This is a genomic window from Amycolatopsis sp. NPDC049688, assembly GCF_040674975.1.
Taxonomy (GTDB): domain Bacteria; phylum Actinomycetota; class Actinomycetes; order Mycobacteriales; family Pseudonocardiaceae; genus Amycolatopsis.
In genome coordinates this window covers 459,486-507,949 of the sequence record NZ_JBFANY010000005.1, presented here as the reverse complement: position 1 = coordinate 507,949, position 48,464 = coordinate 459,486, and the positions used below count along the sequence as shown (strand labels likewise).

At 72.4% G+C, this 48,464-nt stretch carries 49 protein-coding genes and 1 pseudogene (1 of these 50 only partly in view); 22 read left to right on the top strand and 28 right to left on the bottom strand.

Going from position 1 to position 48,464, the window contains the following annotated elements; all coding sequences use genetic code 11:
- The 3 genes from AB0J55_RS21120 to AB0J55_RS21110 all read left to right on the top strand — a co-directional run.
- A partial coding sequence (locus AB0J55_RS21120; protein WP_364250758.1) for a family 2B encapsulin nanocompartment shell protein occupies positions 1 to 762 on the top strand: 762 nt, incomplete at its 5' end.
- Between the two features lie 386 nt (positions 763 to 1,148).
- On the top strand, positions 1,149 to 2,408 hold the full coding sequence (locus AB0J55_RS21115; RefSeq protein WP_364250755.1) for a cellulose binding domain-containing protein: 1,260 nt from the start codon (positions 1,149 to 1,151) through the stop codon (positions 2,406 to 2,408).
- 55 nt (positions 2,409 to 2,463) lie between these two features.
- Positions 2,464 to 2,817: a VOC family protein gene (locus tag AB0J55_RS21110; protein WP_364250752.1), complete on the top strand. Its 354-nt coding sequence runs from the start codon at positions 2,464 to 2,466 to the stop codon at positions 2,815 to 2,817.
- Here the strand turns inward: AB0J55_RS21110 and AB0J55_RS21105 are convergent.
- Genes AB0J55_RS21105 through AB0J55_RS21080 form a run of 6 tightly spaced genes read right to left on the bottom strand, consistent with a single transcriptional unit; the run spans position 2,814 to position 8,118 of the window.
- On the bottom strand, positions 2,814 to 3,815 hold the full coding sequence (locus AB0J55_RS21105) for a proline racemase family protein (RefSeq protein ID WP_364250749.1): 1,002 nt from the start codon (positions 3,813 to 3,815) through the stop codon (positions 2,814 to 2,816). The genes AB0J55_RS21110 and AB0J55_RS21105 overlap by 4 nt on opposite strands.
- Entirely contained in the window at positions 3,816 to 4,727 is a 912-nt protein-coding gene (locus AB0J55_RS21100; protein ID WP_364250746.1) for a dihydrodipicolinate synthase family protein, read from the bottom strand. It abuts the gene before it with no gap.
- Positions 4,724 to 6,010, bottom strand: coding sequence for an FAD-dependent oxidoreductase (locus tag AB0J55_RS21095; RefSeq protein WP_364250743.1), 1,287 nt, complete (start codon positions 6,008 to 6,010; stop codon positions 4,724 to 4,726). Before AB0J55_RS21095 ends, AB0J55_RS21100 begins: the two co-directional genes overlap by 4 nt.
- A complete protein-coding gene (locus AB0J55_RS21090; protein ID WP_364250740.1) occupies positions 6,007 to 6,270 on the bottom strand; it encodes a (2Fe-2S)-binding protein in 264 nt (87 codons plus the stop codon). Before AB0J55_RS21090 ends, AB0J55_RS21095 begins: the two co-directional genes overlap by 4 nt.
- Positions 6,267 to 7,424, bottom strand: a complete 1,158-nt coding sequence (locus AB0J55_RS21085) for an FAD-dependent oxidoreductase (protein ID WP_364250737.1) — start codon at positions 7,422 to 7,424, stop codon at positions 6,267 to 6,269. The genes AB0J55_RS21090 and AB0J55_RS21085 overlap by 4 nt, the downstream gene beginning before the upstream one ends.
- 52 nt (positions 7,425 to 7,476) lie before the next feature.
- A complete protein-coding gene (locus tag AB0J55_RS21080; RefSeq protein WP_364250734.1) occupies positions 7,477 to 8,118 on the bottom strand; it encodes an XRE family transcriptional regulator in 642 nt (213 codons plus the stop codon).
- 28 nt (positions 8,119 to 8,146) lie between these two features.
- On the opposite strand from AB0J55_RS21080, the gene AB0J55_RS21075 reads away from it, so the two are divergent.
- Positions 8,147 to 9,103, top strand: coding sequence for a methyltransferase (locus AB0J55_RS21075; RefSeq protein ID WP_364250731.1), 957 nt, complete (start codon positions 8,147 to 8,149; stop codon positions 9,101 to 9,103).
- Between the two features lie 93 nt (positions 9,104 to 9,196).
- On the opposite strand, the gene AB0J55_RS21070 is transcribed toward AB0J55_RS21075, so the two are convergent.
- From AB0J55_RS21070 to AB0J55_RS21040, 7 genes are all read right to left on the bottom strand, one after another.
- The gene (locus tag AB0J55_RS21070) at positions 9,197 to 9,961 is read right to left on the bottom strand and encodes an SRPBCC family protein (protein ID WP_364250728.1); all 765 of its coding nucleotides are present in this window, start codon (positions 9,959 to 9,961) and stop codon (positions 9,197 to 9,199) included.
- Positions 9,962 to 9,975: 14 nt separating this feature from the next.
- Positions 9,976 to 11,019: an aldo/keto reductase family protein gene (locus AB0J55_RS21065; RefSeq protein ID WP_364250725.1), complete on the bottom strand. Its 1,044-nt coding sequence runs from the start codon at positions 11,017 to 11,019 to the stop codon at positions 9,976 to 9,978.
- Between the two features lie 18 nt (positions 11,020 to 11,037).
- Positions 11,038 to 12,060: a class I SAM-dependent methyltransferase gene (locus AB0J55_RS21060; RefSeq protein ID WP_364250722.1), complete on the bottom strand. Its 1,023-nt coding sequence runs from the start codon at positions 12,058 to 12,060 to the stop codon at positions 11,038 to 11,040.
- Positions 12,057 to 13,076, bottom strand: coding sequence for a methyltransferase (locus tag AB0J55_RS21055; RefSeq protein WP_364250719.1), 1,020 nt, complete (start codon positions 13,074 to 13,076; stop codon positions 12,057 to 12,059). Before AB0J55_RS21055 ends, AB0J55_RS21060 begins: the two co-directional genes overlap by 4 nt.
- A gap of 78 nt (positions 13,077 to 13,154) precedes the next feature.
- Positions 13,155 to 14,180: a methyltransferase gene (locus AB0J55_RS21050; RefSeq protein ID WP_364250716.1), complete on the bottom strand. Its 1,026-nt coding sequence runs from the start codon at positions 14,178 to 14,180 to the stop codon at positions 13,155 to 13,157.
- Complete coding sequence (locus tag AB0J55_RS21045) at positions 14,177 to 15,811, bottom strand: class I adenylate-forming enzyme family protein (protein ID WP_364250713.1); 1,635 nt, start codon at positions 15,809 to 15,811, stop codon at positions 14,177 to 14,179. Before AB0J55_RS21045 ends, AB0J55_RS21050 begins: the two co-directional genes overlap by 4 nt.
- Before the next feature lie 10 nt (positions 15,812 to 15,821).
- Positions 15,822 to 16,265, bottom strand: a complete 444-nt coding sequence (locus tag AB0J55_RS21040; protein ID WP_364250711.1) for a nuclear transport factor 2 family protein — start codon at positions 16,263 to 16,265, stop codon at positions 15,822 to 15,824.
- Between the two features lie 188 nt (positions 16,266 to 16,453).
- Here AB0J55_RS21040 and AB0J55_RS21035 point away from each other — a divergent pair, with 188 nt between their 5' ends.
- The 3 genes from AB0J55_RS21035 (at position 16,454) to AB0J55_RS21025 (ending at position 19,860) form a co-directional block, all read left to right on the top strand.
- A complete protein-coding gene (locus AB0J55_RS21035) occupies positions 16,454 to 17,305 on the top strand; it encodes an AfsR/SARP family transcriptional regulator (protein WP_364250708.1) in 852 nt (283 codons plus the stop codon).
- A 512-nt stretch (positions 17,306 to 17,817) separates the two neighbouring features.
- Positions 17,818 to 18,531 carry a response regulator transcription factor gene (locus tag AB0J55_RS21030; protein WP_364250705.1) on the top strand — a complete coding sequence of 238 codons (714 nt, stop codon included), beginning with the start codon at positions 17,818 to 17,820 and terminating at the stop codon, positions 18,529 to 18,531.
- A gap of 75 nt (positions 18,532 to 18,606) precedes the next feature.
- Positions 18,607 to 19,860: a nucleotide disphospho-sugar-binding domain-containing protein gene (locus AB0J55_RS21025; RefSeq protein WP_364250702.1), complete on the top strand. Its 1,254-nt coding sequence runs from the start codon at positions 18,607 to 18,609 to the stop codon at positions 19,858 to 19,860.
- Positions 19,861 to 19,902: 42 nt separating this feature from the next.
- Here AB0J55_RS21025 and AB0J55_RS21020 read toward each other — a convergent pair whose 3' ends face one another.
- A complete protein-coding gene (locus AB0J55_RS21020; protein WP_364250699.1) occupies positions 19,903 to 20,823 on the bottom strand; it encodes an NAD(P)-dependent oxidoreductase in 921 nt (306 codons plus the stop codon).
- 99 nt (positions 20,824 to 20,922) lie between these two features.
- Between AB0J55_RS21020 and AB0J55_RS21015 the strand changes: the two genes are divergently transcribed.
- Both AB0J55_RS21015 and AB0J55_RS21010 read left to right on the top strand, forming a co-directional pair.
- Entirely contained in the window at positions 20,923 to 21,543 is a 621-nt protein-coding gene (locus tag AB0J55_RS21015) for a dTDP-4-dehydrorhamnose 3,5-epimerase family protein (protein ID WP_364250696.1), read from the top strand.
- Positions 21,543 to 22,619: a glucose-1-phosphate thymidylyltransferase gene (locus AB0J55_RS21010; RefSeq protein WP_364250693.1), complete on the top strand. Its 1,077-nt coding sequence runs from the start codon at positions 21,543 to 21,545 to the stop codon at positions 22,617 to 22,619. Before AB0J55_RS21015 ends, AB0J55_RS21010 begins: the two co-directional genes overlap by 1 nt.
- 78 nt (positions 22,620 to 22,697) lie before the next feature.
- On the opposite strand, the gene AB0J55_RS21005 is transcribed toward AB0J55_RS21010, so the two are convergent.
- The 6 genes from AB0J55_RS21005 to AB0J55_RS20980 all read right to left on the bottom strand — a co-directional run bounded on the left by AB0J55_RS21005 (position 22,698) and on the right by AB0J55_RS20980 (position 27,861).
- On the bottom strand, positions 22,698 to 23,267 hold the full coding sequence (locus tag AB0J55_RS21005; protein ID WP_364250690.1) for a flavin reductase family protein: 570 nt from the start codon (positions 23,265 to 23,267) through the stop codon (positions 22,698 to 22,700).
- A gap of 64 nt (positions 23,268 to 23,331) precedes the next feature.
- Positions 23,332 to 23,739 (bottom strand): PPOX class F420-dependent oxidoreductase, encoded by a 408-nt coding sequence (locus AB0J55_RS21000; RefSeq protein WP_364250687.1) that lies wholly within the window; start codon positions 23,737 to 23,739, stop codon positions 23,332 to 23,334.
- A gap of 30 nt (positions 23,740 to 23,769) precedes the next feature.
- Positions 23,770 to 25,398: a tryptophan 7-halogenase gene (locus AB0J55_RS20995; protein ID WP_364250684.1), complete on the bottom strand. Its 1,629-nt coding sequence runs from the start codon at positions 25,396 to 25,398 to the stop codon at positions 23,770 to 23,772.
- A gap of 13 nt (positions 25,399 to 25,411) precedes the next feature.
- A complete protein-coding gene (gene asnB, locus AB0J55_RS20990; RefSeq protein WP_364250681.1) occupies positions 25,412 to 27,262 on the bottom strand; it encodes an asparagine synthase (glutamine-hydrolyzing) in 1,851 nt (616 codons plus the stop codon).
- A 13-nt stretch (positions 27,263 to 27,275) separates the two neighbouring features.
- Positions 27,276 to 27,533, bottom strand: a complete 258-nt coding sequence (locus AB0J55_RS20985) for a phosphopantetheine-binding protein (protein ID WP_364250678.1) — start codon at positions 27,531 to 27,533, stop codon at positions 27,276 to 27,278.
- A gap of 25 nt (positions 27,534 to 27,558) precedes the next feature.
- Positions 27,559 to 27,861 (bottom strand): antibiotic biosynthesis monooxygenase family protein, encoded by a 303-nt coding sequence (locus tag AB0J55_RS20980; protein WP_364250675.1) that lies wholly within the window; start codon positions 27,859 to 27,861, stop codon positions 27,559 to 27,561.
- 124 nt (positions 27,862 to 27,985) lie between these two features.
- Here AB0J55_RS20980 and AB0J55_RS20975 point away from each other — a divergent pair, with 124 nt between their 5' ends.
- From AB0J55_RS20975 to AB0J55_RS20955, 5 genes are read left to right on the top strand one after another with little or no spacing between them, the layout of a single operon-like run.
- Positions 27,986 to 28,774 (top strand): SDR family NAD(P)-dependent oxidoreductase, encoded by a 789-nt coding sequence (locus AB0J55_RS20975; RefSeq protein WP_364250672.1) that lies wholly within the window; start codon positions 27,986 to 27,988, stop codon positions 28,772 to 28,774.
- 42 nt (positions 28,775 to 28,816) lie between these two features.
- Positions 28,817 to 29,767 (top strand): aromatase/cyclase, encoded by a 951-nt coding sequence (locus AB0J55_RS20970; protein WP_364250669.1) that lies wholly within the window; start codon positions 28,817 to 28,819, stop codon positions 29,765 to 29,767.
- Complete coding sequence (locus AB0J55_RS20965; protein WP_364250666.1) at positions 29,757 to 31,373, top strand: FAD-dependent monooxygenase; 1,617 nt, start codon at positions 29,757 to 29,759, stop codon at positions 31,371 to 31,373. Before AB0J55_RS20970 ends, AB0J55_RS20965 begins: the two co-directional genes overlap by 11 nt.
- On the top strand, positions 31,360 to 32,133 hold the full coding sequence (locus AB0J55_RS20960; protein WP_364250663.1) for a cyclase family protein: 774 nt from the start codon (positions 31,360 to 31,362) through the stop codon (positions 32,131 to 32,133). Before AB0J55_RS20965 ends, AB0J55_RS20960 begins: the two co-directional genes overlap by 14 nt.
- A 34-nt stretch (positions 32,134 to 32,167) precedes the next feature.
- Entirely contained in the window at positions 32,168 to 33,511 is a 1,344-nt protein-coding gene (locus AB0J55_RS20955; RefSeq protein ID WP_364250660.1) for an NDP-hexose 2,3-dehydratase family protein, read from the top strand.
- A 21-nt stretch (positions 33,512 to 33,532) separates the two neighbouring features.
- Here the strand turns inward: AB0J55_RS20955 and AB0J55_RS20950 are convergent, their stop codons facing one another.
- Positions 33,533 to 34,144 (bottom strand): response regulator transcription factor, encoded by a 612-nt coding sequence (locus AB0J55_RS20950; RefSeq protein WP_364250657.1) that lies wholly within the window; start codon positions 34,142 to 34,144, stop codon positions 33,533 to 33,535.
- Between the two features lie 109 nt (positions 34,145 to 34,253).
- Positions 34,254 to 35,747 (bottom strand): DHA2 family efflux MFS transporter permease subunit, encoded by a 1,494-nt coding sequence (locus AB0J55_RS20945; protein WP_364250654.1) that lies wholly within the window; start codon positions 35,745 to 35,747, stop codon positions 34,254 to 34,256.
- Positions 35,748 to 35,848: 101 nt separating this feature from the next.
- On the opposite strand from AB0J55_RS20945, the gene AB0J55_RS20940 reads away from it, so the two are divergent.
- The gene (locus tag AB0J55_RS20940; protein WP_364250651.1) at positions 35,849 to 36,499 is read left to right on the top strand and encodes a TetR/AcrR family transcriptional regulator; all 651 of its coding nucleotides are present in this window, start codon (positions 35,849 to 35,851) and stop codon (positions 36,497 to 36,499) included.
- Positions 36,500 to 36,530: 31 nt separating this feature from the next.
- Here the strand turns inward: AB0J55_RS20940 and AB0J55_RS20935 are convergent, their stop codons facing one another.
- A complete protein-coding gene (locus tag AB0J55_RS20935) occupies positions 36,531 to 36,935 on the bottom strand; it encodes a VOC family protein (RefSeq protein ID WP_364250647.1) in 405 nt (134 codons plus the stop codon).
- A 161-nt stretch (positions 36,936 to 37,096) separates the two neighbouring features.
- Here AB0J55_RS20935 and AB0J55_RS20930 point away from each other — a divergent pair, with 161 nt between their 5' ends.
- From AB0J55_RS20930 to AB0J55_RS20920, 3 genes are read left to right on the top strand one after another with little or no spacing between them, the layout of a single operon-like run.
- On the top strand, positions 37,097 to 38,374 hold the full coding sequence (locus AB0J55_RS20930; protein ID WP_364250644.1) for a beta-ketoacyl-[acyl-carrier-protein] synthase family protein: 1,278 nt from the start codon (positions 37,097 to 37,099) through the stop codon (positions 38,372 to 38,374).
- Complete coding sequence (locus tag AB0J55_RS20925) at positions 38,371 to 39,579, top strand: ketosynthase chain-length factor (RefSeq protein ID WP_364250641.1); 1,209 nt, start codon at positions 38,371 to 38,373, stop codon at positions 39,577 to 39,579. The genes AB0J55_RS20930 and AB0J55_RS20925 overlap by 4 nt, the downstream gene beginning before the upstream one ends.
- On the top strand, positions 39,576 to 40,811 hold the full coding sequence (locus AB0J55_RS20920; RefSeq protein WP_364250638.1) for an FAD-dependent monooxygenase: 1,236 nt from the start codon (positions 39,576 to 39,578) through the stop codon (positions 40,809 to 40,811). Before AB0J55_RS20925 ends, AB0J55_RS20920 begins: the two co-directional genes overlap by 4 nt.
- A gap of 16 nt (positions 40,812 to 40,827) precedes the next feature.
- Here the strand turns inward: AB0J55_RS20920 and AB0J55_RS20915 are convergent, their stop codons facing one another.
- The gene (locus AB0J55_RS20915) at positions 40,828 to 41,580 is read right to left on the bottom strand and encodes a tyrosine-protein phosphatase (RefSeq protein ID WP_364250636.1); all 753 of its coding nucleotides are present in this window, start codon (positions 41,578 to 41,580) and stop codon (positions 40,828 to 40,830) included.
- 97 nt (positions 41,581 to 41,677) lie between these two features.
- Here AB0J55_RS20915 and AB0J55_RS20910 point away from each other — a divergent pair, with 97 nt between their 5' ends.
- From AB0J55_RS20910 to AB0J55_RS20900, 3 genes and pseudogenes are all read left to right on the top strand, one after another.
- The gene (locus tag AB0J55_RS20910) at positions 41,678 to 42,562 is read left to right on the top strand and encodes an aminoglycoside phosphotransferase family protein (RefSeq protein WP_364250633.1); all 885 of its coding nucleotides are present in this window, start codon (positions 41,678 to 41,680) and stop codon (positions 42,560 to 42,562) included.
- A gap of 11 nt (positions 42,563 to 42,573) precedes the next feature.
- On the top strand, positions 42,574 to 43,626 hold the full coding sequence (locus AB0J55_RS20905; protein WP_364250630.1) for a methyltransferase: 1,053 nt from the start codon (positions 42,574 to 42,576) through the stop codon (positions 43,624 to 43,626).
- Between the two features lie 26 nt (positions 43,627 to 43,652).
- Positions 43,653 to 43,997, top strand: a pseudogene (locus AB0J55_RS20900) (Gfo/Idh/MocA family oxidoreductase); the annotation flags it as partial.
- A 618-nt stretch (positions 43,998 to 44,615) separates the two neighbouring features.
- Here the strand turns inward: AB0J55_RS20900 and AB0J55_RS20895 are convergent.
- Both AB0J55_RS20895 and AB0J55_RS20890 read right to left on the bottom strand, forming a co-directional pair.
- On the bottom strand, positions 44,616 to 45,227 hold the full coding sequence (locus AB0J55_RS20895) for a TetR/AcrR family transcriptional regulator (RefSeq protein WP_364250627.1): 612 nt from the start codon (positions 45,225 to 45,227) through the stop codon (positions 44,616 to 44,618).
- A complete protein-coding gene (locus AB0J55_RS20890) occupies positions 45,224 to 46,450 on the bottom strand; it encodes a cation:proton antiporter (RefSeq protein ID WP_364250624.1) in 1,227 nt (408 codons plus the stop codon). Before AB0J55_RS20890 ends, AB0J55_RS20895 begins: the two co-directional genes overlap by 4 nt.
- 143 nt (positions 46,451 to 46,593) lie before the next feature.
- Here AB0J55_RS20890 and AB0J55_RS20885 point away from each other — a divergent pair, with 143 nt between their 5' ends.
- Entirely contained in the window at positions 46,594 to 46,815 is a 222-nt protein-coding gene (locus tag AB0J55_RS20885) for a DUF5988 family protein (RefSeq protein WP_364250621.1), read from the top strand.
- 51 nt (positions 46,816 to 46,866) lie between these two features.
- Here the strand turns inward: AB0J55_RS20885 and AB0J55_RS20880 are convergent, their stop codons facing one another.
- The gene (locus AB0J55_RS20880; RefSeq protein ID WP_364250618.1) at positions 46,867 to 47,163 is read right to left on the bottom strand and encodes a DUF1540 domain-containing protein; all 297 of its coding nucleotides are present in this window, start codon (positions 47,161 to 47,163) and stop codon (positions 46,867 to 46,869) included.
- A 136-nt stretch (positions 47,164 to 47,299) separates the two neighbouring features.
- On the bottom strand, positions 47,300 to 48,464 hold the 3' portion of the coding sequence (locus AB0J55_RS20875) for a phosphocholine-specific phospholipase C (RefSeq protein WP_364250615.1). The gene runs 857 nt beyond the window's last position; 1,165 of the gene's 2,022 nt are visible here — the last part of the coding sequence; its start codon lies off the right edge, out of view — the gene reads right to left on this strand; its stop codon occupies positions 47,300 to 47,302.

Here is a 48,464-nt window from a genome sequence, read left to right as displayed (position 1 = left end):
ACCACCGCCCGCAACGACCACGGCGAAGCCGAAATCACCCTCGCCTCCGGCCACGACGGCGAACCCGTCCTCCCCGGCACCTTCGTCGACTACGACGCCAAACCCCGCGAATACGAACTCTCCGTCGCCCAAACCGTCCTGCGCGTCCACTCCCGCGTCGCCGACCTCTACAACCAGCCGATGAACCAGATCGAACAACAACTCCGGCTCACCGTCGAAGCGCTACGCGAACGCCAGGAACACGAACTGATCAACAACCCCGACTTCGGGCTCCTCCACAACGCCGACTTCGCCCAGCGCGTCCCCACCCGCACCGGCCCACCCACCCCCGACGACCTCGACCACCTGCTCACCCTCGTCTGGAAAGACCCCGTCTTCTTCCTCGCCCACCCCAAAACCATCGCCGCCTTCGGCCGCGAATGCACCAAAGCCGGCCTCTACCCCGCCGGCGTCGACTTCGGCGGCCACCACGTCCCCGCCTGGCGCGGCATCCCCATCCTGCCCTGCAACAAAATCCCCGTCACCGACACCCGCACCAGCTCCATCCTGCTCATGCGCACCGGCGAACAAAACCAAGGCGTCATCGGCCTGCACCAAACCGGCCTCCCCGACGAATACCAACCCGGCCTCAACGTCCGCTTCATGGGCATCAACGACCAAGCCCTCATCTCCTACCTCGTCTCCGCCTACTACTCCGCCGCCGTCCTCGTCCCCGACGCCCTCGCCATCCTCGAATCCGCCGAAATCGGCCGGGAGGAGTAACCCGGACCCGAAACTTTCGGAATACCCGGGAATTCGAAACTTTCGCTGCCCGCTCCCTTCTTGACGTCGTAAATGAAACAGCCCTACCGTTTCATTACTTCGTTTCCCGGAAGGGAGAAAGCCGGTGCGTCACCGCGGCTTCCGGCGCCGCCGCGGCGGTCGAGGACGACGGCGCCGACTGCCCGGTTTCGCTGCCGGGCTCGTTCCCCTCGTCCGCGAAGCTTCCCGACCCCTTCAAGAAGATCGACGGCACCCGCGTCACGGCGAAGTCCGACTGGCGGTGCCGGCGCGAGGAGATCAAGAGGCTCGCCGAGCAGACGATCTACGGCCGGAAACCGGCGAAGCCGGCCGGCGTCAGCGGCACGGTGTCGGGCACGAACATCACCGTGAACGTGACCGAAAACGGCCGCAGCGCTGCGTTTTCCGCCGGCGTGCAGCTGCCCAGCGGATCCGGGCCGTTCCCGGCGGTGTTCGTGGTGGGCGGATTCGGCGCGGACACCGCGACGATCAAGGCGTCCGGCGCTGCGGTGATCAGTTACGACCCCTTGGCCGTCGGCAAGGAAGGGACCCCGCGGAACAACAAGCAGGGCGCGTTCTACAGCATTTACGGCGCCACGAGCAGCACCGGCCTGCTGGCGGCCTGGGCGTGGGGCGTGAGCCGGATCATCGACGTGATCGAGCAGTCCGACGGCCGCGTCCTCAAGGCGGACGCGCTCGGGGTGACGGGGTGTTCGCGGTACGGCAAGAGCGCCTTCGCGATCGGCGTGCTCGACCAGCGCATCGCGTTGACCATGCCGGTCGAGTCGGGCACGGCCGGTGTCCCGATCCTGCGGGGCATCCCGGGCGAAAGCGGAGCGCAAGGGCTGAGCAACGCCTACGGGGAACAGCCGTGGTTCGGAGACGCGTTCGGCGCGTACACGGGCAATCCGGCCGGGCTCCCGGTGGACACGCACGAACTGGTCGCCATGGTGGCCCCGCGCGGGCTGTTCATCATGGAGAACCCGCACATCGACTGGCTGGGCGCCCGCTCGGGCAGCGTGGCGGCGCTGGCCGGCGCGGAGGTGTACAAGGCTCTGGGGGCGGGCGCGAACATCAGCTACTGGTCCGACGTCCAGGACGGCACCCACTGCGCGACCCGGCCGGAGTGGCGCACGCCGCTGCAGCAGAACATCCAGAAGTTCCTGCTGAAGACGGGCAACGCGGCCGGGACGTTCCGGATCTCGGCGAAGAAGCAGGGCAACCTGGCGGACTGGCGGGACTGGCCGACCCCGGTCCTCACCGACGGCCCGGGCACGACGACCCCCACCACGCCGACCATCCCCACCACGCCGACCACGACGACTCCGGCGCCGGGCGACGCCTGCACGGCGGCGGTCTCGGTGAACCAGTGGACCGGCGGGTTCGTGACGACGATCCGCGTCACGGCGGGCCCGGCTCCGCTCACGGGCTGGACGGTCACGGCGAGCCTGCCCCCGGGCGCGGCGATCACCTCGGGCTGGAACGCGGGCCGAAGCGGCGACACGGGCACGGTCCGCTTCACGAACACGACGTTCAACGGCGCGTTGTCCCCGGGCCAGTCGGCGGAGTTCGGCTACCAGGGCACCGGGACGGGCACCGGAACGACGGCGTCCTGCGCCGCCGGCTAGCGGCGGCCCGCGTGTCGCCCACCCGGTGACACCGTCCCGCTGGCAGGATCGGCCCATGGAACGTGTGCTCGGCATCGGCGGGTACTTCATCCGCGCCTCGGACCCGGCGGCCCTCGGCGCCTGGTACCGGGACTGCCTCGGTCTCGACACCGACGAACACGGCAGCTGGCGGCAGGAACCCGGCCCCACCGTCTTCGCGCCCTTCGAAGCCGGGACGGACTACTTCGGCTCGCCCACCCAGCAGACCATGCTCAACTTCCGGGTCCGCGACCTCGACGCGATGCTCGCCCAGCTGCGGGAGCGCGGCGCCGACGTCGCCGACGACGTCCAGGACATGGCCGGGGTCGGGCGGTTCGGGTGGGTCACCGATCCCGAAGGCCACCGGATCGAGCTCTGGCAGCCCGCCTAGAGGACGAACCCCGCCGGGAACGGGTCGGACGGGTCGAGCAGGTAGGTCGCCGTGCCGGTGATCCACGCCCGCCCGGAGAACTCCGGGACGACCGCCGGCACGCCGCCGACCGTCGTCTCGGCGACCAGCTCGCCGGTGAACGTGGTGCCGATGAACGACGAGTTCTCGAACGGCGTGTGCAGCGGCAGCTCGCCGCGGGCGTGGAGCTGGGCCATCCGGGCCGACGTGCCCGTGCCGCACGGCGACCGGTCGAACCAGCCCGGGTGGATGGCCATCGCGTTCCGCGACGCCCGCGCGTCCGAACCCGGCGCCAGGAACTGGACGTGCTTGCAGCCGCCGATCAGCGGGTCCTCCGGGTGCTTCGGCGGCCGCTGCTCGTCGATCGCGGCCATGATCGCCAGTCCCGCGGTCAGGATCCGGTCCTTCTCCGCCCGGTCGAACGGGATGTCCACCGAGGACAGTTCGAGAATGGCGTAGAAGTTGCCGCCGTACGCGAGGTCGTAGCGGACGGAACCCAGCCCCGGCACCGAAACCTCGGCGTCTCGCTCGGCGAGGAACGAAGGGACGTTGCGGAGCTTGACCCGCTCGGCGCGCCCGTCGCGGACCGTCACCTCGGCGTGGACCAGGCCGGCCGGGGTGTCCAGGCGGACCACCGTCGTCGGCTCGGTCACCTCGACCATGCCCGTCTCCACCAGCACCGTGGCGACGCCGATCGTGCCGTGGCCGCACATCGGCAGGCAGCCCGACACCTCGATGTAGACCACACCCCAGTCCGCGTCTTCGCGGCAGGGCGGCTGGAGGATCGCCCCGCTCATCGCGGAGTGGCCGCGTGGTTCGTTCATCAGGAACTGCCGCAGGTGGTCCAGGTGCGCCATGAAGTAGCGGCGGCGCTCGGCCATCGTGGCGCCGGGGATCGGGCCGACCCCGCCGGTCACCACCCGGGTCGGCATGCCCTCGGTGTGCGAGTCGACCGCCGTGATCGCGCGCGAGGACCGCATCTACGCCACCCCCAGCGCCGCCAGCGCGCGGCCCATGTCGGCGCGGACCTGCTCGCGGTGGGCGTCCGACAGCGGTCCCCGCGGCGGACGGCACGGCCCGCCGCGGCGGCCGACCAGGTCCATCCCGAGCTTGATGGCCTGGACGAACTCGGTGCGCGAATCCCAGCGGAACGCGGCCACCAGCGGTTCGTACAGCGCCCTCGCCTCGTCGAGCTTGCCCGCGGTGGCGAGTTCGAAGAGGCGGACCGACTCGGCCGGGAAGACGTTGGGGAACCCGGCGAACCAGCCGGTGGCGCCCATCAGCAGGCTCTCCAGGACGACGTCGTCGGCGCCGCCGATCACGGCCAGGCCCGGCGCCCGCTCGCGAATCTCCAGCACGCGGCGGACGTCGCCGGAGAACTCCTTGACGGCCACGACGTTGTCGATCTGCGCGATTTCGGCCAGCAGGCCGGGGGTGAGGTCGACCTTGGTGTCCAGCGGGTTGTTGTAGACCATCACCGGCAGCCCGGCCGACGCGACCGCCTCGAAGTGGGCGAGCACCTCGCCGCGGTTGGCGCGGTAGAGCGTCGGCGGCAGGCACAGGACACCGTGCGCGCCGTCCTCGGCCGCCGCCTCGGCCCAGGCCCGCGCCTGGTGCGCGCCCGGGGCGTGCACGCCGACGACGACGATCCCGTCGGACCCGACGGCCTCGATGGCGGTGCGGGCCACGCGCCGGCGTTCCTCGTCGGTGAGCGAGGAGTACTCGCCGAGAGAGCCGTTCGGGCCGACGCCACGGCAGCCGTTGCCGACGAGCCAACGGCAGTGCTCGGCGTAGGCGTCGTAGTCGACGGCCAGCCCGGCGGGCGCGGCAGCATCGTCCCGGTAGGGCAGCGCGGCGGCGACGACCACGCCGCCGAGGTCGCGGGTGCTCATGCTGGGGTCTCCTTCGGATCGGCGAGTTCGCCCAGCCGGATCGGCTGGGCGATCGGACGGTGGTGCCGCTCGGGCGTCCCGCACAGGTCGGCGACGGCGGCGCCGCACATCCGGCCCTGGCACGGGCCGAGCCCGGCGCGGGTGCCGAGCTTGAGCGCGTGCGGACCGGGGGCCGCCGGGTCCGCGGCCGCGCTTTTCAGGTCGCTCACGGTCGTTTCCTCGCAGCGGCAGACGATCGTGTCCGCCCGCAGCCAGCCCGGCCACGCCGGGCCGATCGGGTGCGCTGCGGCCAGCCTGCGGGCGAACGCGCGGGTGTGGTCACGCTGCTCGAGCAGCGCGCGGCCCGGTGTCCTCCCGGCTGCCGCCCACCCCGCGACCGCGCCCTCCGCCGCTGCGGCAGCCGAACCACCAATGCCGGTGAGCTCTCCCGCGGCGAACACCCCCTCGACGCTGGTGCGCTGGTCGTCGCCGACCCGGACGAACCCGCTGTCGAGGTGGCAGCCGGCCGCGACGGCCAGTTCGGGCTGCGGCACGAAACCGTGGCCGACGCAGAGGGCGTCGATCTCGTGGGTGCGTTCGGTGCCGGGGACGACCGACCAGTCCGCGCGGACGCGCGCGGTGACGGCTTCGCGGACCCGGTCGCCGCCGCGGGCTTCGATCACCGCGCGGCCCGTGCGGTACGGCACGCGGTGGCGGGCCAGCGTGCCGGCGTACCGGGCCAGTTCGGCCAGCTTGCCGACGTGCGCGGCCGCTCGCCACGACCATCCACTGAGGACCGTGCGGGCCGGGTTCGCCTCCAGGACGGCGACCACCTCCGCGCCGACGTGCACCAGGGACTCGGCGACCGGCAGCAGGAACGGCCCGGCGCCGGCGACGAGCACCCGCCGTCCGACGGCGACCCCCTCCCCCTTGGCCATGGCCTGCGCGGCACCCGCGGTGAACACGCCCGGCAACTGCCAGCCGGGGAACGGCAGGACCCGGTCGTGCGCACCGGTGGCCAGGACCAGAGCGTCGGGTTCGAGGGTGTGCCGCTGCCGGTCCGCCCCGTCGGCCGGGCCGCGCAGGACGTGGACCCGCTTGCCCTCCACGGCCCAGACGGTGCTTTCCGGCCACCAGGTGCACCGGTTCAGGAGCGCGTCGAAGCGCTGGGCCGCGCCCCGGTGGTACTGGCCGCCGGGGGTGTCCGCCTGGTCCAGGACGGTGACCTCGGCGCCGGCGGCGAGCGCGTGCCGGGCCGCGGCGAGCCCGGCGGGCCCGGCGCCGACGATGACGACGTGCGTCACGCGCCCTCCTCCCGGGTCTGGGTCCGGATCTCGTCGCCGTCGGCGGCGCGGCGGCGGCAGGCGCGGACGTCGGCGACGCCGTTGACGGTGAGCAGGCAGTCGAAGCAGGCGCCGATCCCGCAGAAGACCCCGCGCGGCGCGCCGGAGCGCGTGGTGCGCCAGGACAGCCGCCCGGCGGCGAGGAGCACGCCGGCGACGGTCTGCCCGGCGATCCCGGGCACGGCCTCGCCGTCGACGGTGATCTCGATCGGCTCGCTCACGCCAGCACCGCCGGCCGGTCCACAGTGAACTCTGCCACCGGCATCGACGGCTCCTCGCCGGTCAGCAGTTCGCGCAGCAGCCGGGCGGTCCCGACGCTCAGGCCGATCCCCGCCCCTTCATGACCCGTTGCGTGCCAAAGGTTTCCCAGCCTCGGGTCCTCGCCCAGCACCGGCAGGTGATCGTCCACATAGGGCCGGAAACCGCCGTACGCGCGCATCACCGCGGCGTTCGCCAGCGCCGGGAAGAGGCGGACCGCCTTGGCCGCGATCGCGCCCAGCACGGCCGGGCGGATCGTGTCGTCGAAGCCCACGCGGCGGCGCGACGAGCCGATCAGCACCGTGCCGCCCCGGGTCGACTCCACCACCGCCGACGTCTGCAGCTCGCCGCTGCCCGTGCCGACCGCGCCGACGTAGTCCGCGTCGTAGACCTTGTGCCGCACCACGCCCGGCATCGGCGTGGTCACCAGGACCTCGCCGCGCCGGGGCCGGACCGCGATCGGCGCGCCCAGCCGGGCCGACACCGGCCCCGACCACGGTCCCGCAGCGTTCACCACCACGTCCGCCGCCACCTCCTCACCGGCCACGCGGACCCCGGTGATCCGGCCGCCCCGGACCCGGGCGCCGGTGACCTCCGCTTCGGTGCGCAGGCGGGCGCCGTGGTGCAGCGCCGAACCCAGCAGGGCGAGCGCGGCACCGGCCGGCTGGACCTGGGCGTCGTCGGGGTAGCGGACCGCGGCGGTCACCTCGCGGGTGAGCGCGGGCTCGGCCGCCGCGACGGCCGCCGCGTCGAGCCGCTCGGTGCGAACCCCGGCGGCGGCCTGCGTCCCGGCGAAGGCGAGGAGAGCGGCGGCGCCGGGTTCGGTGGTGGCGACGACGATGCCGCCCTTCGGGTCGAACTCCGTGGCGGCCGCCGCGCGCGGCTCGAACTCGGCTACCAGCCGCGGCCACAGCCGGGCGGACAGCTGGGCGAGCGCGAGTTCGGCGCCCGGTCCCTTGTCGGAGACCAGGATGTTGCCTTCGCCGTGCGAGGTGGTGCCGCCCGCGGGCCGGCCGCGGTCGAGAACGAGGACGTCGAAGCCGGCCAGGGCGAGCTCCCTGGCGCACGCGGCGCCGACGATGCCGGCGCCGATCACCACCACCCGCGTTCGGTTCATCGACCCTCCAGCGTTCGGTATAGCGAACGATAGGTCTCGGCCGGGACAGGTGTCAATCCGGCAGGACGGGGTGCGGCCGGCCGTCGAGCCGTTCGTCCGCGCGGTACTGCAGCAGCAGCACCGAGTGCACGGGAGCGGTGAGCGCGGTGTAGCTGTGCGGCTCGCGGGCGTCGAACGCGACGTAGTCCCCGGGCCCGAGGTCGACGGTCCGGCCGGCGACGTCCACACGCAGCTGCCCCGTCTGGACCACGGTGTGCTCGACACCGACGTGCCCCTGCGACCGCTGCGGCGCGTCCCCGCGGACCACCTGGTCGTACACCTCGAAGACGCTGTTCTCGCCTTCGATGCGGCGCAGCGGCCGCAGGTCGACGCCTTCGCCGCGGAGGACCTCGACGTCGGCGCCCCTGACGACGGTCAGCCCGCCGCGCGGCCGGTGGTCGAGCAGGTCGGAGATCGCCACCTCGAGGACCCGGGACAGGCTGAACACGGTCTCGATGGTCGGGTTGCCGGTGCCGCCTTCGAGCTGCGACAGCGTCGCCTTGCCGATACCCGAGCGCCGGGACAGCTCCGACAGCGACAAGCCGCGCGCCGACCGGGCGGCGCGGAGGTTGACCGCCAGCATGTCGCGGATCGACTCGTTCGGTAAAGCGTCCACCGGCGGCCCCTTTCGTTCGGTTTGCCGATCGCGCGTCATGATGCCACGCGGTGGCTAGGCTGGGCGGGTGGACCAGTCGATCCTCGCCATGGCCGATCTGGCGACGCCCATGGCCATCCGGGTGGCGGCGACCCTCGGTCTCGCCGAACACGAGGGCACGGCCGCCGAGCTCGCGTCCGCCACCGGCACCTCGCCCGCAGCCCTGTCCTGCCTGCTCGACCACCTGGTGACGGCCGGGGTCTTCGCGGTCGAGTCCGGTCGCTACCGGCCCACGGACCTCGGCGCGCAGCTGCGCACGGAGGGCGCCCGGGTCCTGCTGGACATCCACCGCGCGGGCGGGCGCGCCGACCTGGCGTTCGTCGAACTGCTGGGCACGATCACCACCGGCGAGCCGGCGTACGAACGCCGCTACGGCCGCGGCTTCTGGGCGGACATCGACGCCGAGCCACGGCTGCGGCGGTCGTTCGACGCGCAGATGAACTGGCGGTACCGCGTCCAGGCGCCGCAGATCGCCGCGCGCTTCGGCTGGGACCGGTTCGGCCGGATCGTCGACGTCGGCGGGGGCGACGGCGTGCTGCTGGCGGAGATCCTGCGCGCGCATCCCGCGGTCCGCGGTGAGCTGCTCGACCTGGCTCCTTCGGCGACGGCGGCGGCCGCCCGGTTCGCGGCGGCCGGGTTCGGCGACCGGGCGAGCGCGGTGGCGGGCAGCTTCTTCGACCCGCTGCCACCGGGCGCCGACGCGTACGTGCTGTCGGACATCCTGCACGACTGGGACGACGACCACGCCCGCCGCATCCTGGCGGGCTGCCGCGAGGCCGCCGCGCCGGCGGGGGCGGTGGTGGTGATCGAGGCCCTGCACCAGGCCGCCGGCACCGCGATGGACTTGTTCCTGCTGATGTGTTTCGGCGGCCGGGAGCGGACGGCCACCGAGCTGGAGACGCTGGCGGCAAGCTGCGGCCTGGTGCTGCGCGGGACGGCCGCGGTGTCCGACGGGCGGACGGCCCTGGAGTTCGCGGTGGCTTGACCGCCGGAGCAGGGGCGGCGATCACCCGGCCGCCGGAGGTCCTCCTCGCTGGCGCCCGCCCGCGGACGCGACCGCTGCCACCGGCCGCCGCGATCACCGGGCCAACGCGGCGAACCGGCGCCGGAGATCCTCCTCGAGCCGCTCACCCACGGACGCCACCGCGGCCACCGTCGTCGCAGTCGCGGTCCGGCGGATGGTGACCCGCACCCCGCCCGGGTCCTCGGCGAGCCGGTACTCGCCGGTCAGTGCCTCGATGTCCGGGGCCAGGCCGCTGTGCTGCTTGGCCACGATCCCGTGCGGCGGCAGGTGCACCCGCGCCGAGGTGCCGTCGTCGGCCTCGTCCGCGACGATGCGTTCGTAGACCGACTCACACGTGCCCGGCACGACCTGTGCCTCCTCGCGGCGGACCGTGCGACGCCGCCGGTGCCCGAGGTCGCCGGCCAGGCCGGCGATGTGGGCCAGCTGCAGCGGCACCTTGCGGTCGAGATCCGCCGCGAACCGCGCGGTCGCGTCGCCGTCGGCGAGGGCGAAGGCATGCCGGACCTCGATCAGGGTGTCCGGGCCCTGCTCGCGGAAGGTCCAGACACCGCGCATCCGCAGCAGGGGCGGGCGCGGCTCGTGGTGCTCGAACACGATGCGCAGCCCGGGCTCGTCCAGCTCGCGCCAGAACCGCCAGCCGCGCACCGAACCCTGGTCCAGCACCCAGCGCTCGACGAGGTCACGGCCGCCGTCGTGGCGCAGGATCTCCGCGTGCAGGTGCGTCGGGAAGTGCTGCGGCGCCGCTACGACGTCGGCGACGAGGTCGTAGCAGTCCCGGGCGCGGCCGGGTCCGGTCGTTCGGTGGGTCAGCTCGGTCATAGCGGGCTCCCGGGTCATCGGGCCGCGGACGCGGCGGCCGGCGCGCCGGACCGGGCCGGCGCCGGGCCGAGCGGGTCCTCGGTCAGGGCCGGGTCGCGGCGGACCACCGGATCCGCTGTCTCGTTGACCCGCGCGTACAGGTCGTCGTCGAGCACGGTGTCGAGGGCCTTGAGGTTTTCGCGCAGCTGCGCCGGCCGTGACGCGCCGACGATCGCGGACGTCACGGACGGGTTCTTCAGCACCCACGCGAGAGCGAGCTGGGCCAGGGACAGGCCCGCGCTTTCGGCCAGCGGGGCCAGCCGCCCGACGACGTCGAGGACGTCTTCCCCGAGGTAGTGCCAGCGGCCGATCGAGCGCGCGCCGCCGCGGGTGGCGGCCCGGCTGTCCGGCGGCAGCGGGCCGCCCGGCCGGTACTTCCCGGTCAGCACCCCACCCGCGAGCGGGGACCAGACCAGCTGGCCGATCCCGAGTTCGTCGCACGCGGGGATGACCTCCGCCTCGATGACCCGCCAGAGGATCGAGTACTGGGGCTGGTTCGACACCAGCGGGACACCGAGGTCCCGCGCCGGCCCCGCCGCCGCCCGGAGCTGCGCCGCCGACCACTCCGACACCCCGACATAGCGGATCTCACCGCCGCGCACGAGGTCCGCGAACGCCCGCAGCGTCTCCTCGAGCGGAGTCCGGTCGTCGAAGCGATGGGCCTGGTACAGATCGAGGTAGCCGGTGCCGAGCCGGCGCAGCGAGCCGTGGACGGAGTCGAAGATGTGCTTGCGGGAAAGCCGTCCCGCGTTCGGGTCCGGCCGCTTCGACCGGCCCACCTTCGAACAGAGCACGAGTTCGCTCCGCAGCCGGCCGCCCAGGATCCGGCCGAGGACTTCCTCGGCCCGCCCGTCGGCGTACACGTCCGCGGTGTCGAAGGTGGTGATGCCCAGATCCAGCGCGGTGTGCACGCAGTCACGCGCGGTCTCGTCGTCGATCTGGTCGCCGTGCGTCAACGCGTTGCCGAACACCAGGCGGCTCACCATGAGCCCGCTGGCCCCGGCGGAGACGTATTCCATCGGAGGCTCCTCGTCCCTTCAGCCGGGTCGCCCGGCGATGAGCAGGTGCGCGGGAACGCCGGGCACCGCATGCGTGGTGACCGCACCGAAGCCGGTCGCGGCGAACATCCGGCGGTAGGTGCCGGCGGAGTGCGCCCGACCTCCGCGTGTCCAGGCCAGCATCAGCAAGGAGAGCATGTGCGACGCGTGTTCTTCGGCCGGCGGGCGGTCGTTGACGGTGAACCCGAGGACGGCGATCCGGCCGCCCGGAGCGACCCGGCCCGCCAGCCGGCGCAGCAGTTCCGTGCCGCGCTCCTCGGACAGCAACGGGAGGAAGTTCGCCAGGAGCACCAGGTCGAACGTCCCGCCGGGGGACGCGGTGAAGGCGTCCCCCGGCAGCCAGGTCACCCGGTCGGCGACCCCCATCCGGTCCGCGTTCTCCCGGGCGTGTTCCAGCACGTCCGCCCCGTCGAGCGCGGTGAGGCGCAGCGCCGGGACGCGCTGGGCGAGCGTCAGGCTGGGCAACGCGTGCCCGCAGCCGACGTCGAGCACGCTCGGCCGCGGGCGGTCCCGCAGCCACGGCTCGACGGCCTCGGCGAACACCGCCGCGGCCTTGCGCGCCACGAACGTCGGCTGCGCCGCGAAATCCCGCCAGTACGGGAAATCCGGAGTCGCCGCGTCGACGCCGGACCCGCCGGCGCGCACGACGGCGGCCAGGTCCCGCAGCGCGTCCCATTCCCCGTCACTCGCGACCAGCCGCGCGGCACCGCCGCCGTACTGCGGGCTGCCGGTCACCAGCAGCGGCCCGCTCCCCTCGGCCAGCGAGAACTTCGCGCCGTCCGAGTCCACGATGCCCGCGGCGGCGAGCGCGCCGAGGAACACCGCGGTGGCGCGCTCCGGGGCGCCGATGAGCGCGGAAACCTCGCCGGCGTCCCGGGGCCCGTCGGCCAGCACGTCGAACACCCGGAGTTCGATCGCCGCCTTCAGCAGGCTGGTCCGCTTGAACGCCTGCAGGGTTTCGAGGAGCGTTTCCTTCGTCCACGGCTCGCCGGGCACGCTCATCGCGCCTTCCTCGCGACCAGCACCGTGTCGTTCCCCCGGGGCAGCCGGGTGATCCGGGTGACCGTGAAGCCGGCCTTCTCGGCCAGTACCCGGCCCTCGCTCACGGTGTACTCCGATCCGCCGGGCGTCATCAGGGCCACGTTCAGGCTGCCGATCAGGCTCGGCAGGTCCGGGTCCTCGTCGTCGAGCATCTGGTCGTAGACGATCATCACGCCGCCGGGCGGCAGCGCGGCGTGCACCCGCCCGACGATTTCCGCCCGCTGCCCGGCGGACCAGTCGTGCAGCACGTGCCCCAGGATCAGCACGTCGGCCGAGGGCAGCGGGTCGGTGAAGAAGTCGCCGGGGTGGAAATCCACTTTGGACTCGGTGCCGAGCTCCGCCATGAGTTCGTCGAACAGGGGCCGGACCGGGGGCAGCTCGAACACCCCGCCGTGCAGCTGCGGGTGGGCCGTGACGAGATGCGCGGCGATGTTCCCGCGCGCACCGCCGAGGTCGACGAAGCTGCGGAACTCCGACCAGTCGACGTGCTCCGCCAGCTGGGGTGCCACCAGTGCGTTGTTGGCGTCCATGTGCTCCAGGAAGGCGCGGGCCCTGGCGGGGTCGGCGTAGAGGCGCTCGAAAACCGCCGGGCCCGCGGTGTGTTCGAGGCCGCCTTCGCGGAGCGCCTCGCTCAGCCGGCCCCACGCCGGGTAGTGCCGGGTGGCGGCCGTCCTGATCCGGCCACCGAGGTAACCCTGCCGCCCCGCCACCAGGAACGCGGTGGTGACGGCGGTGTTCCGGTACTCCTCGCCGCCGCGTTCGAGCAACCCGAGCGCGCGCAGCGACTCGAGGAAGTCGCGGACCAGCCGGGGGTGCAGGCCCAGTTCCCGGCGGACCTCCTCCCCCGATGCCGGCCCGCCGTCGAGGAACTCGAAAACGCCGAGCTCGACCGCGCTGTGCAGGATTCGCGAAGTGGCGAACGCGCTGCTGAGCCGCAGGACGGCCGGCGCGTCCACCGCCTGGTCGATAGTGCTCATCGGGCCCCTCACAGGTTTCGTCCGTGCTGGTCTGGGTCTCCGGAAATGCTGGCCGACGACCTTCGTGCGCCCTTCGAGTCAGACCACGCACTCCACCATGTGGAGGTAGGAATTGACCGCCCGCACCGCTTCGACGCGCAGTCCGGCCTGCTGCACCAAGGCGACCAGCTCGTCCTTCGTTTGCTTCCGGCCCCCGACGTTGAGCAGCAGCAACAGGTCCATCGCGGTCGTGAAGCTCATCTCGGGGCTGTCGTCGACGAGGTTCTCGATCACCACGACGCGCGCGCCCGGGCCCGCGGCCGCGATGACGTTGCGCAGCGTGCGCAACGTGCTTTCGTCGTCCCACTCCAGGATGTTCTTGAGCAGGTAGACGTCGGCCCGCACCGGGATCGCCGCCCGGCAGTCGCCGGGCACCAGCCGCGCCCGGCCGGCGAGCGAACCCCCTTCGCGCAGCCGGGCGTCGGCACCGGCCAGGACGCCGGGCAGGTCCAGGAGGACGCCGTGGAGCTCCGGGTGGCGTTCCAGCAGCGTGGCGAGCACCAGGCCCTGACCGCCCGCGATGTCGGCGACCGTCGCCACCGAGGTCAGGTCCAGCGCCTCCGCGACCGCGTGCGCGGACAGGCGGCTGGACTGGGTCATCGCCCGGTCGAACACCTCGGCGGACTCGGGTGCTTCGCGGTGGAGGTAGTCGAAGAACTCCGTTCCGTGCAAGGAGCCGAACACGGATCCGCCGGTGCGCACCGCGTCGTCCAGCCGTGGCCAGACGTCCCACGTCCACGGTTCGGTGCTCCACAGCACGTTGTACTTCACGCTGTGCGGCGCGTCTTCGCGGAGCAAGCGTGACAACTCCGTGTGCCGGTAGCACCCTTCGCTGTCGATGGTGAAGACGCCGAACGCGGCCAGGGCGCGGACCAGCCGGTGCAGGGCGCCGGCGTCGGCGCCCACCGCCGCGGCCAGTGCGGCCGGTGCCACGGGTTCGCCGCCGATCGCGTCGGGGAGCCCGAGCTTGACCGCGGCGCGCAGGGCCGCGGCGTACGCGGCGCTGAGCATCAGCTCCCGGACACGCACGACGGCTTCGGGGAGGGTGAGATCTGTGTTCGTCATGGAAGGCTCGGTCTCCTGCCGATGTCGGAACCGCTCGGTGTGGGTGTTCCCCGCCGCGCGCACGCCGCTTCGCGCAGCGCCCGGCGGCTCACCTTGCCCGTGGAGGACAAGGGGATCCGGTCGACCAGTTCGAGGAACCGCAGATGTTCGTAATAGGGCGTGCGGGCGGCGGCGAAAGCCGTCAGCTCGGCCGCCGTCACCCGCTCGTCCGCCGGCACGACCAGGCCGTACGCGACCGCGCCGCTCAGTTCGTCCGGGTAGTCGAAGACGGCGCAGTCGCGGACGCCGGGGTGGCCGCGCAGGACCCGTTCCACCTCCGCCGGCGACACCAGCCAGTTGTCGCACTTGAAGACGTCCTTGATCCGGTCGACCACGAAGAGCACGCCGTCCTCGTCCACGCGGCCGATGTCCCCGGTGGAGAACCAGCCACCGGGCCCGACGTCGTCCGCCCGGTCCCGGCCGAGGTAGCCCAGCATCAGCTGGGGGCCGCGGACCTGGATCTCGCCCTTGGCCGCGGCCGGCAGCACCGCACCGGTGTCCACGTCGACGATCCGGCACTCGGTGCCCGCGACCGGCGGGCCGGACGAGCCCGCCTTCGGCCGGTCGAGGTCGTCGAAGTGGGTGGACGGTGCGGTCTCCTGCAGGCCGTAACCCTGCGCCACCGGCACGCCGAACTGGCGGGTGAGCGCGCTGACCGTCGACGGCGGGAGCGCCGAACCGCCGGAAAGGAACGCCCGCAGAGACGGCACTTCGAGCGTCGGCAGCGCGGGTTCGGCGGCCAGCTTCGACAGCCGGACGGGAAGGCTGTAGAAGTGCGTCGCCCGGTTGGCCGCCGCCGCCTCCACCGCCGCGGTGACGCCCTCCTGCGGCCACAGCACGTGGGTGGCGGTCGAGGTGAGCCCGATCGTGAGGTGCATCAGGTGGAAGGTCGGCAGGTGGTTGAACAGCACCGACGACGCGGACAGCCGGTGCGCGTGCGCGGTCTGCGCGGCGTTCACGGTGAGGTTGCGGTGGCTGAGCAGCACCGCCTTGGGCGGCCCCGTGCTGCCGCTGGTGAACTGCACGCAGGCGACGTCGTCCGGCTGCGCCGGACGCCGTGCCGGGGGCGCGGAGCCGTCGCGGGACAGGTCGGCCAGCACCGGCAGCCCCACGCCGTCCGCCGTCCCGGTCAGGATGACGTGACGGAGTTCCGGCAACCGGCTCCGGACCGCAGCGAGCCGGGCGTACTGGTCCGGCGGCACGATCGCCGCGATCGCCCCGGAGACCCCCAGGGTGTGCGCGAGACCGTCTTCGCGCAGCAGCGGGTTGACCAGCACCGGGATGTTGCCCGACCGGCACACCCCGAAGAAGGCGATCGCGAAGGACGGCGACAGCTCGGTGGCGATCGCGATCATCCGGCCGGGGCCGCCGACGGCGGCACGCAGGCCGGCGGCACAGGCGGCGGACCGGGCCGCCAGCCGGGCGAAGGTCAGTTCCGCGTCGGCCGCGCGGAGCGCACAGCGGTCCGGGGCGGTTCCGGCCGCCCGGTCCAGGATGTCGTCGACGAGCGGTCCGGGCAGCAGCCGGTCGAGCACGGCCAGCGGTGGGCCGGCCGCGGTGCTGTCGCCCCGCGAGGTTTCGGCGGTCGCCATCGGATCCCCTTCACGCCGCCGGGAGATCGTCGCGGTGGACCTGCCGGTGCCGCACCAGGAGCGCACCGTCCCGGCGGACGAGCACGTCCCGGCAGGTGCAGCTCAGCCGGACCGCGGCCCGGCCGTGTTCCGGCGTCTCGATCACCAGGGCGTAGGTCCGGGCGACGAAGGTCCCGTCGGCCCCGTGGTCGACCGTCAGCATGCCGAGCCAGTGCCTGCGCTGCACCGCTTGGGCCTCGAGCCGGCTGATCGCGTCCAGCGCGCCCGCCTCGATCGCCGCTCTTCCCCGCTGCGGCTCCGGGTGCGCGTTGGCGGTGAAGACACCGTCCTCGGTGAACGTGGCCGCCCACTCCCGGGCCGCCCCGCTGTCCAGCAGCTGCATCTGGCGTGCATAGAATCGTTCGACCTCGTGGTGGAGCCGTTCGTCGGTGACGCTGGGTCGTGTGGTCGTCATTCGGTGCTCCCCGTCGACGCCTGAGGGATCTCTTGACCGCAGACTGGCCCAGCGGCTTGGAGCCGGCCTCGAGCCCCGCGGGCGGCGGTTGTACGCCGAAAGAGGCAGTCCCCGTGTGCCGGTCGCAGCCGACCTGGTAGCTAGGTGATGTGCCACTTGTCGCAAGATAGACAATCCATCTAGTTTCGATGGTGGGCATCATTCCAACACTCGTCGAGTGGCGGAATTCAGGTACGCAATCACCGGGGGAGGCCCGAAAAACCGTGTTCAGACTACTTGGCCCGCTCGAACTGACAAAGGGAAACGTCCGGTACACGCCGACCGCACACAAGGTTCGGCAGGTGCTGGCGATTCTGGTTTCCCGTTCAAACCGGGTGGTCGGCATCGATTCCATCATCGAGGAACTGTGGCACGACCGCCAGCCCCGCACGGCCTGGACGACCACCCAGACCTACATCTACCAGCTCCGGAAGCTGTTCGACGAGCTGGGCATGAATTCCGGCGGCGAAATCCTGGTCACCCGGGCACCGGGTTATGTGCTGGAAGTCCCCGATTCGGAAATCGATGTGCGGATGTTCGACGGGCTGGTCCGGCAGGGACGGGCACTGATCGAGACCGGCCGGACCGAGACCGCCGTCCACGTTCTCCGCAAGGCGGAGGACCTGTGGTCGGGGCCCGCACTGTCCAACATGTCGTGCGGCCCGCTGCTGGAAAGTTACACCGCGCACCTGGAGGAAATGCGCATCGACGCACTGGAGTTGCGCGTGTCGGCGGAAATGCGGCTGGGGCACCACCGGGAACTGATCGCCGAGCTCAGGTCGCTGATCAAGGAGCATTCGCTGAACGAATGGCTGCACGCCCAGCTGATCACGGCGCTCAGCCGGTCCGGCCGCCGGGGTGAGGCCCTGCGCGCGTACCGGGAACTGCGGCTGCTGATGAACACGGAGCTCGGCCTGGAGCCTTCCGTTGAACTGCAGCGGGTTCACCAGGACGTGCTCGCGGCCGACGCCGAACCGGTGCGGCTGCTGCAGCCGCTGTGAGACAGCAACCACGGTGGGCTCCCGCTGCCCGGACGGCGTGTCCGGGTGGCGGGCGCCCGCGCGGGCGCGGAGCGCGTACCGCACAACGAAAGTCACCGGCTCCGAGGTGACGAGTGTATGGTGGAGGGATATGCAGCAGAGGGGAGGACGTCGGCCGACCACCCTCGCCCGGCCTGGAGCTGGCGGTCGATCCGATATCCGAACGCAAGCCGCACCATTCCGCAAACCGAGCGTGGCAATGGTGTCGCTCGTCGTGGAGATCCGTGCCCGGTGAGGGACCGGGCGCAGGTCGCGCCACCCCGGGCCGGCGAACAGAGCACGCGGCCACGCCACCGGCTCGCCGGGGCGGACGGTCCCGCGGTGGCCCGGTCGGTGCGCGGATCCGGATGTTTTCCCCTGCCGGCCCCGGAGTTGGGCGTTCTGCGTCCGTCAGGGCCGGGCGAGGGACGTACCTGGGGGAAGGTGTGAGCGGTGCCCAAAATCGACTGGCGGGCGGCCCCGGTGGTAGCCCGATGACAACCGGAGACACGGTCAGTGTCCTCCTCGTGGACGGCCAGGTCCTGTTCCGTGACGCGTTGAAAGAGATGCTGGGGGCCGAGCCCGATCTGTCCGTGGTCGGCGACACGGGTGACAGCCGGGCCGCGCTGTCCCTGGCCGCCGACACGCAGCCGGACGTCGTCCTCCTGGATTCCACGCTGACCGAGCACGACCCCGACCTGATCCGCGAGCTCCTGGAGACCACCCCGCTGTCCCGGGTTCTCGTCCTGGCCCCGACGGACGACCCGTGGCTCATCCGCACCCTGCTGGCCCAGGGAATCCGGGGTTACCTGCTCAAGAACGTGACCCGCAACGAGCTCGTGTCGGCCATCAGGAGCGTGTGCGCCCAGGGCGACCGGATCGTGCTGGTCGTCTCCCGCGACGCGCTGGTGCACATCGGCCGGTCCGCCGCGGACGGGATCTCCCGGCGGGAGCGGGAAATCCTGCTGCTCGTTTCGGAAGGGCTGAGCAACGCCCAGATCGCCGCCCGGCTGTCCATCGCCGACGGCACCGTGAAACGCCACCTGGGGAACATCTTCACGAAGCTGCGCGCGGTTTCCCGGGTGGACGCCGTCAACAAGGCCGTGGCGGCTTCGGTCATCCCGGCGTTCCAGCCGGGCGGCCGCCCGTCGGACGTCCGGGCGAACGGGCATCCGGTGCATTCGGACTCCGAGCGCTTCCTGGCGTGACCACGCGGCACGACGGGCGCTCGACGCCCGTGACCGAGCGTGGGCCGCGACAGCAGTGGCTACCGGAGGATTCGCATGCGCATCCTGATCACAGTGTTCCCCAAGCAGCCGGTGTTCTACACCATCGTCCCGCTGGCCTGGGCCTGCCGCCTCGCCGGGCACGAAGTCCGGGTGGCCGCGGCCCCGGCGCTGGCCGAGACCGTGCTCGCCGCGGGACTTCCCGTGGTCCCGGTCGGCCCCGCGGGGGGCCCGGCGGAGATGGTGCGCCGCGCCGGGATCGGCTTCCGGCCACCGGAGGGGCTCCGGGACGACCACGTCCGGTGGCCCGCCGACTGGGCCCGGGAGCCGGTTTCGCTGGGCCTGCCGCACCGCCGGTACTTCGAGGAGATCACGCTGATGTCGGCGGCGATCGCCGAGGCCCAGCTGGACGATCTGCTGGCCTTCGGCCGGGCCTGGTCCCCCGACCTGATCATCCACGACGCCACCCAGTTCGCCGGCGCGGTCGCCGCCCGCGTCGCCGGCGTTCCGGCCGCGCGGTACCTCATCGGCATCCCCGGCCTGCACCGGCTGGAGACCACGTACGGCCCGGAACTCGCCCCCGCCTACGTGCGGCTGTTCGAGAAGTCCGGGGTCGAGCCGGCGGCCCGGCCCGCGGCCTGGATCGATCCGTGTCCGCCTGCCCTGCAGTACCCCTACCCCGGGGACGAGCGGTGCCTGCCCATGCGCCACATCCCGTACAACGGACCGGGCGAGGTGCCGGGCTGGGCCGACCGGCCGGCCACGCGACCGCGGGTCTGCGTGACCTGGGGCGGCACCCTCGTCGAGTGGGAGGGCGCGGGGATGGTCGACCGGGTACGGCAGACGCTGGAAGCGTTGTCGGCGCTCGACGTCGAGGTCGTCGTCGCGCTGAGCCCGCGGCTGCGGGGACTGCTCGGCGAGACACCGGACAACGCCCGGTTCGCGGTTTCGGTGCCCCTGAACCTGATCCTGCCGTCGTGCGGCCTGGTGATCCACCACGCCGGCCCCGGCACCTCCATCGCGTCGGCCGCCTGCGGCGTACCGCAGTACACCATCACCAACCACCCGCACAACGCGCTCATCGGGGCGCGCATCGAGGCCGCGGGGGCGGGACGGAACACCCTGCTCACCGACATTCCCGAGGGCGCGGCCGGAGTGGCGGAAATCCGCCGGACGGCGGACGCCCTGCTGAGCGACCCGGCTTACCGCCGGGCCGCCGGCCGCATCAAGGAGGAGGTCGCGGGCCTGCCCTCGCCGGTCGAGGTCGCCGCGGAGCTGGAACGGCTGGCCGAGAAGGTGCCGGTCGCCTGAGCCCGGATCGCCGCCCCGCCGGAGCCGCACGTCCCGCGCGGCTCAGGCGGCGCGGCGGCCGGCCCACAGGGCTTGCAACGCCTCTTCGAGGCTGCGACGCGGAGCCCAGCCGAGCAACCGCCGGGCCCGGGTGACGTCCATCAGCTGCCAGCCCGCCGGGCCCGTCCCGGCCGCCTCGGCCACCTCGATCCGGGCCGGGACACCGCTGAGGCGGACCAGGCACTCCACGAGGTCGCGGGCCCGGACGGCCCGGCCGCTGCCGATGTTCAGCAGGCCGCAGGTCCGCGTCGTCACCGCGGTGGCGACCGCGTCCGCCACGTCACGCGCGTCGACGAAATCGCGGTACGCGTCCAGCGAACCGAACTCCAGCACGGCGGGTCCGCCGGTCACGGCGGCCTCGCGCAGGAGGTCGGCCACCCGGCCCGGCAGGCTGGTGGCGGGCGCGCCGGCGCCGACGACGTTGGAGACCCGCATGACCAGGCAGTCGAGCCGGCCGTCCCCGGCCGCGTCGAGCAGGAGCTTCGTGCCGGCCAGCTTCGAGCGACCGTACAGCGTCGTCGCCGCCGCAGGGGTGTTCTCGTCGATCGCGCTCCCCCGCCGTCCTTCGCCGTATTCGTGCACCGTGCCGATCTGCACGAAGTGCGGCGGTTTGCCGAGGCACGCCAGCGCCGCCTGCAGGTTGGCCACGAGCGACACGTGCGCCTCGGTCATCAGCTCTTCGGTGCGGGCCTGCCAGGAGGCGCCCGCCGCGTTCACCACGGCCTCGGCGCCGGCCGACCGGATGAGCCCGGCGAGCTCGTCGCGGGCGGCCCGGACCAGGTCCAGCGGCGCGAAAGCCGCGCCGGGCACGGGGACGGCCGGCCGGGTGCGGGACACCGCCAGGACGTCCCGGCCGCGGGCCGCGAGCGCCGCGCACACGTTCCGCCCGATGAACCCGGTGCCGCCGAACACGATCACGGTCATGCCGGAAGTTTCCGGCCGTTCCGTCGAGCAGGGGTCCAGCCGGTCCTCCGGTGTCCTCGCTGGACACCGGCTCGAAGGGGCGGGCATAGCGTCCGCGGCATGGAGATTTTCCGGCTGCCCATACCGGATACCCTGCTGATCGTTCCCCGGCGACTGACCGACCTGCGCGGCTGCTTCTACGAGTCGTTCAAATTCGACGCCCTTTCCGCGATGACGGGTCGCGAGTTCCGCCTCCGCCAGGTCAACAACTCCGTGTCCAAGAGGAACGTGATCCGCGGCATCCACAGTGTCGTGCTCCCGCCCGGCCAGGCGAAGATCGTCAGCTGCGTGCGAGGAGCCGTCCAGGACTTCGTCGTCGACCTCCGGCTGGGTTCGCCGGCGTTCGGCGAATACTGCGAGAACCGGCTCGACGCGGAGTCCGGTGAGTCCGTCTTCATCGCCGAAGGCATGGGGCACGCCTTCCTGACGTTGACCGACGACACCTGTGTCAGCTACCTGTGTTCGTCGGAGTTCGCCCCCGGGACGCAGATCGACCTGAATCCGTTCGACCCCGGCGTCGGCCTGCCCTGGAAGCCCGCGAGCGAGCCGACCGTGTCCGAAAAGGACGCTGCCGCGCCGACGGTCCGGGAGGCCGCCGCACGGGGGCTGTTGCCCACCTACGCCGAATGCCGCGAGTGGTACGCGCAGGCCGGCGTCCGTTCGACGGGAAGGCTGCGCTGATGCGTGCGCTCATACTGGCAGGCGGCACCGGGACCCGGCTGCGGCCGTTCACCCACTCGACGCCCAAGCAGCTGATGCCGGTGGCCAACCGGCCGGTGCTGGTGCACTGCCTGGACAACGTCCGGCGGGCCGGGATGACCGAGGCCGGGATCGTGGTGAGCACGGGGCGCTCGGGCGAGCAGATCCGGGCCGCCCTGGGCGACGGCGAAGCCTTCGGCATGCGGCTGACCTACATCCCGCAGGAAGCCCCGCTGGGGCTGGCCCACTGCGTGGCGATCGCGCGGCCGTTCCTCGGCGACGAGGACTTCGTCCTGTACCTCGGGGACAACATGCTGCCCGACGGCATCGCCGGGGCGATCGCCGGGTTCGCCGCCCGGAAACCGGACGCGGGCGTGCTGGTGACCAAGGTGGCCGATCCCCGTCAGTTCGGCGTCGTGGAGTTCGACGGCGACGGCAACGTGGTCAACCTCGTCGAGAAGCCGCAGCGGCCGAACAGCGCGCTGGCGTTGATCGGGGTGTACTTCTTCACCGCGCGGATCCACGCTTCGGTGCACCGGATCCGGCCGAGCGGCCGCGGCGAGCTCGAGATCGCCGACGCGATCGTCGATCTGCTGCGCACCGGCGGGACCGTGGTCGCCGAAGAGTACGGCGGCTACTGGAAGGACACCGGCACCGTCGAGGACCTGCTGGCGTGCAACCGGACGCTGCTCGACGGCATGCCCGCCGACGTCGGGGGCTACCTCGACCGGCACAGCCGGATCAGCGGCGCGGTCGTCGTCGAGCGTGGCGCCTCGATCATCCGCTCGCGGCTGACGGGTCCGGCGATCATCGGCGCCGGCGCCGTGATCACCGACAGCCGGATCGGGCCGTACACCGCGGTCGGCGGCGGCTGCCGGATCTCCGGCGCCGACATCGCCGACTCCATCGTGCTGGCCGACGCGAAGATCCACGCCGTGCCGGGGATCCGCGACTCCCTGATCGGCCGGAGCGCGGACCTCCGGGTGGCCGCGGCCCGGTCCGGGCACCGGCTGCTGGTCGGCGACCACGCCCGGGTGGAAGTGGCGGCGGCGTCCTGAGCCGCCGGCGCTCTCCGCCCCGGCTCAGGACGCCGCCGTGGAGACGGCACGGCACTGCGGCGGCGCTCGCGGGCGGTCTCAGCCCTCGGCGGCGAGCGTCACCGCGGCCACCCCGGTGTCGTCTTCGATCGGCCACCGGCCGTAGGTGCTCCGCCAGTACATCAGCGGGCTCGCCGCGCCGCCTTCGGCCCGGCCCCCGACGACGACCCCGAGCAGCACCAGGTGGTCGCCCCCCTCGACCACCGTGGCCACCCGGCATTCGGCGAAGGCGATGGTGTCGTCCGGCAGCCAGGGCAACCCGGCCACCTCACTGGGGCGCCAGCGCGCCGCGGTGAACCGGTCCGGCAGGCGGCCGGCGAACCTCGACGCCACCTCGTCCCGGTCGTTGCGGAGGAAGTTCACCGCGAAGAAGCCGCGTTCCAGGATCGCCCGCAGCACCCGGCTGCCGCGGTTGATGCACACCAGCAGCATCGGCGGGGTCCGGGACACGCTGCACGTCGCGGTGCAGGTGAGGCCGATCGGGCGGCTGTCCGCGCCGAGCGTCGTCACGACGGTCACGCCGCTCGGGAACGAGCTCATCACCGACAGGAAGGTCCCCTCGTCGATCAGCGGCGCGCCGGGGACCGGTTGTTCGGGCTCGTGGGTCACGACCTGCCCTTCCGTGGGTGGCCGGCCGTGCCGCGGGAGACCCGGGGCACGGCCGGCGAGCCGATCAGGCGCTCGGCGCTTCGACGGCGACGTCGCGGGCGGCGGGTCCTTCCGACCAGTGGCCCTCGATCCCCCAGGAGATGATGCGGGTGGGCACGATCCGGATCATGGCGTTGTCGTGGCCGCCTTCGGTCAGCGCCCGCGCGAGCCCCCGGATTTCGATGCCCCGCGGCGTGAGCGGGTCGACCGAGGCCAGGTCGTCCACCACGAACGCCACCGCTTCGTTGAGCTGGACGTCCCGGTACTTCCGGCTCTTCCCCAGCCCGCGGCCGACGACGTCGATCGTGCCCAGCTCGGTGTTGAGGTGCACGCCGACGGGCACGTTGTGCGGGGTGCCGTTCCGGCCGATGGTCGCCAGCCGGCCGAAGTGCTGGGACTTCAGGTACTCGGTTTCCTTCTCCGTGAAGGGCATCGATCATTCCTTTCGGTTGGGTGGACGTCGTCAGAGCGCGGACCCGGCCGGCCGGGCGGCCCCGAGGTACTCGCGGATCTCCGGCCGCGGGTGCCGGGCGGCCCAGTCGGCGACCTCGGCCATCTTCGCCATGGTGGGCTCGATGAAGTGGACCTCCGGCCGGTCGAAGCCCAGCGGTGGCACCATCCAGTCGGACTGCTTGATCCGCGCGATCAGGACGTCGGCGGCGTCCTGGGCCGCCAGGCGTCCCTCGTGCACGGCCTGGCACACCTCGACCGCTTCGCCGAACAGTTCCGCGTAGCAGTCCGTCGGCCACCACAGACCGGGGTACGGGCGGTCGTCGAGGCGGCGGCAGTGTTCGTCGTCGTCGGTTTCCACGGTCCGCGCGAGCGCGTCGCGGAACCGCTTCCCCCCGATCACGCTGGCCGCCGACCAGATCCGGAACACCGCGTTCCACAGGTCGAAGTTCGCGAACGAGATGAACGACATGTCGACCAGCTTGTCGTTGTAGTCCAGCAGCCCCTGTTCGAGGCGCTCGACGTAGGCGAAGCGGTCCGGCGAGAAGTCGTCGTCGCGCAGGGCCTCCATCAGGCGCCAGGACAGGGTGTTGATGATCTCGCAGGTGTTGGAAAGGCCGCGGGAGAACAGCGGGTCGATGAAGCCCGCCGCGTGCGACATCAGGCACCACCGCGGCCCCACGGTCCGGGTGGACGCGTACTGCATCCGGCCGGTCCGGGTCCACTCGCGGACGCTCCGGGCGCCGGCCAGCTGGCGTTCCACCGCCGGGAACCGCCGCACGTGCGTCCAGAACTCCTCCGCGGCCGGCAGGTCGTCGCGTGCCGGGTAGCGGCGCGGGTCCAGCTGGATGCCGACGCTGCACAACCGGTTCGTGGCACGCTCGTGGTTGTCGAACGGGATGATCCACATCCAGCCGCGGTCGAAGATGTGGTGCAGCGTGCCTTCGTGGAACCGGACCGGCGGCCGGTACGGCGGGGAGAAGGACACTTCGTCGTCGATCGGCCGGACGCCGACCATGTGCGTGAAGATCGACCGGGCGTGGTGCTTCAGCCGGCCGGGCTCGTCGCGCAGCTCGAGCTGGCGTGCCAGCGGCGAGCGGAAGCCGCTCGCGTCGACGAGGTACCGTGCATTGTAGACAGTGCCGTCGCGGCCGACCACCGAAACGCCGTCCTCGGCGAGGTCCACTTTCTCCACGAGGAAGTTCTGCCGCGCCTCGCAGCCGTAGCGGATCGCGACGTGGAACATGTAGGAGTCGCTGTCCTGCCGGAACAGGTGGGCCGCGTCGCTGCCCACGTCCAGCAGCCGCAGCATGGTGGTCTCGCCAGGGTCCGGTTCCTCGCCGTCGCGATGCAGCACGAAGCCGAAGTTGCTCTTCCGGCCGTGCGAGCTGCCGACCTTCTCGATGGTGTCGCGGAAACTGCCCAGGTAGCCGATTTCCGGCACCCCGTAGCGCCGGGCGATCAGCCGGAGCATGAACAGGGTCTGCCCGATGGTCGACTCCCCCACCGCGAACCGCGGGTGCTGGGTTCCGTCAAGGAGCAGCACCCGGAAGCCGTTCCCGGCCAGGACGGCGCCGAGGATGGTGCCGGACAGGCCGGTGCCGATGATGATCACGTCATGGGGCTCTTGCGTGCTCGACAAGGTTCTCCTTCGGTCAGAGGTCCAGCGTGATGCCGTGGGAAACCAGCCACCGGTTGAGCCACAGCGCGAGTTCGAGGCTCCCCCGGCTGTAGGGGAGGCTCACGTCGCCGGTGGTCCCGTTCGCCACCGCCACCGCCTTCTCCCTGGCCAGCAACGGGATCACCGGCGCGTTGCGGTCCGCGAGAACGTCCGCGAGCTCCCGGCGCAGCGCCAGTTCGTATCCGGGGTCCTGGGTCGCCGGGTACGGCGTCTTGACCCGGCCCGTCACCGAATCCGGCAACAGGTCGGCGACGGCCGCGCGCAGCAGGCTCTTCTCGCGCCCGTCGAACGACTTCATCCGCCACGGGACGTTGAAGACGTACTCCACGAGCCGGTGGTCGCAGAACGGGACCCGCGCCTCCAGCCCGACCGCCATGCTCATCCGGTCCTTGCGGTCCAGCAGGGTCTGCACGAACCGGGTCAGGTTGAGGTACGTCATCTCGCGCATCCGCCGCTCCCCGGCCGGTTCTCCGGGCAGCGACGGCACTTCGGCCAGCGCTTCGCGGTACCGCAGGTCGCGGTGCCGGGGCAGGTCGAGCTTCTGCAGCAGGCCCCGCTCCAGCAGCGCCGAACCGCCGAAGTAGCGGGACGAGCCGGAGGTGAGCCAGGGGAACGTCGGCGCGCGGATCGCCGCGGGGTTGCGGAACCAGCGGTACCCGCCGAAGAGCTCGTCCGCCGACTCGCCGGACAACACCACCGTCGACTGCCGCCGGACCGCCCGGAACAGCAGGTAGAGCGAAGGCCACATGTCACCCCAGAAGACCGGCGGCTGGTCGGTCGCCCGGAGCACCGCCGCCCGGACGTCCGGATCGGTCAGCTCACCGGTGTTCAAGAGCACTTCGGTGTGGTCCGCGCCCACATGGCGGGCGAGCGAACGCGCGAAGGGTGCGTCGGACTCCTGCCGGACCGCGTCCGGCCGGAAGCGGTCCCCCGCCCCCTCGAAGTCGACGGAGAACGAGCGCACCGGCTCCGGCGCCAGGGTGCCGGCCGCCAGCGCCGTCACGGCGGAGGAGTCCAGGCCACCCGAAAGCAGCGTGCACACCGGGACGTCCGAGACCAGCTGCCGGGCGACCGCGTGCTGGAGCAGGTCCCGGACGGTGTGCACGGTCGTGGTGAGGTCGTCGGTGTGTTCCCTGGCTTCGAGGGCCCAGTAGCGGTGCCGGCTCAGGCCCGACCGCCGCACCCGCACGAAGTGGCCCGGCCGGACTTCCCGCATTCCCGAGTAGACCGCGGCTTCCGGCGTCTTGACCATGTCCAGCACCTCGCGCAGGCCGTCCGCGCCGACCCGGCGCGGCACCCAGGGGTGCGCCAGGATCGCCTTGGGCTCGGAGCCGAACAGGACACCGTCGGGCGTGGCGAAGTAGTAGAGCGGCTTGACGCCCATCCGGTCCCTGACGAGCAGCAGCTCCTCGGTCCTGGTGTCCCAGACGCCGGCCGCGAACATGCCGTCCAGCCGCTCGGCGAAACCGCTCCCCCACTGCAGGTAGGCGTGCAGCAGGACCTCGGTGTCACTGCGGGTGCGGAACCGGTGCCCGTGGGCCATCAGCTCGAGGCGCAACTCGGCGAAGTTGTAGATCTCGCCGCAGAACGTGGTCACCGCGAGCAGGCGCCCGTCCTCCTCGACGCCCATCGGCTGACGGCCGCCTGCCGGGTCGATGACCGCGAGCCTGCGGTGGCCCAGAACCACGTTCCGGTCCAGCCAAAGACCTTCGTCGTCCGGGCCGCGGCAGGCCAGCGCGGTCGTCATCGCCCGCACGGCCTCCCGCGCCGTCCCGTCGCGTCCCAGATCTCGGCCGTAGCCGAGCCAGCCGGTGATACCGCACATTCTTCCGCCTGCCTCACACGCGTTCGCGGAGCCGGTCGTTGATGGCCCGCAGCAAGTCGTCCGGGTTCCTGCTGACCGCGACGATTTCGTCGCCGAGCTGGATCGAGTAGTCCCGCTCGACGCGGCCGGTCGTGTTGAGCACGGCGAGGGAGTCGTAGCCGAGTTCCTCGAACGGGACGGCACCGATGTCGCCGTCCAGGTCGACGGCCTCGTCCTCGCCGGCGCATTCGCGCAGCAGTGCGACGAGATCACTCATCGTCAGCTGGGTCATCGTTCCTCCTCTCCGGTGGCGGCCGTTACCGGCTCGGCACCGCCTCGCGCCGGTCGCGGAGCTCGAAACTGCCCGGCTCGACGCTGACCAGCGGCATGACCTGCTTGACCAGCGAGCGGAACCGTTCGGTGCCGGTCGCTTTCGCGTGGTCGTCCTTGCTGTCCCATTCCGCGGTCTCCACGTAGACCGGCGAATCGTCCCGCGCGCGGTAGAGCGCATAAGACCGGAAACCGGGCTGCTGAGCCATGTGCTCGGTGATCTCACCGAGCACCCGTTCGAACTCCGCCGCGTCGCCGGTGAGCGTGAAGCGGTTGATGAGCACGTGCATCGCGATCTCCTGTTCGGTCTCGGGCTGTCCGTGAGCGTCGGCCACCGGCTTCGAGCGGGGTTGGAGCGGGCCGCTCCAACGCCGGTCCGCGCGTGCTCCAACCCCGGTCCGCACAGTGAGGCGCATGAGCATTGCGAGAACCGGAAAGGTCGCCCTGGTCACCGGCGGCACCAGCGGGATCGGCCTCGCGACGGCGAGAAAGCTCGCCGAACAGGGCGCCCAGGTCTTCCTGTGCGCGCGGACGGCAGGCGATGTCGCCTCGACGGTGGAAAAGCTGCGGGCCGACGGGCTGGACGTGGCGGGCGCGGCCGGCGACGTCCGCTCGCGCGAGGACGTCAAGCAGCTGGTCGACGCGGCGGTCGACCGGTACGGCCCGGTCACGGTGCTGGTCAACAACGCCGGTCGCAGTGGCGGGGGGCCGACCGCGTCGATCACCGACGAACTCTGGTACGACGTGATCGACAGCAACCTCAACAGCGTTTTCCTCGTCACCCGCGAGGTGCTCACGACCGGCAGGCTGGGCGAGGTCCCCGGGAGCCGGATCGTCAACGTCGCCTCGACCGGCGGGAAGCAGGGTGTGCCGCTGGGTGCGCCGTACTCGGCGTCGAAAGGCGGCGTCATCGCCTTCACCAAGGCACTGGCGAAGGAACTGGCGCCGACCGGCACGACGGTCAACGCCGTCTGCCCCGGCTACGTCGAGACGCCGATGGCCGTCCGGGTGCGGCAGGCGTACGCGAAGACGTGGAACCTGACCGAAGACGAGGTGCTCGCCCAGTTCCACCGGAAGATCCCGCTCGGCCGGTACTCGACGCCGTCGGAGGTGGCGGGCCTGATCTGTTACCTCGTCACCGACACCGCCGCGTCGATCACCGCGCAGGCGCTGAACGTCTGCGGTGGTCTCGGGATCTTCTGACCCCCGCTCTCACCGACCGGATCGCGGAAGGACAGCCAGGACATGACCACCGGCATCAGCGAGCACACCAGCCACCGGATCGACATCGGCGCCCCGCCCGCCGTCGTGTACGACATCATCGCCGACGCGGTCGCGTGGCCCCAGTACTTCACCCCGACCGTGCACGTCGAGCGCGTCGAAGGCGACGGCTCGGCGGAGCGGCTGCGCATCTGGGCGCTGGCCAACGGGAAGGTGTCTTCCTGGACTTCGGCGCGGACCCTCGACGAAGGGCGACGGCGGGTGGGCTTCCGGCAGGAGGTTTCCACCGCCCCGGTCGCCTCGATGCGCGGCGAATGGATCGTCGAACCGGCGGACGGCGGCGGGACCCGGCTGGTGCTCGAGCACGAGTTCACCGCGGTGGAGGACGACGCCCGTGGCCTGGCCTGGATCACCGAGGCGACGAACGCCAACAGCGAGACCGAACTCGGCAACATCAAGGTGCTGGCGGAGTCCTGGGACGCACTGGGCGACCTGGTCTTCAGCTTCGAGGACTCGACGGTCGTGCGTGCTCCCGCGAAGACCGTGTACGCCTTCCTCCACGAAGCGGCGAAGTGGCCGGAAAGGCTGCCGCACGTGGCGAGCCTCCAGCTCACCGAGGAGGTGGAGAACGTCCAGTGGATGGCGATGGAGACCCGGACCGGCGACGGGGCCTCGCACACCACCGAGTCGGTGCGGATCTGTTTCCCGGACGAGCGGATCGTCTACAAGCAGCTGCGGACACCGTCCCTGATGACCGCGCACACCGGGGAGTGGATCGTCCGCGACACCGGGGACGGCGTGCTGGTCACCTCGCAGCACGTGGTCACGGTGAACGAGGCGGCCATCACCGGGGTGCTGGGCGCCGGGGCCGACGTGGCCGCGGCACGGGCGTTCATCCGCCGGGCCGCGGGCGGGAACAGCGCGGCCACCCTGGCGCTGGCCAAGCAGTTCGCCGAGGCGCACCATGCCGGGTGACGCCCCGGTGCTGGTGGCCGGGGCCGGCCCGGTCGGGCTGACCGCGGCGCACGAACTGGCCCGGCGCGGCGTCGCCGTCCGGCTGGTCGACCAGGCGGCGGGTCCGGCGGAAAGCAGCCGGGCCATCGCGGTGCACGCCCGGACGCTGGAGATCTGCGCCCAGATGGGGCTGCTCGACCGGCTGCTCCCGCGCGGGCGCCGGGTCGAACACTTCTCGATCCACCGGCTCGGCCGCCTGCTCATCCGGTTCGACACGAACTACGACGACACCCCCACCGCCTACCCGTTCAGCCTCATGGTCGACCAGGTGATCACCGAACGGGTACTGCGGGAGCGCCTGCGCGAACTCGGCGTGGAAGTCGAATGGGGGGTGGCCCTCGAAGGGTTCACGCAGCACACCGGCGAGGTCTCGGTCACGCTGCGGCACGCCGGCGGCCGCGTGGAGGAGGCCGTGGTGCCCTGGCTGCTGGGGACCGACGGCGCGCACAGCACCGTGCGGCGGCAGCTCGGCCTGCGGCTGCGGGGCGAGGCCATCCGGACCTGGCTGAACGCGGACGTCGTCCTCGACGCGCCCTTGCCCGCCGACAGCAACCACCTGCTGCACACCGGCGACGGCACCCTGCTGCTGGTGCCGTTCCCGGAGGACGGCAAGTGGCGGGTGGTGGACACCGCCGGCCGCGCCGTCGCCGAAGACCCCGAGCTCGTCCGGAACCGCCTCGCCGCCAAGCTGTCGCGAGCGCTCGGCCGCCCGGTCGAGGTCGCCACGCCCACCTGGTTGTCACTGTTCACCGTGCAGCAGCGGATGATCGAGCGGATGCGCGTCGGCCGGTGCTTCGTCGCGGGCGACGCCGCGCACGTGCACAGCCCGGCGTCGGGCCAGGGCATGAACGCCGGGATGCACGACGCCTACAACCTGGCGTGGAAGCTGGCCGCCGTGGTGACCGGGCAGGCGGAGGAACGCCTGCTCGACACCTACGACGAGGAACGGCTGCCGGTGGGCGCGACGCTGCTCGGCTCGACGCGCACCGCGACCGCGCTCGTGGCCCTGCGCAACGTCCTCGCGCCCGTGCTGCTGCCCGCCGGGCTGGGCCTGCTCGGCCTGGCGAAACCGGTCAAACGCCGGGTCGAGCGCACGATGATCCGCAGCTTCTCCGGCCTCGCTCTGTCCTATGCGGACAGTTCGCTGAGCCTGCCGGCGGCGGCGGGTACGGGCGTGCCGCCGGGCGGCCGGGCCGCCGCCGTGCTCGCCGGAACCGGGGCCGGTCCGGCCCGGGCCGCCCTGCGCGAGGAACTGGCGGATCCCCGCTGGTCCCTGCTCTGCTTCGGAGAAGGGCTCGGCCCGGTGCTCGACCACGTCGTGCGCACCCACGGCCACGCCGTTTCGGTGCGCGCGGTCCCCGGCCCCGGGCCCCGGTCGCTGCCCGACCCCGGTGGCGTGCTGGCAGCCGGCTTCGGGCTGCGCGGCGGCGGCTACGCGTTGATCAGACCCGACGGTTACCTGGCCGGCAAGGGGCCGCTCACCGGCGCCGGGCAGATCGAGGCGGTGCTCGCCGCGGTCCGGCTGCGGGCCGCGGCGGTGCCGGGAGGCCCGGATGCGGATCATTGACCTGTCCTCGCCGATCGACGCCGGCGGCTGGGAGCCCAACCCGGTCACCCACAGCGTCATGTCCGCTGTGGACGGTGCGGAGCACATGGCCCGGCGGATGCGGGAGAACTGGGGCATCGACTTCAACCCGGCGCGGCTGCCCGGCGGGGAGCTGCTTTCGCTGGACACCCTGACGCTGACGACCCACACCGGCACGCACGTGGACGCGCCGTCCCACTACGGGTCTGTCGCGGCGTACGGCAGGCCGAAACACATCGACGAGCTGCCGCTGGACTGGTTCGTGGGGCCGGGTGTCCTGCTCGACGTGACCGACTCCCCGGTGGGCACGATCGGCGTGGAGCGGCTGAACCGCGCCTTCGAGGAGATCGGGCACGTCCCGCGGGAGGCGGAGATCGTGGTGCTGCACACCGGTGCCGGGCGGCTGGCCGGCACGCCGGACTACTTCACGCGGTTCGCCGGGCTCGACGGCCCCGCCGTGAACCTGCTGCTCGACCTCGGCGTGCGCGTCATCGGCACCGACGCGTTCAGCCTCGACGGGCCGTTCGGCCACATGATCGGCGAGTACCAGCGCACCGGCGACGCCGCCGCGCTGTGGCCCGCCCATTTCGCGGGCCGGGAGCGGGAGTACTGCCAGATCGAACGGCTGGCCAACCTCGCCGCGTTGCCCGGGCCCGTCGGATTCACCATTTCGTGCCTGCCGGTCAAGATCGCCGGCGCCGGCGCCGGGTGGGCCCGCGCCGTCGCGCTGGTCGACGACTGAGCGGCAGGCGTTCAACGCGAAGGCAGGTGTCACCGTGCTCGAGCACGTGCGCGAACCCCGGATCGGCTCCCGGCTCCGGGAGTCGGTGTCGGCGGTGACCGGGACCGTCAATTCCCCGGGCCGGTTCACCGCCTGGTGGTCCGACCGGCGGCAGGCCGACGCGTCGGTGGTGCGGCGCATCCCGTTCGCCGAGCTGGGCGGGTGGGGTTTCGACGCGAAGACCGGGGATCTCGGCCACGAGACCGGGCGGTTCTTCACCGTCGAAGGGCTGCACGTGGCGCTCGGCGACGGGCGGGAGTGGGAGCAGCCGATCATCAACCAGCCGGAGGTGGGCGTCCTGGGCATCCTGGCCAAGGAGTTCGACGGCGTCCTGCACTTCCTCATGCAGGCGAAGATGGAACCCGGCAACCCCGGGCTGCTCCAGCTGTCCCCCACCGTCCAGGCGACCCGGAGCAACTTCACCCGCGCCCACGGCGGCGCCCGGGTCCGCTACCTCGAGCACTTCACCGGGCCCGCGCGGGGAACCGTGCTCGTCGACGTCCTGCAGTCCGAGCACGGCGCCTGGTTCTACCGCAAGCGCAACCGCAACATGGTCGTGGAAAGCGATCGCGACGTGCCGCTCCAAGACGACTTCTGCTGGCTGACCCTCGGCCAGATCGGCGAGCTGCTCCGCCGGGACAACCTGGTCAACATGGACGCCCGCACCGTGCTGTCCTGCCTGTCCACCGAAGGCGAACCGGCGCGGGAGCCGCTGACCGGGCTGGTCAGCTGGATCACCGAGTTCCGGGCGAACCACGCGGTGCGCACCACCCGGCTCCCGCTGCGGGAGCTGACCCACTGGCACCGGACCCGCGACGAGATCCGCCGCGCCGACGGCCGGTACTTCAGCGTGGTGGCGCTTTCGGTCGAGTCCCGCAGCCGGGAGGTCAGCCGGTGGACCCAGCCGATGTTCGCCCCGCGGGGCCGGGGTGTGGTGGCGTTCCTCGTCCGCTGCACGCGCGGCGTGTGGCAGGTCCTGGTGAGCGCCCGGACCGAAGGCGGCTTCATGGACACCCCCGAACTCGGCCCGACGGTGCAGTGCGTGCCGGCCAACTACCCGCACGGCCCGTACCCGCTGTTCCTCGACCAGGTCCTGACCGCCGACCCGGCCCGCATCCGCTACGACGCGGTCCACGCCGAGGAAGGCGGCCGGTTCGACCACGCCGAGAGCCGTTACCTCGCGGTGGACGTCACCGGGGACGCCCCGGACCCGCCCCCGCCGGGGTTCCGGTGGGTGACGCTCGGCCAGCTCGACGGGCTGCTCCGGCACAGCAACTACGTCAACGTGCAGGCCCGCAGCCTCACGGCGTGCCTCAAGTTCGCGCGGGTGCTCGATTAGGCCCGGCACGAGCGGGCCGTGTCACGCGCCGACGAACAGCGGGACCTGGCTCCTCAGTGCCTTGTTCACCGCATCCATCCGGCCCACCGCGTTGAGCTTCACGAAGACCTTCCGGAGGTGCTGCTTGACCGTGCCCTCGGTGACGGACAGCTTCCGGGCGATCTGGGAGTTGCTCAGGCCGCCGGCCACCAGGCGGAGGATCTGATCCTCGCGGCGGGAGAGCTGGCAGTCGTCCGCCTCCCCCAGCGGCAGGCTTTCCGGATCGATCGACAGGACGATCCGCTGCTCGCTCGCGCCGGCGGAGCGGATGGCCAGGACGAGCTCGAGCCGGGTGACTTCTTTCGCGAGGTACCCCCGCGCGCCGTTGCGCAGCAGCCTGCGGGCGAGCCTGGCGTCGCCGCGCTCGGCCAGGACGATCACCTGGGACGACGGTGAGGCGTCCCGGATCCGGGACAGCCCGCCGGTCAGCTCGTCGGCGGCGATGACCGCGTCCATCAGGACGATCCGGGGCCGGAGCTCGCGTGCCATCGCCGCGCCGGCGAGCCCGCTGCGGGCCTGGCCGACGACGACGAACTCGCCGTCCTTCTGCAGCGCGTCCTTGATGATGCCGCTCCACCGGAGATCGTCGTCCACGATGAGGATCGTTGTAGTCGGCACTGCGTCCTCCAGAGGGCTGGGGTGAGGGCGCCGGGGCGGGGCCGTGGGGGTGGGCGGCCGGGCCCCGGCGCGGTTTCGGGGACGGTCAGCGGCTGCGGGCGTCCGCGGTGTCCTCCTCAGCCGGCCGCGGCGCCGGTTCCGCCGGGTCCGGTTCGGGACGGCCGGGGAGCAGCAGCGCGGGGATGAGCGCCGCCCCGGTCAGCACGAGTGTCCAGACGAAGGTGTCGCCGAAGGCGAGGGCCTTGCCCGCGCCGGTCGCGCCGTGCACGGCGATCCGCTGCTCGAGCACGACCGCGAGCACCGCCGTGCCGAAGGACGAGCCGATCCGCTGGATGATGTTGACCGCGCTGGTCGCGCGCGGCACGTCCGCCTTGCCGAGGCCCTGGTACGCGGCCGCGCTGAGCGGGATGACCGCCGCGCCGAGCCCCATCCCGCGGACCAGCAGCGCGGCCCCGAGCAGGAACTCGTTGCCCGACTGCCCGACGAAGACGTAGGGGATCGTGCCGATGCTCGCCACCAGCATGCCGACCAGGATGATCGGCCGGGGGTTGATCCGGTCGGTGAGCTTGCCGACCAGCGACAGGGCGATCAGGGTGCCCGCGCCCTGGGGGGCGAGCAGCAGCCCGGCCGCCAGCGCGCTCTGACCGCGGGCCTGCGTGTAGTACAGCGGGAGCAGGAACATCGCGGCGAACATCGACACGCCGAACAGGAACTGCAGCATCGACGCCGCGGTGAAGGACCGCGAGCGGAAGAGCCGGACGTCGATGATCGCGTGGATCCGGGGCCGCAGCGAGTGCACGATGTAGGCGACGAGCAGCACCGCGCCGATGATCAGCCACGTCAGGGCGCCGCTGTCGCCGAAGCCGTTGTGCCCGGCCAGCGACAGGCCGTAGACGAGTGTGGCGAGGGCCGGGGACAGCAGCACCAGGCCGAGGACGTCCAGCTTCTTGCTCTCCGCGTGCGCGCCGGCCGGGATGTAGAAGATCGACATGATCATGGCGGCGAGGACGATCGGGACGTTGATGAAGAACAGCCAGCGCCACGACAGGCTGTCCACGATCAGGCCGCCGACGACCGGGCCGAGGATCGGCGAGAGCTGGGCGGGGATGGCGATCATGCTCATCACGCGGCCGATCCGGCGGGGGCCGGCGGCCTGGACCACGATGGTCTGGGCGATGGGCAGGATCATGCCGCCGCCGAAGCCCTGGACTACCCGGAAGACGATCAGGCTCGTCGCGGACCAGGCGAAGCCGCAGAGCGCGGATCCGGCGAGGAACAGCGCGAGCGAGGCGACCCACATCGGCCGGGCCCCGAACCGTTCGATCGCCCAGCCGGTCAGCGGGATGACCATCGTGAGCGCGAGCAGGTAGCCGGTGATGACCCACTGGATGGTCGACAGCGGGGAGCCGAACTGGTTGCCGAGTGAGTTGATCGCGACGCTGACGATCGTCGAGTCGAGCAGGGTCGCGAAGCCGCCGACCAGCGTGGTCAGGGCGAGCATGACCAACCTGCGGTCGAGCCGATCGGGAACGTCGGCGGCCTGCGGGGCGGCCGAGCCGGGGGACTTTCTCGGAGTCATGCCGACCAATGTAAACCGCTCGGGCTACCTTTGTAAACCGAGGGGTTCACATGTGAACCGCTTGGTATACTTCCCCCGGTAGCGGAACCGGAGGAGCTCAGGTGCTTGACGGGACGGAGCGGGACGCCCCCAGCGGCCACGGCTGGCCGGAGAAGCGGCAGGCCATCGCCCGCGCGGCGATCGAGATCTTCGTGCGGGAAGGGTTCGCCCGCACGAGCGTGGCGGGCATCGCCGCCGAGGCCGGCGTGTCGAAACGGACGTTGTACAAGCACTACGGCGACAAGGAACGGCTGTTCCTGACCGTGGTGGAGGAGACGCTGACCTCGCTGCGGGACCGGTTCGTCACGGCCGCCAAGGACCACCTCGGCGACGTCCCCGACCCGAGGGCCGGGCTGATCGCGCTCGGCCGGGACTGGATCGGCTCGTTCCTGCTCGCCCCGGACCTGGTCGCGCTGCGCCGGCTGCTGATCGCCGAGGGCGCGCACTACCCCCAGCTGGTCGAGGCCTGGCGGCGGACGGGCCCGGACATGATCCAGACCGCGGTGGAGGAGCAGCTGAGCCGGCTGCACGAACGCGGGCTGCTGTGCATCCCGGACGTCCGCGTGGCCGTGGACCGGCTCAGCGCTCTCCTGCTGTACACCGCGAACAACCGCGTCCTGTTCGGCATCGTGCCGATCTCCGACGAGGACGTGGAGCGCTACACGATCGACGGCGTCGACGCCTTCCTGGGGATCTACGGCCCGCGCGCCTGAAGCGCCGTCCCCGGAACGGGAAGCGCGCTGCTCAGCGCTTCAGCGGGGTGGCGAAGAACCACAGGTTGCCTTCGGTGTCGCGCACACCGTACTCGCGGACGCCGTACGGCTTGTCCGACAGCTCGGCCCAGATCGTCGCACCGGCCTGCCGGGCCCGGGCGTGGTGGGCGTCGACGTCGTCCACCATGACCGCGATCGCGCTGTGCACCCCGCCGAGCGTCCTGGCCGGGACGAGCTCGGTGTCGCGGGCCTGGGCGACGACCACGGTGAACTGGCCGAGGCCGGCCTGCGCCATCACCGTCCGGCCCCGCACCTCCTGCACCGCGATCTTCTCCAAGCCGAAGACCTCGAGCAGGAAGGCGAAGCCCTTTTCGACGTCCTCGTAGAACAGGTACGGCGAAATGCTGGGCACGACGGTGCCCAAAGGAGCTGACATGGAAGTTCCTTCCGGTGCTTGGTGAATCGTGACCGGTCCAGCCTGCGTGGCCGGCTTCGGCCTCGGATCGAGGCGGCGCAGAGCCCGCGCAACCGCCGCTCCAACCGGGCTCGACGTCCCGCTGTGACCGTCCTGGGGTGCGAACTCCCCGAGGAGCTGACATGACCAGGCGGGTCGCGATCACCGGTCTCGGTGTGGTGGCGCCGGGCGAACCCGGCAGCAAGCCGTTCTGGGGACGGATCGTCGAGGCGCGGACGGCCACCAGGACACCCACCTTCTTCGACCCGGCCCCGTTCCGTTCGCGGATCGCGGCCGAATGCGACTTCGACCCGGTCCGGGAAGGGCTTTCCCCGCAGCAGGTCCGGCGCTGGGACCGGTCCGTCCAGTTCGCCGTCGTGGCCGCGCGGGAAGCGCTGGCCGACAGCGGGCTGCCGCTGAAGGAGCCGGCCGGCCCGCCGCCCGGCCGGGTCGGCGTCAGCATGGGCACCGCCGTCGGCGGCACCATGCACCTCGACGAGGAGTACCGCGTGCTCAGCGACGGCGGCCGCAAGTGGGTGGTGGACCACGAATACGCGGTGCCGCACATGTACGAGTACTTCGTGCCCAGCCAGCTCGCCGCGGTGGTCGCCCGGGAGGCCGGCGCGGAGGGCCCGGTCGCGGTGATCTCGGCGGGGTGCACGTCCGGTTTGGACGCGGTGGGCCACGCGAGCGAGCTCATCCTCGACGGCTCGGCCGACGTGATGATCGCGGGCGGCTCGGACGCCCCGATCTCGCCGATCACCTTCGCGTGTTTCGACGCCATCAAGGCGACTTCGAACCGCAACGACGATCCGGGAGGCGCCCTGCGCCCCTTCGACCGCGGGCGCAACGGATTCGTTCTCGGCGAAGGCTGCGGCGTCGTGGTCCTGGAGGAGGCCGGGCGGGCGCGGAAGCGAGGAGCGCACATCTACGCCGAAGTCGCGGGGTTCGCCTCGCGGTCCAACGCCTACCACATGACCGGGTTGCGGCCCGACGGCCGGGAAATGGCCCACGCCATCACCGGGGCGCTCGACCGGGCCCGGCTGGACCCCTCGGCCATCGGTTACGTCAACGCGCACGGCACGGCGACGAAGCAGAACGACCGCCACGAAACCGAGGCCCTCAAGCGCGCGCTCGGCGAGCACGCCTACCGCGTGCCGGTGAGCTCGATCAAGGCGGTCGTCGGCCACTCGCTCGGCGGCATCGGCGCGATCGAGATCGCCGCCTCCGCGCTGGCCATCGAGCACGGGGTCGTGCCACCGACGGCCAACCACACCGACCCCGACCCCGAACTCGACCTGGACTACGTGCCCGGGACCGCCCGCGAGAAGCGGCTCGGTGCCGTGCTCACGGTGGGCAGCGGGTTCGGCGGGTTCCAGAGCGCGATGGTCCTGAGCCGGCCCGGCGGGACGCCGTGGTGAGCGCGGTGGTGACCGGGCTCGGCGTCCTCGCCCCGAACGGGATCGGCGTCGAAACCTTCTGGCGGCACACGCTGGACTCGGTGAGCGGGATCGGCCCGATCAGCTCGTTCGACGCCTCGGGCTACCCCGTCCGGCTGGCCGGGGAGGTGCCCGGGTTCGAGGCCCGGCAGCACATCCCGGACCGGCTGGTGCCGCAGACCGACCGGGTCACCCAGCTGGCCCTCGCCGCGACCGCGTCGGCCCTCGACGACGCCGCCCTGGACCCGGCGCGCCTCGACGCCTTCGACATGGGGGTCGTCACCGCCTGCTCGGCCGGCGGGTTCGAATTCGGCCAGCGGGAACTGGAGAACCTGTGGGCGCGGGGACCGCAGTACGTCAGCGCCTACCAGTCCTTCGCCTGGTTCTACGCGGTGAACACCGGCCAGATCTCCATCCGCCACGGCATGCGCGGGCCGACCGGCGTCATCGTCACCGAGCAGGCCGGCGGGCTCGACGCGATCGGGCACGCCCGCCGTCAGGTCCGCGGCGGGACGCCCTTGATGGTCACCGGCGGCGTGGAAGCCCCGTTGTGCCCGTGGGCACTGGCCGCCCAGATACCCAACGGCCGGCTCAGCCGCCGCGCCGATCCCGCCCGCGCCTACCGGCCCTTCGGCGCGGACGCCACCGGCCACGTGCTGGGCGAGGGCGGCGCGGTGCTCGTCCTCGAAGACGGCGACGCCGCACGGGACCGCGGGGCGGTCCGCAGCTACGGGGAGATCGCCGGTTACCGCGCCACTTTCGACCCGGAACACGGCCCGTCCCGGCTGGAGAGCGCGATGCGGGGCGCCATCGAAGACGCCGGCCTGACCCCGGCCGGAATCGACGTGGTCTTCGCCGACGCGGCCGGCCTGCCGGAGCTGGACCTGGCCGAGGCGCAGGCGATCACCTCGGTGTTCGGCCCCGGCGGCGTCCCCGTCACCGCGCCGAAGACGATGACCGGACGGCTGAACGCCGGCGGTGCCGTCCTGGACGTCGCCACGGCCCTGCTGAGCATCCGCGACGGGGTGATCCCGCCGACGATCAACGTCGGGCGGCTGGCCGACGGCTGCGAAATCGACCTGGTGACCGACGTCCGCTCCGCCCCGGTGCGCCGGGTCCTGATCGCCGCCCGCGGCTACGGCGGGTTCAACTCGGCCATGGTGGTCAGTGCGGAGGGATACTCGTGACGCCGCGGATCGAAACCGACTTCTGCGTGGTGGGCGGCGGCCCGGCCGGGCTCACCCTGGCGCTGCTGCTGGTGCGCTCGGGCACCCGGGTCGTCCTGCTCGAACGGTCCCCTTCGCTGGACCGGAAGTTCCGCGGGGAAATCCTCCAGCCGAGCGGCATGGTGCTGCTCGACCGGCTCGGGGTCCTCGGCCGCGCGCGGGCGCGCGGCTCCCACGAACACGACCGGTTCCAGCTCGTGGACCGCGGGCGGGTGCTGATCGACGGCGACTACCGGAAGCTGCCGGGACCGTTCAACCACCTGCTCGGCATCCCCCAGCGGCACGTGCTCGAGGAACTGCTGGCGGCGTGCCTGGACCACGACGGGTTCACCTACCTCCCCGGCGCCAAGGCCACGGAGCTGGTGCGGCAGGGCGGCCGGGTCACCGGCGTGGTCGCCCGGGCCCCCGGGCGGGCGGCCGTCTCGGCGCACTGCGTGATCGGGGCCGACGGGCGCTATTCGAAGGTCCGCCGGCTGGCGGGGATCCCGGCGCGCCGGCTGGACGCCTTCGGCCAGGACGTGCTGTGGTTCAAGCTCCCGGCCGGCGGCGACCTCCCGCGCACGGTCCAGGTCTTCCGCGCACGGGGCAATCCGGTGCTCGTCCACGCGTCGGTGCCCGGCCACGTGCAGCTCGGCTGGACCCTGCCGCACGGGGGCTACCAGGCCATCGCGAAACAGGGCGTGGCGGCGGTGAAGGCACGGATCCGGGCGGCGGTTCCGCCGTACGCCGACCTGGTCGAGCACGAGATCCACGGGCTCGGCGACCTCGCGCTGCTCGACGTCTTCGCGGGGTACGCCGAAAGCTGGGTCCAGGACGGGCTGGTGCTGCTGGGCGACAGTGCGCACACGCACAGCCCGATCGGCGCCCAGGGCATCAACCTCGCGATCCAGGACGCGGTGGCGCTGCACCCGGTGCTGATCGAGTCGCTGCGGGAGCGGGACGCGTCGGCGTGCCTGCTCGGCCGGTTCGAAGCGCAGCGGCGGCCGGAGATCCGGCGGATCATGAAGCTGCAGGTGACGCAGAGCAGGATGATGCTCTCGGCGGGCTGGCTGGCGTCCGCGGTCCGCCCGAAGGCCGCGGCGCTGGTCTCCCGCACCCCCGTCTACGCCCGGTTCCTCGAGCGGATCGCCTTCGGGGACCGGACGATCGACGTCGCCGACCACCTGTTCGTCTCCCGGCCCCCGGCCGCCTGACCGGCGGCCGGGGGCGTCACTCCAGCAGTTTCGCCCGCAACGCCGTCTCGTCCGCGGCGCTCCATCCGTGGCGGCGCAGCCAGCCCCGCGGACCGTCGAAGTGCTCGTCGAGGATCCGGAGGAAGCAGCGAAGCGTTTCCGCCTGCGGGGGCCGGGCGTCGAACGGCCGTCCCGCGCCCTGTCGCCGCCGTTCCCACCGGGCGACGATCCGGGGCATCCGCTCCCCGGTCAGCAGGTAGTCCTCGACGATCACGTCACGCGGCACGCCGGCCAGCTCGAGCGCGAACGCGATCACCGCGGCCGTGCGGTCCTTGCCCGCGGAACAGTGCACGATCACCGGGCCGTCGGCGTGCGCGAGCGTTTGCAGCGCGGCCACGAACGAATCCGGCCGCAGGTGGAGGAAGGCGAGGTAGTGCGCCGTGACCGGGGTGCCCGTCCCCGGCGGCAGGAGCTCGAGGACCCGGCGCTTCGCCGCGCTCGTGTCGGCGCCCGGCTCGGGGAACAGCGACAGGTGGTGGGTGCGCACCCCGCGGGCCCCGGCCAGCGGGCCCGAGCCGGCGGCGGCCTCTTCCGTGCTCCGCAGGTCGATGACGTGCCGCACGCCGAACTCGCCGAGCAGCCGGCGCACGTCGGCGGGCGTCAGGTCCCGCAGGTCGTCGCCGCGCAGGACGCGGCCCGGCCTGATCTCCTGGCCGTCCACTGTGGTCAGGGGGCCGATGTCCCGCACGTTGTCGGCACCTTCGAGGTCGACCCACCGCGGACCGTTCATGCCCCGACCGTCCACCAGGACTGTCGAGCGCGGGACGAGCCGACCGGCGCGAAGCGCACCCCAACCCTGCTCGAAGGGCAGGTGCGACTTTCGTCCGGTGCCCCCACCTCTCGAAAAGGCCTGCGCGGCCGCCGGTGTCGACGGCCGCGGCGCGCGGCTGATCCAGGCCAGGGTCAACGTCGTCTACGAACTGCCGTACGCCGGCGCGGTGGCCCGGCTGCACCACCTCGACCACCCGAAGTGGCAGGACCGCCTGCGCACCGTGGTCGAGGTGACGCGCTGGCTCGCCGGCCGGGACTTCCCCACGATCGTCCCGCTCGACGTCGCGCAGCCCGTGGCCGCCGACGGCTGGACCGCCACCTTCTGGCGGCTGGAGCAGGTGGACGCGACCGCCCGGCAGACCGGCCTGCTGGACCTGGCCCCGGTGCTGCGCCGGCTGCACACGCTGCCGGCGCCGCCGTTCGAGGTGCCGCCCACGCAACCGGCCGGCTCGCTGCCCGCCGACGTCGAACGCGACCGGCTGCTGCCCGACGACCAGCGCGCGTGGCTCCTCGCCCAGATCGCCGAGATCACCGAGCGGTACCCGGTCACCGAAATGCCGCTGGGCCACGGGCTCGTGCACGGCGACGCGCACCCGGGCAACCTCTTCCTGGCCGGCGGACGGTTCCTGCTCGGCGACTGGGACTCCGTCAGCCACGGTCCGGTGGCCCAGGACCTGATCCCGATCCTCGACGACGTTCTCCGCTTCGGCCGGCCGCGATCGGACTGGACGGAATACTGCGCCGCCTACGGCGCCGACCCCGGGATCGCCGAACAGCCGGGAATGCAGCTGCTGCAACGCGTCCGCGAACTCCGGTTGCTCGCCCCGTGCATCCGCGGTGCGGCCCGCGAGGAGATCCGGGCCGAGCTCGACAAGCGGCTGCGCACGTTGATGACCGGCAGCAACGAGGTCTGGCGGTCGCTCCAGGAAATCACCGCGTGAAGGAGGACGGTATGGCTCAGGACGTGGCACAGGAGCCGGTGGCGGACGAGGTCCGCGGCCTGTTCGAGCTCATGTACGGCACCTGCAAGGCGCAGGTGGTCCGCGCGTTCGTCTTGCTGGACCTGGCCGGCGCGCTCGCCGGCGGCCCGCTGCGGCCGGACGAGCTCGTGGTCCGGCTCAACTCCCACGCCGGCGCCACCGCGTCGTTCGTGCGCGCCTGCGCCGCGCTGGGCCTGGTCCGGCTCGAACCGGACGGCCGGATCGCGGTCACGAGCCTCGGCGGCAAGCTCGGCACCGGTGCCCCGGCGGCCGCGCACGTCCGCTACCTGCTCGGCCCCGGCGTCACCCGGGCGTACGAACACATGAAGGACGTCGTGCTGAGGGGCCGGTCGGGCGGCGAGGTGCACGGGCAGCACCTCTTCGACTACCTCGGCGATCACCCCGACGAGGGCTCCGCCTACGAAAACGTGATGTCGGAGTTCACCGCCGACTGCCTGGCCGGCCTGCTGACCGCGCACGACTTCTCCGGGTATCGCCGGATGGTCGACGTCGGGGGCGGGAAGGGCGACCTGCTGTGCCACGTCCTGTCGGCCGCGCCTCAGGCCACCGGCACCCTCTACGACCTGCCGCACGTCATCGAACTGGCCCGGGACGCCGTCGCCGCCGGCGTGCCGGACGACGTCGCGTCCCGGCTCGAGTTCGCGCCCGGGAACTTCCTGGAGAGCGTGCCCGGCGGTGCGGATCTCTACCTGCTCAAGAGCGTGCTGATCGACTGGAGCGACGAGCACGTCGCCCGGATCCTCGCCACCATCCACCGGACCGCGCCCGAAGGCAGCACCCTCCTGGTGATCGACTGGTTCGGTCCCGACACGGCGGAGGAGGTCGCCGCCGACCCCAGCATGGCGCTGCGGGACTTCTTCGTGCGGACGATCGTGGGCGGGCGCTACCGCTCCCGCCGGGAGTTCGAGGCCGCGCTGACGAACGCCGGCTTCACCGTCGAACGCGTCATTTCGGCGTTCGCCACCGGGCCTTCGCACTGGGGCCTGCTCGTCGCGCGGCGCTGACCACATCGAGGCGAGAGGACGAGCAGGTGATCCGATTCGGGGTGCTCGGGTGCTCGAACGTCGCCCGCCGGCGATTCCTGCCCGCGCTCGGCCGGTCGGTGTCGGCCGGACTGGTCGCGGTCGCCAGCCGTGACATCGCGAAGGCGAAGGACTTCGCCAGGTCCTTCGAGTGCGATGTGGCCCGCGGCTACGGCGAATTGCTGAGCCGGTCGGACATCGACGCGGTGTACATCTCGGTGCCCACCGGTCTGCACGAGCGCTGGACGCTGGCCGCCTTGGGCGCGGGAAAGCACACGCTGGTCGAAAAGCCGCTCGCCACCACGCGAGCCGGCGGCGAACGAGTGCTGGCGACGGCCGCGCACCACGGCGTCGCCGTGATGGAGAACCGCATGTTCGCCTGTCACTCGCAGCACGAGGTGGCCGCCCGGCTGCTCGCGGACGGCGCGATCGGCGCTTTGCGCTCGGTGCGCGCCGTGATGGGCATCCCGGCCCTGCCTGCCGACGACGTGCGGTACCGCCGCGATCTCGGCGGCGGCGCGCTGCTCGACCTCGCCTACTACCCCGTGCACGCGGCACTGATGTACCTGGGCGAGGCCGCGACCGTCGCCGGCGCGACCTGGCGGACCGCCGACGAGCCCGGCGTCGACCTGGGCGGAGCGGCCCTGCTCCACGGAGATTCCGGGATCAGTGCCCAGCTGACGTACGGGTTCGAACACGCCTACCAGGCGTCGTACGAACTGTGGGGTGAGTGCGGCCGGCTGGAGCTGGAGCGGGCGTTCACGCCGCCGGAGACGTGCCGGCCGTCGCTGCGGCTGGCCGTCCAGGACCGGGTGGAGTACCGGACGCTGGCCGCGTGCGACCAGTTCCGGACCGCATTGGACAGTTTCGCGGCCGCGGTACGCGGTGAACAGAGCCTGGCCGCCCACCACCGGCGCACTCTCGCCGCTCTCGGCCTGCTGGACGCCATTCGCGCCAGGGCGCCCCGCCGGCTACGCGACGCCGTGGTGACACACGGCGAAGGCCTGGTCGATCACCGCGGTCTGGCCCCGCCGGACGTCCCGGGCCCGCTCACCGGCCGCGAGCCGCTCCACCGCGGTGGCGAAGACCGTGCCGATGGTCGTGGTGAGGAGCCCGGCGACGGCGTGTGACCGCCGCGGGTCGCCGGATTCCGCGGTCAGCACCGCGGCGAGCGCCTCCGCGATCTCGCGTTCCTGCTCGTGGAGGCACGCCAACAGGGCCGGGGTGGTCCGCAGGACGCGCCAGAAGCCGGGCACGGCGTCGGTCGTGCCGGACAGCGGGTGCCGCGCGGCGAGCAGCTCGTGCTGGTGACGGCGCAGCGCCGCCGCCGGTGATTCGGTCCCGGGGCGATCGCGGACGACCGACACCAGTTCGCGCAGCCGGTCCGGGTGCCGGTCCAGGAACAGGGTTTCCTTGCCCGGGAAGTGGTTGAACACCGTCATCTTCGAGACACCCGCGGCTCCGGCGACTTCCGCGACGGTCACGGCGTCGAACCCGCGCGCGACGAACAGCGCGGTGGCGACGTCCGAGATGTGCTGCCGGACCGCGCGTTTCCTGCGCTCCCGCGGGCTTTCCCCGGTCACCGGCGCACCGAACCCACCGGACCGGGCAGGAAGCGGCTGCGGGGGTACAGGAGTTTCAGCAGGGGGCCGGTCGCCATCGTGGTCACCACGGCCATCACCACCATCATCGTGTACAGCGTCTGGTCGAGCACGCCGAGGTTGAGCCCGACGGTGAGGATGACCAGTTCGGTCAGGCCACGGGTGTTCATCAGCACGGCCAGGGTGCCCGCCTCGCGGGCGCCGACGCGGTGCAGCCGGGCGGCGCCGAACGTGCCGAGGACCTTGCCGCCCACCGCGACCAGCAGGATCAGGCCGAGCTCGGCCAGCTGGGCGCCGCCGATCCGGGTCAGGTCGACGTTCAGCCCGGCCACCACGAAGTAGATCGGCAGCAGCAGGACCGCGCACACCGGCTCGGCCCGCTCGGCGATGCCGCGGCGCAGCGCCTCCCCGCGCGGCAGGGCCAGGCCGAACAGGAACGCGCCGAAGATGAAGTGCAGGGTCATCCACTCGCTGAAGGCGCCGCACACGAGCAGTCCGGCCAGCACGACGGCGAGCTGGTTCCGCGCCGAATCCGCCGTCCGCTCGAGGAGCTTGCGCAGCAGCGGCTTGCCCGCCCAGAACAGCACGGCCGCGAACGGCGCCAGCAGCAGCACCCGCCACGACGCCTGCCCGCTGCCCGCGACCAGCGCGACCACCAGCGCGAGGCAGGACCAGGCGAGGACGTCGCACACCGCGGCGCTGGACAGCGCGAGCCGGCCCACGGCGGTGCGGGACATCCCCCGGTCGTCGAGGATGCGGGCCAGTACCGGGAACGCCGTCACCGACATCGCGATGCCGAGGAAGAGCGAGAACCCGAGCCGCTGCCCCGGTGACTGGTGGCCGTCCAGGCCGAAGGACAGCAGGAACCCCAGGCCGAACGGGACGAGCATCGACCCGAGGGAGACCCCGATCGTCGCCCGGGCCTGGCCGCGCAGGGCCCGCCGGTCGAGGTCCAGCCCGACCAGGAACATGAACAGGGCGACCCCGACGTCCGCGAGGCCGCTCAACAGCGGCCGGACGTCCATCGGGAACACGAACCGCGCGACCGCGCCGTGGAACAGCGTGGGTCCCAGCAGGATCCCGGCGACGATCTCGCCGATCACCGCGGGCTGGTCGAACCGCCTGGCGAGTGCACCGAGCCCCCGCGCGAGCACCAGCACGACAGCCAGATCCAGGAAGAGGACGACGATCTGCCGCGCGGTCATCGGCCCGCTCCCTCCGAAGGCACCCTCGGCCGCGGTCCACGCTAAGGACGCGGCTTCGAGTGCGCTTCGAGGCGCGGACGCCGGGCTGGACCGGCGGTCGAACCGGCCGGACCACGCTCGGCGGCGTTGGTCAGGAGGCAACGATGAAGCAGGGAATCGGCGAAGCGGAAATCGTGGATCTGATCGTCCAGGCCGCACCTTTCGGCGTGCCACGCCGGCTGCAGGTGCGCCGGTCACAGATCGTGGACGGGCGGTTCAAGCTGGTGCACGGCGAGTGGTACGAGCACTTCGAGCTGGTCGCGGCCGAGGCCGCGCTGCCCGCCGTGTTCCGCTGGACGAGGCGGACCCCGGTCGCCGGTGGCTGATCGCCGGCTCGGCGGCAGAGCCGGGGCACCGCGAGGTGCCCCGGCGCTCCCCTACGGCGCGTACGTCAGGCAGTTGGCCGCGTGCCCGCCGTCGCCCGGGCCCACCCGGATGCTCGAGGCCGTGCACTCCAGCGCCGAATTGTGCCGGCAGTCCGTCCGGGAACAGGCGCCGACCTGCGCCACGACCCGGTCCAGGCCGCCCTTCGTGTTCAGCGGGACGAACGTGCCGCAGTCCGCCGAGCCGTTGCCGCCGCCGACCGTGATGGCGAACGCGTGGCAGCCGTCGTGGTTGTAGGAACAGCCGCTCACCGTGCACTCGTGCACCGCCGGCATTTCCGTGGTGGTCATCCGCACTCCTGGTTCCGTGGTGGGAAAGCAGTCGATCTCCCGACGCTCCCACCGCGGCCGCGACCCCGCAACGCACGGGGCCGCGGCCGGGTGAACCTGCGCCCCGGCCGGGTGACAAACCGGCCCGATCGGGGACTCAGTGCGTGCGGATGTTCGGGTCGCTCGTGCTCGGCCGCCCGTTCTCCAGGTGCCCCGCCACGCGGCGCAGGAAGCGCGGGTCGTGGTCGGAACCCACCGCGACGTCGTACCAGTTGCCGCTGCGGCGCGTGTCCACCACCTCGACCGCCCGCGCGCCCGGCCGCAGCACGCGGGTCGTGGTGCGGCGCCCGTACGCGTCCGTCAGGGTCAACCGGACCGGAATCGGGCCGTTGTTCGTCAGGACCAGCGACAGATTGCCGCTGCGGCCGTCGGGGCGCACGCTCACCTCGGGGCCCGCCGCGCCGCCGCCGCGGAACTGGCGGACGAAACCGTTCGGTCCGTACGCCGTGTAGTCGTAACCGCCGGACACCGGCAGCGTCGCGGCGAGGGAGCAGCCCGCGCCCGCGGTGTAGGTCCGCGGGTCGCCGCCCGGCGTCGCCACATAGAACGTCGCGCCCGCGCGGCCCTGGTTGGTGAACGTAAGGTGCAGCCCGTCGGCCGCCGCGCGGGCGTCGGCCGCCAGGTCGTACGGGAGCGCGCGGGCCGGGCGCTGCCCCGGCTCCTGCTTCGGCAGGACCGTGCGGGCCGGCACCGCCGGCACGTAGTCCGGGTGGCGCTTCCGGTCCGGCGGGAGGTAACCGGCGGTGTCCGGCAGCGCCGGGACCGCCGCGTCGGTGCGCGCGAAGTCGAACGCCGACGTCAGGTCCCCGCACACCGACCGGCGCCAGGCCGTGATGTTCGGTTCGTGCACGCCGAACCGGCGTTCGATGAACCGGATGATCGACGTGTGGTCGAACGTCTCCGAGCAGACGTAGCCGCCCTTGCTCCACGGCGACACCACGAGCATCGGGACGCGCTGGCCGAGCCCGTACGGGCCGGCCGGATTCGACGCCGAGCCGGCGTAGATCTCCCCCGTGGTGTCCACAGTGGACTGGCCGGCCGTCGCGTACGGCGGGACGACATGGTCGAAGAAGCCGTCGTTCTCGTCGTAGGTGATGAACAGCGCGGTCTTGCTCCACACCTCCGGGTTCGCGGTGAGCGCGTCGAGCACCTGCGCGATGTACCAGGCGCCGTAGTTCACCGGCCAGTTCGGGTGCTCGCAGAACGCTTCCGGCGCGGTGATCCAGGAAACCTGCGGCAGCGTGCCGGCCTTGACGTCGGCG

What these genes read in the sequence shown, in the direction of transcription:
- AB0J55_RS21110 (WP_364250752.1), top strand. Translation starts at nt 2,464, where the DNA reads ATGGAACGTGTGCTCGGCATCGGCGGGTACTTCATCCGCGCCTCGGAC.
- AB0J55_RS21105 (WP_364250749.1), bottom strand. Translation starts at nt 3,815, where the DNA reads ATGCGGTCCTCGCGCGCGATCACGGCGGTCGACTCGCACACCGAGGGC.
- AB0J55_RS21100 (WP_364250746.1), bottom strand. Translation starts at nt 4,727, where the DNA reads ATGAGCACCCGCGACCTCGGCGGCGTGGTCGTCGCCGCCGCGCTGCCC.
- AB0J55_RS21085 (WP_364250737.1), bottom strand. Translation starts at nt 7,424, where the DNA reads ATGAACCGAACGCGGGTGGTGGTGATCGGCGCCGGCATCGTCGGCGCC.
- AB0J55_RS21080 (WP_364250734.1), bottom strand. Translation starts at nt 8,118, where the DNA reads ATGACGCGCGATCGGCAAACCGAACGAAAGGGGCCGCCGGTGGACGCT.
- AB0J55_RS21070 (WP_364250728.1), bottom strand. Translation starts at nt 9,961, where the DNA reads ATGACCGAGCTGACCCACCGAACGACCGGACCCGGCCGCGCCCGGGAC.
- AB0J55_RS21065 (WP_364250725.1), bottom strand. Translation starts at nt 11,019, where the DNA reads ATGGAATACGTCTCCGCCGGGGCCAGCGGGCTCATGGTGAGCCGCCTG.
- AB0J55_RS21060 (WP_364250722.1), bottom strand. Translation starts at nt 12,060, where the DNA reads ATGAGCGTGCCCGGCGAGCCGTGGACGAAGGAAACGCTCCTCGAAACC.
- AB0J55_RS21055 (WP_364250719.1), bottom strand. Translation starts at nt 13,076, where the DNA reads ATGAGCACTATCGACCAGGCGGTGGACGCGCCGGCCGTCCTGCGGCTC.
- AB0J55_RS21050 (WP_364250716.1), bottom strand. Translation starts at nt 14,180, where the DNA reads ATGACGAACACAGATCTCACCCTCCCCGAAGCCGTCGTGCGTGTCCGG.
- AB0J55_RS21045 (WP_364250713.1), bottom strand. Translation starts at nt 15,811, where the DNA reads ATGGCGACCGCCGAAACCTCGCGGGGCGACAGCACCGCGGCCGGCCCA.
- AB0J55_RS21040 (WP_364250711.1), bottom strand. Translation starts at nt 16,265, where the DNA reads ATGACGACCACACGACCCAGCGTCACCGACGAACGGCTCCACCACGAG.
- AB0J55_RS21035 (WP_364250708.1), top strand. Translation starts at nt 16,454, where the DNA reads ATGGTGGGCATCATTCCAACACTCGTCGAGTGGCGGAATTCAGGTACG.
- AB0J55_RS21030 (WP_364250705.1), top strand. Translation starts at nt 17,818, where the DNA reads ATGACAACCGGAGACACGGTCAGTGTCCTCCTCGTGGACGGCCAGGTC.
- AB0J55_RS21025 (WP_364250702.1), top strand. Translation starts at nt 18,607, where the DNA reads ATGCGCATCCTGATCACAGTGTTCCCCAAGCAGCCGGTGTTCTACACC.
- AB0J55_RS21020 (WP_364250699.1), bottom strand. Translation starts at nt 20,823, where the DNA reads ATGACCGTGATCGTGTTCGGCGGCACCGGGTTCATCGGGCGGAACGTG.
- AB0J55_RS21015 (WP_364250696.1), top strand. Translation starts at nt 20,923, where the DNA reads ATGGAGATTTTCCGGCTGCCCATACCGGATACCCTGCTGATCGTTCCC.
- AB0J55_RS21010 (WP_364250693.1), top strand. Translation starts at nt 21,543, where the DNA reads ATGCGTGCGCTCATACTGGCAGGCGGCACCGGGACCCGGCTGCGGCCG.
- AB0J55_RS21000 (WP_364250687.1), bottom strand. Translation starts at nt 23,739, where the DNA reads ATGCCCTTCACGGAGAAGGAAACCGAGTACCTGAAGTCCCAGCACTTC.
- asnB (WP_364250681.1), bottom strand. Translation starts at nt 27,262, where the DNA reads ATGTGCGGTATCACCGGCTGGCTCGGCTACGGCCGAGATCTGGGACGC.
- AB0J55_RS20985 (WP_364250678.1), bottom strand. Translation starts at nt 27,533, where the DNA reads ATGACCCAGCTGACGATGAGTGATCTCGTCGCACTGCTGCGCGAATGC.
- AB0J55_RS20980 (WP_364250675.1), bottom strand. Translation starts at nt 27,861, where the DNA reads ATGCACGTGCTCATCAACCGCTTCACGCTCACCGGCGACGCGGCGGAG.
- AB0J55_RS20975 (WP_364250672.1), top strand. Translation starts at nt 27,986, where the DNA reads ATGAGCATTGCGAGAACCGGAAAGGTCGCCCTGGTCACCGGCGGCACC.
- AB0J55_RS20970 (WP_364250669.1), top strand. Translation starts at nt 28,817, where the DNA reads ATGACCACCGGCATCAGCGAGCACACCAGCCACCGGATCGACATCGGC.
- AB0J55_RS20965 (WP_364250666.1), top strand. Translation starts at nt 29,757, where the DNA reads ATGCCGGGTGACGCCCCGGTGCTGGTGGCCGGGGCCGGCCCGGTCGGG.
- AB0J55_RS20960 (WP_364250663.1), top strand. Translation starts at nt 31,360, where the DNA reads ATGCGGATCATTGACCTGTCCTCGCCGATCGACGCCGGCGGCTGGGAG.
- AB0J55_RS20945 (WP_364250654.1), bottom strand. Translation starts at nt 35,747, where the DNA reads ATGACTCCGAGAAAGTCCCCCGGCTCGGCCGCCCCGCAGGCCGCCGAC.
- AB0J55_RS20935 (WP_364250647.1), bottom strand. Translation starts at nt 36,935, where the DNA reads ATGTCAGCTCCTTTGGGCACCGTCGTGCCCAGCATTTCGCCGTACCTG.
- AB0J55_RS20930 (WP_364250644.1), top strand. Translation starts at nt 37,097, where the DNA reads ATGACCAGGCGGGTCGCGATCACCGGTCTCGGTGTGGTGGCGCCGGGC.
- AB0J55_RS20915 (WP_364250636.1), bottom strand. Translation starts at nt 41,580, where the DNA reads ATGAACGGTCCGCGGTGGGTCGACCTCGAAGGTGCCGACAACGTGCGG.
- AB0J55_RS20905 (WP_364250630.1), top strand. Translation starts at nt 42,574, where the DNA reads ATGGCTCAGGACGTGGCACAGGAGCCGGTGGCGGACGAGGTCCGCGGC.
- AB0J55_RS20890 (WP_364250624.1), bottom strand. Translation starts at nt 46,450, where the DNA reads ATGACCGCGCGGCAGATCGTCGTCCTCTTCCTGGATCTGGCTGTCGTG.
- AB0J55_RS20885 (WP_364250621.1), top strand. Translation starts at nt 46,594, where the DNA reads ATGAAGCAGGGAATCGGCGAAGCGGAAATCGTGGATCTGATCGTCCAG.
- AB0J55_RS20880 (WP_364250618.1), bottom strand. Translation starts at nt 47,163, where the DNA reads ATGACCACCACGGAAATGCCGGCGGTGCACGAGTGCACGGTGAGCGGC.